Consider the following 57,033-nt stretch of genomic DNA (forward strand, 5'->3'; position numbering starts at 1 on the left):
AAGATAATCAATAAATCATCATTGATACAGCACCTTAGCAGTATAGCTAGGACAGTGCAGTCTGCACGAATTGTGCTCAAAAAAAAGCCCCGCGATTATCGCGAGGCGATTGACCTAGGATGGCAAAAGTTAAATGCTTTCTACATCACCGAGAGTGATCTCAATGTTGAGTTTATGTTAATGTCCGTTCAGGTAGGAAAGTACAATCTTACATATTCCAAGATGACAACATAAACTTATCGAAGATTTCATTATTTCTAGTTGCAAATACAACGAAATATGTTGAGCCATCAACAGAAAAAAGAAAATACTTTTGGGTATTTTCCTTTTTATTTTCCCAAACGCGCACAGGTGTAATATCTTCCATCTTCTGTTCCAAGTTAGCTGAGTTAAATTTTATAGTCAGAGGCTTTTTAGAATAATCCTTCTTAATTCTACTCAACATGCTCTCGTCTAACAGCTTCATATCCAATTCAACCAAATTCACTTTATCTAATTGCCCAATCTTCCAATTAAAAATTGTATCTTCAGTTTCGCTTGCAAATGCAAATAAGCCCGTACTAACAAGTAGTAACGCAATCACGTAGTTTTTCATGCACAATCGCCTTATATTCCGACTCAACTTTAAGGGCATTATTTTCGTGAACAGGTTCGCCATTTGGGGCTATCGATTCATCAAATTTGCCGCTATCCATATCTACAGCATGACCAAACACCTCGTGAGCCATTATTGCTTCGGGGCTGTTTATTACAGTCGCTCCATCTTTATTAGTCGTGGATAATTCAGCACCTGGATTAATTGATGTAACCGAACCACTCCCTTTTCCATTTGATGAATCTGCAACATTGCCGAGTGCATTTATACCAGGATTGCTATTGCCAAGAGTTGCCACAATCATGTGAGTATTCTTGGATGATTCAAGTTGCGCAGCTCTCGCTTTAAATGCTGGTGAGGAATTTTTCACTTTATCATAAGTAACTTTGTTAACAGCAACTTCGCTTTGAGGGCCAAAAAATTTGACCTCACGGCCGTCAGGATCAACATATTTATAAGGATTGTTATTCGCATAAGCATACCGATTAAAGCTATGCACATCTCGAAATCCAATGGGGTCATTGCTGTAAAAGCGCCCGATAACGGGATCATAGTATCGTGCCTGCATATACATTCAACGACACTACGAGCCATAGTAGATAGTCAATAAATCATAATTGATACAGTATCTTAGCAGTATAGCTAAACTAATGAAGTCTACACGTATTGTGCTCAAAAAAAAGCCCCGCAAGTGCGAGGCTGAGTGTTCAGATAAAGTGACAGTCCTATTTATTATTAACTTCTCGCTTTAAATTTTTAGACGTGAATAGAATTGATAGCCGCTCCAACAGGTGCAAGAACAGAATACAACTGCTAATAACCAAATAATAGAAGCGCCTTGTTCAGATTCCTCCGCTAGAAATTTATTGCTTATCAATTCGTTATTAAATTGATTAAGGCCGAGAAGCCTTTTTCCTTCTACAGTTAAAGTAACCAACCGGTTAATTTTTGGAGCTTTTACTTCTGAGCAAGGGATTTTTTTTGTTCTTACGAAGTAACTTTGTCCTGACTTCAATGAAACACTATGAGTATGAATAATTTTACTGTTTTTCCAAAAACCACACTCATACTTTGTCAAAATTCCTGTCACTTCAGTTGTTTCTGTAGACAATTTTTTCAAAAGCATTAAAACAAGACATAAAGATACAATCAGCAAGAACGAGAATTCTATAGCTTTCGCAATTTTACTTTTACCCTTCATCTGGATTTATCGCTTTACTAATATTGTCTATGTTTTCATTAGTCTCTAATTGCATCAAAGATACCTCTGCTGTTGATTTGACGCTGGTGCCTATTAAATCTCCGACACCATCCGACTTCAGAAATGCTTTGCCGAGGTCACCAACATTATCAATTATGCCTTTTACGCCAGTGCCAACATCTAAAATAGCCCCAATCCCATCGGCAGTTGCTGGATTAACATCACCATAAGTTTGCAGCAATTCGGAAACTGCTGAGCCGCCCATCGCTCCATCGAGAAAGGTCGTAACCCCCATGGACACAGCGGGAGGATTAGCAGTGATGACACCACCTATCATTTCAACCATTCCCAAAGACATTTTAGCGTGCCTTTTTAAAATCTCTCCTCTTGGCACATCAGCATCATATTCACGTACTTTTCTCGCATTCACCATCTGAGAATACGGAGTAGATGTTTTACCGTCAGGATCAATATACTTGTATGGATTATTGTTGGCATAAGCATATCTATTGAAACCGTGAATCCCATTTTGGCTTCCAATATGTGAAAGCGCATCAACCGGATCATTCGCGTAGAAACGACCTATGACCGGATCATAGTATCGAGCCTGCATATAAAGAATGCATACACTTAATTTTAAGAAAATGACCAGAAAACTTGCGTAATCTTCTTAATCGTTTAAGATTTGGCGGTGAGGTTAATTTTTTGTGCGTATTATGTTGCGGGCTTTGTGTTTGCCGCAGTGGCTCACTAAATCAATCATTGTATTAGTATCAGCGTGTTACATGTTTTGTGTTTTCAGTTTGTGAGGATTAGGAGCATGTTTGTTACGCTGAAGTAGATGATAAACAGAGATCTTGATATGAAAGATTCACTAAAACCAAACTTAAGCTTCTGGCAAATATGGAACATGTGCTTTGGCTTTTTCGGCATCCAGTATGGCTTTGGGTTGCAGCAGGCTAACCTGAGTCCGATTTTTCGTTATCATGGCGCTGCAGAACATGAATTGCCTATTCTGTGGTTAGCAGGGCCGGTAACCGGGTTATTAATTCAACCACTGATCGGGGCGTTAAGCGACGGTACCTGGACCCGCTTCGGACGTCGTAAACCCTTTTTTATGATCGGTGCTCTGGTAGGCTCGATTGCCGTGATGTTTATGCCTTATGTGCCTGAACTCTGGATGGTGGTGGGTCTGTTCTGGATCCTCGATGCGGCAATGAATACCGCAATGGAACCCTACCGTGCGCTGGTAGGCGACAAGCTTAATCACCAACAGCGTCCCACCGGTTATGCCTTGCAGTCGTTTATGATAGCGGCTGGTCAAATGCTGGCTGGTTTGATGCCGTTGATTATGATTTCTGTTGGTGTGTCTGCGGAAACCGATGGCAAGCAAATTCCTGAAATCGTCAAATACTCTTTTGCCATTGGCGTAGTGGTTATCCTGGTTTCCATGGCGTGGTCATTTGTAAAAACTGAAGAATACCCACCGGAAGATCTGGAAGCCTTTCATGCTAACCGCGAACACAAAAGCATCGGTCATGTATTTACCGAGTTGTGGAGTGCACTGGTTGATATGCCCAAATCCCTGCGCGCAGTGTGGTGGGTGAAGCTGGTTACCTGGTTTGGGTTGCCAATGATGTGGCAGTATCTGGCATTGTCGATTGCCCGCCACGTTTATGACGCCCCCAATCCCGACAGTCCCGGTTTTGTTGAAGGGACGGCTCAGGTAGGGATGGCTTTTACTATCATGAATGTCACCACATTGATTATGGCACTGGTTATTGCCAAAGTGGTCACCAGGATTGGTGATGCCAAAACTTATGCACTATTTTTATTAGTGGGTGGTGTGGGCTATCTGTCAATGCAGCTTACTACCGACTTATATATGACCTTTGCTTGTATGGCCTTGGTTGGCATTGGCTGGTCTGCGGTGATTACTGTCCCCTTTATTATTGCTGCGGACGTTACGCCAGCGGCCCGGGTTGGGGTTTATATGGGATTACTGAATGCTATGATTTGTCTGCCACAGATCATGGAAATGCTTTCCGTTGGCTATTTTTACGATTCTCTGCTTGGCGGGGATCCTCGTAACGCCTTGGCGCTGGCCGGTATTTTATTTATTGTTGGTGCAGGCCTGGCTCTGCGCATTAATACCAAACCTGATCACCTGGCTAATCAGGAGAAACAATCATGCAATTAACCCAGATGAACCGTCAGTGGTGGAAAGAAGGCGTTGTTTATCAAATATATCCGCGAAGCTTCCAGGACTCCAACGGTGATGGTGTTGGCGATCTGCAAGGCATAATCAACCGGTTGGATTATATTGCTTCGCTCGGCGTGGATATTGTGTGGCTAAATCCCATCTACAAATCGCCCAATAACGACAATGGCTACGATATCTCTGATTATCGTGACATTATGGATGAGTTCGGCACCATGGCCGACTTTGATGAATTGCTGGCTGGCTTTCATGCCCGAGGCATTAAAGTGGTGATGGACCTGGTGGTTAACCACTCCAGCAGCGAACATGAATGGTTTAAACAGGCCTGCTCATCGCGAGACAACCCATACCGCGATTACTATCACTGGTGGCCGGCTGAAAAAGGCACGCCGCCGGAGCGTTGGTCATTTTTCGATGAAGAAGGCAGCGCCTGGGCTTATCATGAGCCCACAGATGCCTATTATTTGCATTATTTTGATAAAACCCAGCCAGATTTAAACTGGGAAAACCCCAAACTGCGCGAAGAAATCTTCGACATGATGCATTTTTGGTTTAAAAAAGGCATCGACGGTTTCCGGATGGATGTGATCACCTTTATTTCCAAGCACGATGATTATCCGGTGTTTGAGGGGGTGCATGGCGATGCCATGATTGATGTCTATGCCGAGGGGCCTCGCTTGCATCAGTACCTGAATGAAATGAACCGCGAGGTATTGCAGCATTACGACATTATGACCGTTGCTGAAGGACCGGGTACAAACTTAGACAATATTCATGATCTGGTTGATGAAGACCGCCATGAGCTCAATATGAATTACCATTTTGAGCATGTGGAATTAGGTGTGGATCAACGTAAGATTGTTAATGCTGACTTTCAGAACCTGGTGAAGTACAAAGAGATCATGAGTGCCTGGGCCACTACCTTTGATGAAAAAGGCTGGGGCACCCAGTGGCATACCAATCATGACTTTCCGCGTCAGGTGTCGTGGTTTGGCGATGATTCCTCAGCCCATCGTGTGCAGTCATCCAAGCTGTTAAGTACCTTTTTGCTGACCATGCGAGGCACGCCTTATTACTACATGGGCGACGAAATTGGCATGACTAACGCCAAATTCGAGAGCATTGACGATTACAACGACCTGATGACCATTAATTGGTATAACCTCACTAAAAATGAGGGGGGCGATGCCGAGATGCTGCTTGAATCGCATAAGTTAAGTGGTCGGGACAATGCCAGAACGCCCATCCAGTGGGATGATTCGGCGAATGCCGGCTTTACTACCGGAAAGCCATGGTTAAAAGTTACTGGTAATTACCCGCAGATCAACGTTGCTGCACAGGAAGATGATCCGGATTCACCGTTAAATTACTTTCGCAAACTCACCCGTTTACGCAAAGATAATCTAACGCTGGTGTACGGTGCCTATGAGCTGCTATTACCGGATGATGAGCATATTTATGCCTACACCCGTAAGCTCGACGATGAAGTGATACTGGTACTGCTTAACTACTCGAGCAGCCAGCATCACTGTGCGATGGCGCCGGCATTAATAGGTGATAATGTGCTGATAAATAACTACGCTGGGCTACAAAAGGATGACTCAGGTTATACCCTCGAGCCCTGGCAGGCCGCGGTGATTAAGTTAGCGTAAGCGCTTTGCTAAACCCACTAAAGCCGCTCAACTGAGCGGCTTTAGTGTTTTTATACTTGGCCGGTACTGGGCTGAAGCCCCCGTTTTAGCCACTTATCAACCGCTTAGCGCTTAACTCGGCGTCGGAAGAAAATGGTAGTTAAGCCAATCATAAGTAATGCCAGCGGATGCATCGCCCCACCTGAAGAACCGCCACCCGATGGGGGCGTAGGTTCCCCACTGCTGTCGATTAGCGTATTGGGCACTGGATTTAAATCCGGGTTAGTCACGGTTGCCGCATCGGTTACCACAATATCGGTAATCAACACAAAGTTGTCACCATCCGGTTCCCGACCATTGGCTGCATCATCGTTGGTATAGTTTTGCAGTGGGATGGAGTTTGCCGCTCCGCCTAAGTTAAACCGTGAGAGTTCGCCAATTGCGTCCGCCACGTCCATACCGTTATCAATTACCTGACCAAATACGGTAAACCCGCCATTCTGTACATCCAGATTCTGGCTGTTGTCAGATAAATTAATAAACCACTGAGAGGTGGCACTGTTAGGATCGCCGGCTTGTTTGGCCATGGCGATGGTGCCGCGTACATTAGACAGTTCCGGTTCATTGACCACGGCTACACCGGTAGCCACGTTGTCCAGAGGCAGAGTATTGTTGTAGGTAAAGCCCCCCGCCTGAACGACAAAGTCAGGTTCCAGACGATGCACCACATTGTTGGCATAAGCCCCCGAGTTTACATACTCCAGAAAGTTTTCTACTGTCTCCGGGGTTTCTTCATCAAAAAGGTTTACGCTAATGGTGCCCATATTGGTGCGAATTTCCACCACGGTTGCTGCAGCCTGAAAGCTCAACAGGGCGGCCGTGCTCAATGCGAGTATTGGTTTTATCATGCCTGGTAATCTGCTCGTTGTTATTAAATTAAGGCCAATAGTACGCAAACTCCCCAGGTCCGGAAACCCTTTCTCTGTATCATTTTGTAATCGCGCCAGATCCCCGTTAAACCAAAGCAATCCATAACTCTTTCCCTGGGTAAACGCCACTGATTGGCAATTATTGTTCCCGCTGTCTACTATACACAGTGATACTTGTAGCGTTCGATGGATACAATAACCAGAGAGGAAGAACGACTTGGATATGAATAATACAGAGACAAGGCTCCTCAAAAAATACCGCCTGCTTGATGAGGGTCACCAGACCATTGTTGAAAAGTTTATCGATAAAATCCTCGCTCAGGATAAGGACAGTTGCGATGCCAATTTGTCTAACGCGGAGCTGGTGGAGTATGCCATAGAGCTGGAAAGACAAAGCGACGCTTAGTTATCAGTAAGTGTCCACTCCGCCTGTCTTACCGGGTAATTAGTCGTAAAACAGGGCAGTGTGATCCTGCGATGGTGCTAAAAGGGCATTTAAAGTGTGTCCTGTGTCCGCAATTCATCCCAATCCCGGCTTAAATGCAGTAAACTTGCGCTCAACTTAGTCATTACAGGATGATTTCAGTGGCCTTACAATGGTTTCCGGGGCATATGCACAAAGCCCTTAAAGAAATAAAAGAATCGATAAGTCAGGTTGATATCCTTATAGAAGTGCTTGATGCGCGGATCCCTTATTCCAGTGAAAACCCGGAAATTGCTAAAATCAGGGGCGATAAGCCGGTCCTGAAAATTCTCAATAAATATGATCTGGCCGATCCCGAACTCACCGCACAGTGGCAGGCTTATCTGGAAAGTGAGCGTGGTGTAAAAACCATTACGACTACCACCGACAATCCGGCAAACAGCAAGCAAATTATCAAATTAGTGCAAACGATTTGTGCCCAGAAACACGCGTCTGTGAAGTCGATCAATGCCATGATCACCGGGATTCCGAATGTGGGTAAATCGACCCTGATTAACATTCTGGCTGAAAGGGTTATCGCTAAAACCGGTAATGAACCGGCGGTAACCAAGTCTCAGCAGCGGATTAACTTAGGTGGCGGGATCGTGCTGTTCGACACACCGGGCGTGCTTTGGCCAAAACTGGAAAACCCCAATTCCATTTATCGACTGGCGTCTTCCGGTGCAGTAAAAAATACTGCGATGGAGTACGATGATGTGGGGTTTTATGCCGCTGACTATTTAATTAAAGCTTACCCTGAGGCAATGAAAGAGCGTTACAAGCTCGAAGAGTTGCCCGATACAGAGCTTGAGTTTTTAGAAGCCGCCGCGAAAAGCCGGGGAGCCATTATGGCCGGTGGTCGGGTTAACCTGCATAAGATTTGTGAAATCTTATTAACCGAACTTCAGGCCGGAAAGCTTGGGCGTTTAACGCTGGAAACGCCGCAAATGATTGAGCAGGAAAAAGTTGAGATGGCCGCGGCTGCCGAGAAAAAAGCAGCCGAAAAAGCCAAACGTAAACAGAAGTTTAAAGACGGCTCGCTAACCCCCGATAAAGTGGCTCGTAAAGAAAAGCGCAATGAAAAGCGCCAGGAACAGAGCCGCAGAATGAAACAGGGTCGCCGCTGATCACTACCCATTGAATTGGTGGCCAGCCTTAAGATTGTGCCAGTTGAAAAGCGCAAATACCCACGGCACTGGCCAGATTCAATGACTCAATAGTGCCGTTACCTGCAATGGTAAAAGCGTCGGCGTTCATCTGCGATAGCGCCTCTTGCGGTACGCCTCGCGCCTCGTTGCCAAACAGGTAGCAAGGGTAGTCAGCAAAACGCTTGTCGGTTATGGCAGTGCCGGTTAAGTCGAGGTAAGCAAACTTTTCAAACCGACTTTGTAATTGCGTGAGCGTGATATCCAACTCGACAGGCAGATGAAAAATAGCCCCCATACTGGCCCGCACGGCCTTGGAATTAAACGGGTCGACACTGTTAGGACTCAATAACAGCCGGAAGCGACCAAACCAGGCTAACGAACGCAATACAGTCCCCAGATTGCCAGGGTCCTGAATCTCATGCAGATAAATACAACGCTCATTGCCCACAGCGGTGACCGGGCTCCCCTGGCTCGCTGGCAGAGGTACTCTGGCAATGACGCCCTGAGGCGTTTTGGTGTCGCTGAGTGCGGCCATTTGCCGTTCGGTAACCGACACTACATCAAAGCGTTCATCCAGAGGGAGCCCCCGAGCCTGCCAGGCATCGGTGACATATAGCGTAACCGACTGCGACATCAACGGTGAGCGTTGCAGTTCCTGAATCAGATGTTCCCCCTCCACTAAATAATAACCAAACTGCGAACGGTATTTTTTCTGATGCAGTTTTTTTACGTCGTCTAGTTTCATGGTGCAGGCGGTTCCGGGTACAAAAGGGGCAATAGGCGCTCACAGAGACGCGTGTTAAGATAGAGGCGTATTGTAGCCTGTAATAGCCGTGAAGTCAGGCTGGCTGGCAAAGTTTGTTAGCGCTTGTTAATTTGCAAATAACTTAGGCATGATTACAATGTACGCCGATTTCCCACCAGTCACAGCAGAGTAGATATGGCCCGCTCAAAAACCAGTAAAAAATGGATGGAAGAACACGTTAACGATCCGTATGTAAAAAAGGCGCAGGCCGACGGTTATCGTTCCCGGGCCAGTTACAAACTTATCGAGATCAACGAAAAGGATAATCTGTTCCGTTCAGGTAGCGTGGTGATGGACTTAGGTTCAGCGCCGGGGGGCTGGTCGCAGATCGTCGCTCCCGTAGTGGGTGAAAACGGGCGGGTGATTGCCTCAGATATTCTGCCTATGGACAGTATTATCGGGGTAGACTTTATTCAGGGTGATTTCACCGATGAAGCGGTATACGACCAGATTCTGCAGGTGCTTGGCGATGATCAGGTGGATGTTGTGGTTTCGGACATGGCGCCTAATCAAAGTGGTGTAAAAACCACCGACCAGTATGCTTCCATGTATCTGGTGGAGCTGGCGCTGGACATGGCCAGAAATGTGTTGCAGCCCGGTGGCAGTTTCTGTGCAAAAGTATTTCAGGGCGTGGGCTACGATGACTACGTCAAAGACGTTCGCTCCTCGTTTAGTAAAGTGGTGGTCCGAAAGCCCGCCGCTTCGCGCCCCCGTTCACGGGAAGTGTATCTGGTAGCTACCGGATTCAAGGGCTGATAATCAGCCCTGTTGCTATCTCAGCGTTCCAGTAACGGCAGCTTATCCGGTACGCCATTCCAGCTGTCTGCATCCTCAGGCGGCGCAATCACTTCAGTAATGTTTGGCCACTGCTGACTAAGCTCAGCATTAATGGCCAGATAGGGCTCTTGCGCTTCGGTCAGTTCCGTATCCTGAACAATGGCCTCCGCAGGGCACTCCGGTACGCACAACGCACAATCAATACAGATAGCCGGATCGATGGCCAGAAAGTTGGGCCCTTCAAAAAAAGCGTCTACCGGGCACACCGCTACACAGTCGGTATACTTACACTTTACGCAGTTGTCGGTCACTACAAAGGTCATGATGAAATGGATATTGGATCAGTTTGGGCCGATTATAAGGGTTATGTAGCCTGATCTAAAGCCAAATGCCACACAATGGCTACCGGATTGGTGACAACTGCATTAAACTATAGCCGCTCTGACAGACAGGCTGTCCGGCGAACCAGGATCCTCCCTCATGTTGCGTTTAACCGATATAAAACTTCCTCTTGATCATAACGACTCAGCACTCGCTGAAGCGATTGTCAGAAAGCTGGCAATTTCCGCTGAAGACCTGTTACACGTTAACGTGTTTAAACGCGGGTACGATGCGCGGAACAACAGGGATATTCAGCTGATTTATACGGTGGATGTTGAGGTGAAAGGTGAGGCTGACTTACTTGCGAAGTTTGCCAAGGATACTCAGGTTCGGGTTACCCCGGACATGACCTATAAGTTTGTTGCTCAGGCACCGGAAAACCTGACTCACCGCCCGGTAGTGGTAGGGCTGGGCCCGTGCGGGATTTTTGCGGCGTTGATCCTGGCGCAGATGGGGTTTAAACCCATAGTGCTGGAACGGGGTAAGGCGGTGCGTGAGCGCACCAAAGATACCTTTGGCTTCTGGCGTAAGCAGCCGCTCAATCCGGAATCCAACGTACAATTTGGCGAAGGCGGTGCCGGGACGTTTTCCGACGGCAAGCTATACAGCCAGGTGAAAGACCGCAAGCATTACGGGCGTAAGGTGTTACACGAGTTCGTTGAAGCCGGCGCTCCGGAAGAAATTCTTTATGTCAGTAAGCCGCATATAGGGACCTTTAAACTGGTTAGCATGGTCGAGAAAATGCGCCAGCAGATTATTGATCTGGGCGGCGAAATCCGCTTTTCCAGTCGGGTAGAAAAACTGGATCTCGATGAAGAAGAGGGGCAATACAGCGTAAAAGGGCTGCATTTGTCAGACGGCAGTTATCTGGCATGTAAACAGGTGATAATGGCCCTTGGCCACAGTGCTCGCGACACCTTTCAAAACCTGTATGACCAGGGCGTTTACATGGAAGCTAAACCGTTTTCGATTGGCTTTCGGATAGAGCATGAACAAAGCATGATTGACCATTGCCGGTTTGGGGATAACGCCGGGAATCCCATTTTGGGCGCTGCAGATTATAAACTGGTCCATCATTGTAAAAATGGCCGCACGGTTTACAGTTTTTGTATGTGTCCGGGCGGTACAGTAGTAGCCGCTGCATCTGAGCCCGGCCGCGTGGTCACCAATGGCATGAGTCAGTATTCCCGGCACGAGCGTAACGCGAACAGCGCCATTGTAGTGGGGATTACGCCGGAACAGGACTATCCAGGTCATCCACTGGCGGGTATCGAATTACAGCGTCGCCTTGAGGAACTGGCATTTAAAGCCGGCGGTGAGAATTACAACGCACCGGGACAGTTAATTGGCGACTTTCTGGCAGATAAACCAAGTGCCGAATTGGGGGAAGTCACCCCGTCCTACACGCCGGGCGTTACGTTAACCGATCTAAGCAAAGTGGTGCCCGACTATGTGACTCAGGCCATTCGTGAAGCCATTCCGGCATTCGACCGCCAGATTAAAGGGTTTGCTAAAGCCGATGGCACCCTGACCGGCGTTGAAACCCGCACCTCATCGCCGGTGTGCATAAAACGTGATAAAGACTACCAGAGCATTAATGTGAAAGGGTTGTATCCGGCGGGCGAGGGCGCAGGCTATGCCGGTGGCATCTGGTCGGCAGGTATTGATGGTATTCGGGTCGCTGAGGCGCTGGCGCTGGCGTTTGATAACAACCATTAATAACTTCACTTGCTCGCAGAGTATAGAGCCCAGGGGTTCCTGGTGCTATAGTAGATCGTGAGCATTCACAGGCCACTGAAATGGATAACCCCAATACACCAGACACTGTCGTACAGACTGTCGTCGATACCAATTCTATTGGTGCTTTGGCTCGGGTGCGCAGACACCGGTTATTACAAATCTGTGGCGTGAGTGCGTTAGGCCTGGTGGCATCGGTATTGGTTGCCCGAGGCGTCGCCTTAACCATTTTTTCCGCTGGTCTGCTTTCTCTGGTACTGGCCTTTTTACTGGCCTACAAGCACAAGTCACAAGCCTCTTCCTTTGTACTGCTGAGTTCTATGTCGGCCATGTTATTCGCCCTGGCCTTAGTGGGCGCAGGGCTGTTTGATATCGCCATAATTGGCTACCCATGCCTACTGATCTTTGCCGCCATTCTCGGCGGCGTGGGGCTGTTCAGCACGTTGCTTACACTAACGATTGTGCAATGCTCGGTGCTGGTGTGGCTTAATCTGGGTGGCTATGTTACTCCCAGTACGCCAAAGGTCAGCTGGGAGCACCTGATTTTTGTGCAGGTTATTTTTATTATTACTGGCTTCAGCGTTTATGTATTGGTTCGCGATATCAAACAGTTAATGAACTCTCTACAAAGTGAAAATGAGAAAGTTCAGCTCAGTCGCGCGCAAATTCAGCATCTGGCACATCACGATCCTCTCACGCAATTGCCTAACCGATTACACGGTGAACTGTTATTTCAACATTTGTTGGAGCAGAGTAAAACCAATAATACCCAGCTGGCTATGTTGTTTCTGGATCTGGATAACTTTAAACCGGTTAACGATGCACTTGGCCATGTGGCCGGCGATGTGTTGCTGGAAGAGCTTGCTCAGCGTCTCGGCGACCACCTTGGCGAAAGGCAGCACCTTATCCGGTTTGGTGGCGATGAGTTTTTAGTGCTGACACCCTGCGCCGGCGATTGTGAGAACAATGATGCGCTGCAGGCGTTTGTGAACAGCTTGCTCCTGGAATGTGCCAAAGAGTTTGAGTTGTTGCAAAACCGGGTGGTGATTTCGTCTTCAATTGGCATTGCTGTTGCGCCCAAAGATGGCGAACACTTCAAAGAGCTTTGTCGCAAAGCTGATATTGCTATGTATCAGGCAAAAAGCGATGGCCGTAATACGTACCGCTATTACTCCCCTGAGCAGGACGAGCTTAGCGAAGAGCGTTTTAAACTGTTGCAAAAATTGCGCAGTGCGGTCAGTGCCAATGCGTTTGAATTATACTATCAGCCTATCGTTGACCTGAATTCACAGCAGCCTCTGGTCGTAGAAGCATTGTTACGGTGGCCTCAGCCTGATGGTGGAATGATTGGGCCTGACATTTTTATTCCTCTGGCGGAGACCGCCGGAGTGATCAATACGCTAGGCAGCTGGGTGTTAGAGCAGGCATGCTTATTTTGTGCTGAGCAACGCCTGAGCGGTTTGTCTGACCTGCGAGTGGCGGTGAATATCTCGGCCTTACAATTCAACGACGGTTTATTACAAAGCCATGTAGAGCGCGCGTTACAACGGGCCAACTTGCCACCTGAAGCGTTGGAAATTGAGTTAACAGAGTCACTTTTTCTCAATGAATCTTCGGGGATTGTGGCGCAACTTACAGCACTTACCGATCTAGGCATTACCATTGCTATCGATGACTTTGGCTCGGGATATTCAAACCTGGCTTACTTACGCAGGTTTAATGCCTCTACTTTAAAGATAGACCGCTCGTTTATTCATCCACTAACCAGTGATGACAACGATGTACCGTTAGTTCAAGCCATGATCACTATGGCCAGCAGTCTGGGGATGAACACCATCGCAGAGGGCATAGAAGATGAGGCCACCAGACAGATGCTGTTGAACATGGGGTGTAATTTAGGGCAGGGTTATCACTGGTCGAAGCCGTTAAGTGCCACAGACATTACCGTGCAGCTCAAGTCACTGACTTAAAGCAAGTCATAAGAATGCCTGTTGTGGTTGAAGCCGGCGGGGCAAGCAACGGGATTCAATTACCCGCCCCACACAACTTGCAACTGCTCAAAGTGTATCGGTTTGCTACAACTTAAACTGGTTAATAACTTCACGCAGTTCACCCGCCACCTGACTTAAGCGAGTGGCATCGGCTGCTAACTGGCCGGCGTTGTCACTGGCTTTATCACTGACATTGCTGATGGCCACCAACGAGCGGTTAATTTCTTCAGCAACGCTGGTTTGCTGGCTGGTTGCCTGTGCTATTTGCGTACTCTGCGACTGCACAGTGCTGATTGACTCACTGATATGACTTAGTGATGTGGCCACTTCTTGCGCCTGTTCCACACCCTGCTCCGATTTCTTCTGACCTTCCTGCATGGCCGTCTGGGTTTGCGAGGTCATATGTTGTAAACGCTCAACCATTTTACGAATATCATCGGTGGAATCCTGCGTGCGAGAGGCCAGTGAGCGCACTTCGTCGGCGACCACTGCAAAGCCGCGCCCTTGTTCGCCAGCCCGGGCAGCCTCGATTGCCGCGTTTAACGCCAGCAGGTTCGTTTGTTCAGCAATACCGTTGATAACATCAATTACAGCTCCGATGTTTTCCGACTCCTGCGACAATCCACCTACAACCTGTACCGCTTCATTAATGGATTCTGCCAGTTGCTGAAGTTCGCCGCGGGCGCTATTGGCCAGCTGCATCCCATCATTAGCCTGTTGCTCTGCTGTGGTAGCGGCATCACTGGACTGCGACGCATTGGCGGAAATTTCCTGAACCATAGTCGCCATTTGCGTTACTGCACTGGAAACCGAGTCAACCTGGCGCTGCTCCTGGCGTACTTCATCACTGGTACTTTGAGATAGCTCCTTTAAATTCTCTGCCGCGTCCGCTACCGCCTGGGTACTCTGGGCCGCTTCTATCAGTAAATGATGCAGTTTATCGGTGAACAGGTTGAACTGTTCGGCCAGTTGACCGACCTCGTCCCGACTGGTGATTGTCAGACGTTTGGTCAGGTCCCCTTCACCCGAGGCAATATCAGCCATGGCTTCTTTCATTTGCAAAATAGGACGGGTAACACGGGTGCTTGCCACATAGGTTATCGAAACCAGAATACCGATAATAACTAACGCCAGGATCCCGGCAACGAGGATGGCATGCTGAATGGGTTCTGCTATCACACTTTGTGGCAGTATAAATCCCAGCGTCCAGTTCATTTCAGGCGTGCTGAGCCGGGCGTGGCGATACGTTGCGTAATAATCCTTACCCTGCCAACGGACATCGACTGTCCCTTCTGTGTTGGCCGTCATGGCAGTGGCCAGCGCCGCAAAGCCTTCTGAATCATTGAATGCGGTATCGAATAAAGCCAGAGGAGAGCTGATATCCAGCGTATCGCCGGTCTTGGGGAAGTACACCACATTTTGGTTTTCATCAACCAAAAAGGCGACCCCCTGACCTTCATAGCGAATATCGTCGAGCACACCCGCGATGGTACTGATAAGGATATCTACGCTGCCTACACCCAGCAAGGTGCCATTGCGATAAACGGGCGACTGCACCACGGCAGAAATGCTGCCATCCTGGGAGTCAACGGCCGGCGGTGTGACATACAGCCCGCCCTGACTGACCGCAGTTTTAAACCAGGGGCGGGCCGTGGCAAAGTAGCCTTTTGTAGGATCGCCGGCATCCGCTCCTTCAGTATCCACACCAACCCGGCCTTCTTCGTAAAAATACTCTCCGGTATTGGCTGAGCCGAAAAACGCCGATTTTATATTGTCATCAGCGCTGCTAATTTGCTGAAAGGTTTTGTAGATCTTATCGGAGTCGGGTAATGAGGATTCGCTGGCACCACGCGCCTCGTGCTCAGCAAAAAAGGTCTGAATAAACGGGTTGCTTAAAAAACTGCGGGCCACACCACCATAGGTGCAAAAAAAGCCTTCAATGGCCTGGGCTTCTGTATTTACCAGGCTAAGTACATCATTTTCGATTGTGGTCCGGGCTCGTTCGCTGACAAAGTTCAGCAGGATCGTAGCCGCAATTAACAATACCAGTGACATGGCGCCACCAACAATAAGCATAAATTTATGTTGCAGAGACATAGACTTCATAAGCGCATTCTTGTTGTTATTTTTATAGGCAACTTTGATTTTATTATTATTATAGTTTTATTTGTTATACCAGATTGGCGCCAAATATACAGCAGCTAAAAGTGCCCCTTTCGTCAGTAAAGGTGGTCTTGAAATATATCTGAAGTGATTGAAATACGCTTTGTACATTGTTGTACTATGTTACTTTTACTCATTCTTAACTATTTATTTTTCGTATCAGCAAGCAAGTGATGGCGATAAGCTATTATTCGGAAATCCCGGCGATACAAGTGCTATAGTGAGCCTTTGCGTAACAGACAAAGCGTATTTTGGGTTGATATCCCATTGGAACCTGACGTATGGCGAAGTGGACATTTTTAAACAACGTAATCTATAAACGCACTGTAAAATCCTGGCTGGTGATCCTGTTCGTCTGGCCGGCCATCCCTTTTTTTGTGGTTACTCTGGGCTTTGTGGTCTTTTCTTATTTTCCCTGGCCTTTGACGTTCGACGTTGAAGCGCCAGTTGTCAGTGAGCAGAAAGATGAACTGATCATTTTAATTCACGGTAAAGACGATTCCCCGGATACCTGGCCAACGGCTTTTGCAAAGGCGCTTGAAACATCGGTATTAACGGATAAACAGCAGGTGGCAACAATCGATTGGTATGACTATTCAACTAACCTTTTTCGGGTTGCCAATAATGCCCGCCGAATAGGCCATCAACTCGGAGAAGACCTTGCTGAATATAGCCAGCTAAAAAAGGTCCACCTGATTGCCCACAGCGCTGGCGCGTTTATGGCCTATGGTTACTGTGAAACGCTAAAGCAACTCAACCCTGATGTGTTTGTGCAAACCACTTACCTTGATCCGTTAGGGCCATACAGTGGGTTTCAGTGGCATTACGGGACACAACACTTTGGGTCCTGCGCAGACGTTAGCGACGCTTATATTGATATTCATGATAACGTTCCTGGCAGTAATGTCCCGGTAGAGCATACCCATACCTTTGACGTTAGTGCGCTAAGACTAGCAGACAAAAAGTATCAGGGGACTGCGCATATGTGGCCAATTCACTACTATCGCACTGCTGTGCTCAGTGGCCAGTTACCCTTCTGGGAGCCAGGTGAGGAAGTGTTGGGTCGCTACCCCAGAAGAAAGCAAACAATTTTCGAAGGGCAATAAAGCATGATGGCCAGACAAAGTCACCTTTCTCTGGCCAACCATCATCATGTTAGTAAGTGTAATCGGGCATGGGCTGGTCAAACATACCAGCCTGATATTGCACAACGTTATCTTCGGCCAGTTTGTCTTTGTTCTTTTCTGCGTATTTACGCAGTTTTCTGAAATCGCTGTTGTCCTCGACTTCCTGCAACACCTGCTTATAGCGCGCGAGGCCTGTGCTGCCAATGGCATTGGTTAGCCATGCCAGGGTATCAATATGAGCCTTGGTTGCCGAAGGGTAATTGCGCAGTAAAGCCTCTGCGGCAATATCAGTGAGCTCCTGATCAACGGTTCTGGTGCTAACAATCTCTTTGGCTGCTTGCTTTAACGAAGCGAGATCGCCTGCCAGCATCAATTCTTTTAAACGGGCCACCAGTTCTGACGATTCTTCTTTTTCGAAAGCGCCTTCTGGCAGCGTGTACATGCCCGCCACATACTGCTCACCGGATGCGCCGGGTAAGTTATCCAGTGCTTTATCCGCGTGGCGCTCCAGTTTGTTGATTTTCGTTTTGCTAACCACTTCTGACAGCACACCGTAATAGCGGCCATTTTCTGAAGAGCCAATGGCACGCGCAAGCCATGCCAGGGTGTCAACCTCGCTGGAATAGGCTTCCGGATATTTGTTAAGCAGAATTTCGGCGGCAATGTCTAACAATTCCGGATTGTTGATTTCTTCTTTAAAGATACGTTGGGAGGCGGCTTTTAACTGCCCTAAATCACCTGATAGCAACTGGTTTGCTATGTCTCGCTGGTCGCCAGCCAATTCGGCCATCGTGCTGAAAGAGAGCGTAAAAGCCATAAAGGCAGCGCTGATTCGTCTCATTGGAAACTCCTTTTTATGAGATCACTATTTTTAAAATAGGTGGGGCAGGCGACTTCGCCTAGTACATCCCACCATTAACACTGATAACTTGTCGGGTGATGTATTTTGCCTGGTCTGACACTAAAAAGCTGATGGTATTTGCCACATCATCGACGTGACCAAATGTCCCCAGTGGGATCATTTTTTTAGCTTCGTCTGCCACTGCGCCTTCGATCATACCGGTTTCGATGACACCGGGGGCAACACAGTTGACCGTGATTTTACGTTTACCAAGTTCGATAGCTAATGCTTTAGTGGCACCTACAATCCCTGCTTTAGAGGCGCTGTAGTTAGTTTGGCCCCGGTTACCCATTAGCCCGGATACCGATGATAGCGTGACAATTCGGCCGCCCTTACGCAAGCGGATCATAGGCATAATGGTAGGTTGCAGAACGTTGTAAAAGCCGTCGAGGTTGGTATGTACAACGCCATCCCACTCCTCGCCGGTCATCGCCGGAAACGCGGTATCCCTGGTGACACCGGCATTACAAACCACGCCATAGTAAGCACCGTTTTGTTCAATATCATTTTCGATCGCCGCTTTCGTGCCTTCCCGGTCAGCAATATCAAACTGCACTGTAACGGCTGTGCCACCACTTTGAATAATATCCGAGGCTACCTGTTCGGCTGAAGCTTTGCCACTGCGGTAGTGTACAGCGATGGCGTACCCTTGCTCGGCAAGCTTATAAGCGGTTGCTTTACCAATACCACTGCTGGCTCCGGTGACCAGAATTCGATTTTTATCGGCCATAATTTCCTTTCTCGTGTGTAGTCTGACTGGTATTAAACAGGCTGATTGCTGCTATAAAATTAATCGTATTGCCAATGAGGATAATGCTACCAAAGGCCTGAACAATCGGCATTGAACTGAATGCGAGGAGTCCAAACGATAACAGGCTGGTAACGGCTGACAGCAAAATAGCCTGTTGAGTGGTGTCCGGGTGGCTGGCCATTTCTTTGGCAAATATAATGTAATCCATGCCCAGACCAAGTACTAAAAATAACGCCATGACATGGAACACATTGATGGAGTGTCCCAGTGCGCTAACCAGTGCGATGGCTATGAGGCTGGCTGAAGCAGGGATAAGTAACAGTAACACGGCTGACATTTTTCGATAGTAAGCACCAACCAACAGGGCAATCAGCGCATAAGCTAAAAATAGCAGTGTTGTGCCGGTTTCTCGCTGGGCTTTTAATGCTTTGCTGGCATTGGCCAGTGTATTGACATATTCCACGCCATCAATAGTGGTGCTGGCCGTTTCGATGGCTGCCAGATCACTGCCTTTTTTAATCAGGGCGAAGCTGTAAATGGTGTTTTCATGCTCAAACCACAAAGGTGGTAAAGAGGGCAAGTGCCTGAGTAATTCATTAAAGCGAAGAGGGTTGCCGGCAGCGAGTTTATAATCCTGCTTTACCTGCTCGCTGACTTTTGGGGCAATGCCAATGGTAGCGGCGAACGTATCGAGGGCGCCGCCATCCTCGTACAGCTTCGCTTGCAGTGCATAGTTATTGAGTTGTTGTTGCGGGGATTGCAGATAGTCTGCCACGCTGGTTATGGTATGGGGCTCAACACCGTGAGCGGCATTGATAGCGTCCAGAGCGGTAAATATCGCCTCAGGGGTATTGCCCCGGATCAGCAAATAGCGTCCAGGTTCATAAATCTGAGTTAAATTAGCGACTTCCTGCTCCTGGCTCAATAAGGACTCGGAAACGTGAAAAAAGCGCCTCGGATCGTCATTGGTTTTGGGGTTACCAGAATAAATATAGCCAGCGCAGGCACAGCTTAGAATGAGCCCGGTAAGCACCAATAGGCGAGGGCGCTGTGCCAGGACTTTCTGACATCCATGAATAATGCTTTTTAATAGTGACTGACGCGCTTCGATAGGTCGGCGAATAACCAGCGGGCCCAATAACATAACGCTTAACCAGGCCATCGCCAGGCCCGAACAGGAAAATAAGGCAACTTTCTTCAGGATCAGCAGATCAGACAGACCCAATGCACCGTATCCCACCAACGACGTGATGACACTCAGCAGCATAGCCCGAAACAACACATTTGAGTGAGCTGTGTTTGACACGTGCCGGTGAGCCAGATAATGGTAAAAGTAATGTAATGAGTAATCGACCACAATCCCGATGAGGCTGGCACCAAAGACGATGGTCAGGACGTGAATGGAACCGAAAACCACAGTACTGGTAATCACTCCAAAGCCTACTCCAATGGCGATGGAACTTAGCGACAAAAATAGTGGGAGCAATGAGCGAAACACCAACATCATTAATAGCAATATGCCAGCCACGGAGCCTATCGCAATAAGCTGAATATCGGCTTTTGCCGATTGCGCTGAGTCTACGGCAAAGAAGAACATTCCCGAGCGTAAAACAGTAACGTTATATTGCTCGCTGATTTGCTTCTCAAGGACCTGGATCCGGCTATACACAGACTGTTGCGCCGACATACCGCTTGGAAAGGTGCTGAACATCACGGAAAAAGACGTGATTTGGTTTAGTGTTTCTGAATTCGACGACTGAAAGGGCATATCCTGGTTGTCAAAATTGGTCAGCAGATAATCTGAAAACCAACCCAGCGGATCCTGTTCGAAAGGGATAAGCCTGACACCATCACCAATCTGATAAAGTTTGCGCAATGCACGGTCTGCGATTTGCTGGTGACTGTTTACTTCAAGTGACCGGCGCTGGTCGTCTGACAACAGGTGAAACCGATAAGCAGATAATACGTCGAGATACTCATTTTGCAGGGCGGTATCCTCAATAACGGTTAATTCTGGCAGTGCATTGAGTTTGTCTTGCAGGGCTGCTTTGCTGTTGAGTACTGCGGTTTTATCTTCGCCTTTAATCACCACCATAAAGCGCTGACTAATATCGTTGGTTAAGGAGTCGATAGCCTTCTTTAAGCCCGGTTCGCTAATTTGCGTCGGGTTTAAATCATTGAGATTTGTATCTATCTGAAGGTGCTGGATATTCAGTACAAATAAAGCAGCACTAAGGATGACAACCAGGATAAACGTGAGCGGCAACAGCAGGGTTTTCATGAGTAACAATTACCGGTCAGTAGCGCGAGGGAGATCGTAACACCTGACACCATGTAGTGTCTGAATAAAGGCTCTCGCATTGTTCGTAAGCTGCTCGTTTACCGTTGATTGTATATTGCTCAACTGCACTAATCACTACATTGGTGAGCTGGCCGGTAGCATCGATCACCTCGATATTCAGTGACACGCCTTTGTCCTGGTCGGTCGTTTTGCTTACCATAATGGTATCGAGTCCTTTACGAATGTATTCACTTTCGGGGCGTAATGTCACCCTCCCGCTCTGCTCGCCCGGTGAAATGGCAAATTCGTCAATAAAATAGCCGGTATCACCCTTGAGTAAACGCACAAAAATATTCGACATAATGTATCGGGTGGTGCCGGTTAACGGCGTCAGTGCGCCGTCGGCATCAGCCCTGAAGTTATTGCTACTGTTTACGTAGAGAATGGCTTCATTAAAAGGCGTTTGGGTGTGCCAGACCAAACCAAGATCACAGGAATAGTAAAAGTCGCCGGTTGATGAGAGAGGTACCGGTACGCCCTGAATGGTCTTCTGTTGCGAAAAATGCCCCGAAAAATGGCAGCCAGACGGAAAGATCTCCGCCAGTAGTGCTGCTTCATCCGGCTGACGAGGGGAGGCCTGTACATGACGTGGTACTAAGCCACATAGCAGCACACAGAAAATAACCCCCGGCCAAGATTTAGTCATGCTTGTTTAGCCATGCATTGATCGTTTCAACCAGAAAAGGCGGCGATTCAAACTGGGTGATCTGGTCTGGCATCGCTACCGCAAACTGGGTGGTTTTGGCTTTAGTGTATATTTCACCACTTGCTTTGTCTTTAATGACATAACTGATTTTCAGGCGATTTTCCCACTCAGTCAGCCATGATTCGATAACCACTTTTTGCTCAAATAATAATGGCTTAACGTATTTCACCTGAATATCAACGATAGGAAAGAAAAAACCATGTTCTTCCATCACGCTATAAGGACAACCAATCTCCGACAATAATGCACAGCGGGACATTTCAATGTACTTGGGGTAATTGCCATGCCAGACAACCCGGTACGCATCAACGTCAAAAAAAGGAATATCAATATCCAGGCTTACTTTTTTCATGGCCTGTTACGCCTTAACTGATAGTTCGGCTAATACGTCAACAACGTCCTGAATGGTGCGAACCTGTTTAAACTGTGCAGGGGTAAGATCCACTTTGGTAGACTTTTTCAGATCAATTAACAAGTCTACGGCATCGATACTATCGATATCCAAATCTTCGTAAAGCTTTGCTTCTGGTACCACTTCAGACGGCTCAAGATCGAATAGTTCCACCAGGGTTTCACGTACTTGTGTAAGGATATTTTCTTTTTCTGTGTTCATATTATTTCACTAATTCTTATTTTTCAGAGGGTATGTTTGTATCTGAAACCGCAATAAGCTGACGTTCGTAATAACTTTCCAGATAACTTGTGAGTTGTCTGTATTGTTTCGGCCTTGGCAGGCTTGTGTCAATACAATCTTCAAGGGTAATCAGATTTTTCGAGGTTAACTTAAATTTCGGACCGCCAGGGGGGATATCGTACCACTTATCGCCTTTCTTAAGCGCCCTGGGGTGGCATTCAATCACTATGGGCATAATAGCCGCATTAACAGCGACGGCCATATTAGCAGCACCGCGTTTAAACCGAATAACACTGTCTTCCTTGGTGCGAGTGCCTTCCGGGAAAATTAAAATATTCTCACCGGCTTCCAGCTTAGCGGCTGCCATGGGCAACACTTGCTCAGCGTTGTTGGGGATGTAGCCTGCCTGACGCACCACGGCACCGGTAAAAATGCTCTCCCACACCGCACTTTTCACAAAGCAGCACATCTGTTCATTCACCGCCAGCAACAACACAACGTCAATAAGAGACGGGTGATTGGCAATCACTATATGCCCGGTGCGAGCCTGCTTCATTGAGTCCACGTCAAAGGTGTATCGGATCAAGCCAAAAAAGCGCATGATCCTGATAAAAGTTAAGCAACCTTTATGCACGCTCCAACGAATCATATGTTGCCTTTTGGCGGCCGGGATAAAAGGCAACGGGCTTAGCAAACGGAAAAAAATGCCCACAATCAGGGCGCCGAGTCCAAACAGAAAATAACAGAATGCGGCGGAACTAATTTGCCACACTTTACGCAAGCGGGTCAGTTGCATCATCAGGCCCTGCCGTTACAACGCTGGCGAATTGCTAAATACAGAAACATTCTATTTCGACCAGTAATTCTTTGCGGCATATGTCTGCAATGGTAAATAGCATTTCAACGCCCGGGTAGCGGGCTTCCAGCCAGTTGCGTGTAAATGCCACATCATCGGGGTGGCGTACATACACTTTGAACGTTGATAATGACAGGCTTTCAGGATTCGCCGTAGTAAGCAGGTGCTCTATATTGCTTTGGGTTACTTCTAACTGCTTTTCGAGATCGTTTTCGCCCAGCGTCTGATGGCCGGTAATACTCGCAGTGCCCGAAATAAACAGATAGTTAACTGCGTTCAGGCTGACTGCGGTCGCACGGGCAAATGACGGACTGCTGACCCCGTACTGACGGGGATATTCATATGCATTGACCTGATGATTATTTTTAAAATGCTGCGGTACCTGGTTGCTGGCAAACAGATAAATAACCGCCCCATCAGAATGGTGGCCAAGTGCTGATGCAGCAGGAAAACTGGCGGGTGTCAGGCCTGCATTCTCAAAGGCTTTGAGGCGCCCGGTACAGAACTTTTTATACAGTTCGTCATCGCCGGTCCCTGCGTTAATGGCAGGCAGATAATTCCAAAAGCGAAACGGATAAGAAAACCCATGCTCAGTCATTACTGATAACACTGACTCATACGCTTTTTGCGTAGAGTACTCAATATTTTCGCATTCATCTTTACTAAGCCAGTGGGCGAGGCAGATTAGCTCACTGGTTTTCGACCAGTAAGTGTTGCCTGTCTGTCCTCTCTCTGTGGGCAGCGAAACTGTCCACACTTCACTGGCTGACCGTGCGGCTATGCCTTCCAGGCCAGTGGTAATCATTCCGGCTTCAAAGGGTTCACACTGCTTAGCTAACGGAATAACCGCTAAAGTGTAATCGTCCGCAAGTACTTCTTTTACTGGTGTGGAAATGAACTGTTGTTTTAGCATGATAAAACTAAATGTGATGATACTCTGAAAAAGAGCAGATTTTCTGCCGGTAAATGTGAAGAACCATCCTGGTATTGTCGAAGATTGGTCCGGTGTCGAAGATCAGCAATGTTGCGATTATTGTGCAATCATTCCTTGATACAATGTTAGTTTTTAATTTTGCAGTAGTTTAAACTAGCGAATATCGAAAATAAAGCGAATACGGGCAAGGACGCTAGGCCGGTCGGTATTCAGGTCACAATTAAAATTATAAGTTTCATGTCAAATACATTTCCCCTGGTATCACGCAAGCCAAGCGACCACATTGCTTATTTAACTCAACCGATAGAAGCGCTCGGGCTGGGCCGCGGTGTTATCGATACAAATCAGTTTGTTGCCCACGTGTGCCGTGTGGCTGAGAGTCTGCCTGCCGGTAAGTACGCTATTAACCTTTGTGAGAATCGCTATCTTTTTTTAGTGGGATTTTGCGCGGCAATCCTGCGCGGCGATGTTAATTTGCTGCCCCCGAATAAAAATACTGCTACGCAAAAAGAACTCAGTGAAGATTATGCCGGGTGCTACATCATTCATGATGGCAGCGATGTAATGGCGGGCATACCTGCCATGAATATTCTGAGTGTTTCTTTCGCTTCAGACGGCCATACTCAACCCTCTGTACCAATGATTGGAGATGATCAGCTGGCCTGTATTAGTTTTACATCGGGCTCTACCGGAAAGTCCAAGCCTAATTTTAAGTACTGGCATACCCTGCATCGCAGCAGCGCTATTAATTATGAATTTATGGTGCCGGATAGTCCGGCTACGGTTTATCAGTTGGCGACCATGCCAGCGCAACATATGTGGGGACTTGAGACGTCGGTATTGCTGGCCATGTTCAGTGATATTTGTATGAGCGATGCAAAACCGCTTTTTCCTCAGGATATTCTGGCCGCGCTTGATATGCTGCCTGCACCACGAATGTTGGTCTCAACGCCGGTACATTTGCGGGCATTGTATGCCAGTATTGAGTCTGCGGAGCCTTTACATTCGGTATTATGTGCCACTTCGCCACTCACGGTTGAGCTTGCTAAAGAGATTGAAGAAGCCTTTTCGGCACCGCTAAGAGAAGTGTATGGATGCAGTGAAGTCGGCTCGATGGCGGTGCGTCAAACCGCCGTTGAAAATAGCTGGCTGAAGTTCGCCGGGATACACTTTGGTCAGCAGGCTGGCACCACAACAGTCACTGCAGAACACCTGCCGGAAGCGACTGTTTTACAGGATGTTATAGAGTTTCAGGCGGATAATCGCTTTGTGCTTGCCGGCAGGGCGTCAGATCTGGTGAAAATTGCCGGAAAACGCGGCTCGTTATTTACTATTAACCAGACACTATTACGCTTTAAAGGGCTGGAAGATGGCATTGTCTTTTATCCACAAGACGCCAATCAGGTAACACGACTGGTTGCCATTGTGGCGTTGAAAGACGGTGTTCAAAAAGCCGACTTGCTGGCTTTCTTAAAGCAACATCTGGATAGCGCGTTTGTGCCGCGCCCGGTTTATGTGGTGGATGCTTTACCGCGGGAGCCCAACGGCAAATTGTTAAGGAAAAACATTGATGCGCTCCATGCATCGTTAAGAAAGCCGCGCAGTTGAAGCAATATTAATTGAGCTTAACAGGAAGACTCGTTCTCCCTGTTAAGCTCAAGCAAAGTTATACGCGCTTTATAATGAGTGAAGTGTTAATGCCACCAAAGGCCAGATTGTTACTCATAAAGTAATCCGTGGTTATCTCTCTGCACTCGTGCTGAATGTAGTCCAGCGGAGCGCATTCCGGATCAATATTATCCAGGTTCAGCGTTGGCGCAAAACACTTGTCCTTCATCATATTGATTGTTGCCCATACTTCAAAAGAGCCACAAGCGCCCAGAGTGTGTCCGGTGAAACTCTTAAGCGAACTTACCGGCTTTGCCCCTACAACCTGATAGGTTGCCTGACTCTCAACAATGTCGCCGTGTTGCGTGGCTGTGCCATGTGCAGACACGTAGCCTATTTGTTCCGGCGTTACCTCAGCATCTTCCATGGCTTCGGTCATTACCCGGGTAACCGTTTCCAGGTTTGGTTTTACCAGGAAGGTGCCGTCGGTGTTAGTGGCATAACCGCTCACTTCAGCCAGAATGTTTGCGCCTCTGGCTTTCGCGTGCTCGTAGGATTCAAGGATCAGAGTACAGGCACCTTCGCCCAAAACCAGGCCGTCACGGTCTCTGTCATAGGGGCGGGGGGTGGCCTCCGGTGTGTCATTTTTGGTACTTGCTGCAAACAGCGTATCAAAAACGGCGGCTTGTGAAGGGCACAATTCCTCAGCGCCACCGGCGATCATCACATCCTGTTTGCCAAAACGAATTGCTTCATAAGCGTATCCAATAGCCTGGCTGCCCGCCGTACAGGCACTCGATGTGGTATGCATACGCCCCTGGGTGCCGAAGTACACGCTGATATTGACCGCTGCAGTGTGCGTCATCATACGCAAATAAGTACTGCTGTTAATGCGCGACGTTGACATATTTTCAAGCATTGGGGCGAATTCTAATGCCGCCTGGCTGCTGCCTGTCGCTGAGCCATAGGCAACCCCTGTGGCTTTTGAGCGAATGACCGGATCATCAAGCAGGTTGGCATCAGCGAGAGCCCGTTCGGTGGCCAGTACGCCCAATTGAGCAACCCTGCCCATGCTACGCTTTCTTTTCTTGGTATAGTGGGAGGGCAACTCGAAATTGTGCACAGGCGCAGCGAGGTAAGTGCCCAGTCCTTCGTATTTTTGCCAGTCTGGCATAAAACAAACGGCAGACTTGTTCGACTCGATAGTGGCTTTGACTTGTGCCCAGTCATCGCCCAGTGCAGAAACAACGCCTGCACCAGTAATGACGACACGCCTGAAATTATGGTTACTCAAGGTACATCCTTTTTATATCTGACGGCGAAATACCGATAAACTGGCTGTCGCCAGACATTTTATTGTTTGTGAAGTTTTGTCGTAATTTTCAATGAAGCAGTCAAACGTTGCAAGTCCGTCACCGACGATTGCTTTTTCTTCGCAACGCACCGAATATTCGCCTTTTTCAAAATAACTGCACTCAGCTTTAAAAGCGCGGGTTCCCAGGAGAAAGCCCAAATGGGGCGATACCAGCCCCTGTTGCAACTGATGACCGGCAATCAACGCCGCTGTCTGGCCCATATACTCAAGGCCTATCCAGGCAGGCACACCATAACCAGGTTCAAAAAAAGGTGAATCCTCATCAACCAGAACTAACGAGGAAGAGGATCTTTCATCGACCTTCAGCACTTTATTAATGAGCAACATCGGCGGTCGGTGAGGTATGAGTTCAAATAACCGACTGTCAAAGCGTGAATCAAGCACTACTAAACCCCTTCCTGTTTGTGGCCGGTTAACTGCGAATAATCTGTGCCGGGTTGCCAGAAGTCATAAAAATTAAAAAACTGGTATGGTGACTCAAGGCAGTGCTCCTCAAGTTTGTTGGCAAACTGCTGGGCATAACCGGTAAGGTCCTGCTGCCTTGTTTTGCGGTTAATCTCCAGTGTGTCACACAGCTCAGAGACATCGAACAAGACCTTTTGGTTAACTTTAGGACTGCGATAAGCAAACATCAGTTTAACCGGGCAGGCCAGCGCTTTGGCCAGCATATAAGGGCCAATTGGCAGCGGCGCGGGGGCGCCCAGAAAGTTAACATCGACGGTGCGGTTTACGCCACTTAGCGGAATTCTGTCACCGGCAATAAATACCCATTCGCCAGCGTCGACTTTCTCCTTGAGCATCATAATTGTTGTTACATCAAACTCATCAACCTGAAAGACATTCATACGCGACGCATCATTCTGACTTTGCATCATCCTGACAAAGTTGCCTGCGTGTTTATCGTAAAGCAGAATATTAATGATTTTATTGTGGTGGTTATAGCGGTGCATAAAGCCCCGGCAAAATTCCAGATTGCCAAAGTGTGAGCCTATAATCAGTTGTCCGCGTGAATCCTCTAAAAGTTTATCAACGGCTTCTGGAGAGGCGAGAACAAAGTCACTTTGTTTAATTTCATCCAGCCAGCCGAGCAGCTTATCTAAGATAACCTCTGCAAAGTGGTGAAAATGTAACAACACATGCCAGTAGCCGGGCTTTTTCGGCCACGCTGCCGGCTTGCAACGGTAATGGGCTCTGAGATATTTAAGCGAGGCTTTGCGCTGGTCTGGCCGACAGAGTACAAAGTACAGGGCAACAGGATACATGATCAGGGTAAATATCCAGCGGCCAAACAGCCGGTAGAGGAAGTACACAAACCGCATGCCGGCCAGGGTGCCCGCTTCTTTGGTTTGCGACCAGTGATCCTGGTGGATATCGTTATTTCTTTCCACCACTGTCATGACTTACCAAGTAATGAACTCAGGCGCACATAAAGCAACTTAGGCAGGCGAATCAGCATGCCAAACATCAGTCTGACGTGAAGTCTGATAAGCATCAGGTTGTCTTTCAGATAGTGAAAATGCGACACGGTATTTTCGTGATAAATGACTTTGGTCTGAATAAAGTGCAGATCAATACCGGCCCACACAGCCTTAACCAGTAATTCGGGGTCAAAATCCATGCGCGGGCCGAGATAGTAATTATCAAATACGCGCTCAATCTGTTTTATCGGATACACGCGAAATCCACATAACCCGTCTTTAATTTTAAACGACAACGTCTCCAGGGCGACCCAGAAATCGGTGATTTTGCGCCCGTATTTGCGGGCAAACGGCGCGGTTTCATCAAAGTATGGCTGACCCGAGATAAATGAATCAGGATGCTGCTTGCTGTAATCAAGCAGTTTTTGCGCGTCATTGATATTGTGTTGACCGTCGGCATCGAGTTGCAATACGTGGCTAAAACCCATGGCACTGGCATGATAACAACCCGTGATCACAGAAGCGCCTTTGCCGCGATTAGTCTGGTGTTGAACTAAATGAAAGTCAGGATAATCAGTCAGCAGCTTTTTTACTGTTTCAACACTGCGCTCGCCGCTGCCATCGTCAACAACAATGCATGGCAGGTTAAGAGATGCCAGTGCCGGAAGAAATTTTTCAAACAACACTTCGTGTTTATAATGCGGAACGATGATGCAGTATTTCATGATGGAATAAACTTAAAACTGCCCGTAGAAAATGAGTCAGTTTCGTTAAAAAAAGTAAATTTGATGCTATGTTTTGCCGCGTTGAAACTTAATTCAAGCTGCATGGCGGTATCCGGCATCACCATGGTTTTAAATTTGATATTAGCCAGTTGTTGAAAGGCATCATCCTTAACAAACAGTGCCCGGGCCAGTTTACCCGCCCAATCCACCTGTACAACGCCAGGCAGCACTTTTTGTTCAGGGAAGTGGCCGTCAAACCAGCTTAATTGGTTTGGAACATGCAGTGTAATCAGTACAGTGTTATCAGCCGAATCAACGCTGAGGATTTGTGGCCCTTGTGAGGGCTTAAACAAGGCGTTTAAAGCCTGCGCTTGGTTACTCATCGACAATATTATGCTTCTTTTTATAGTAATTTCGGTACACCAGCTCAATCACAACGAATCCGCCAATGAGCAGGTAGGATAGTAACCCATTATATAAGGTCCATACAGCCAGACTGGCAAACCACACCGTCCAGGCCGCCACTGCACCATTTAACAATAACAGTACACCCCAGGCTATGCAGAGTTTGTGCAAATAGCCGCGAGCTTGTGCTGGTGGCTGTTTGCCTCCGGCAGCGGCAAACCGTTCAATAAGGTTGTGCTTGTCCTTCAGTGAAAAGAGAAACACCAGGCCCATGGCAAGGCTCATCATCACAGGGTAGCATTTCAGCAGTATTTCACTTTCGAGGATGATAATAACGCTGCAGAAAACGGCGATTACCGCGGTAATAAGCCAGTCGCTGCTTTGGCGCTTTGTTCCCGCTACTACAAGGCGAAATACTGCCAGCAAGAGCAATACCACACCAAACCAACCCGGCTCAATCGAATCGATGTTTAAGTACACCAAAAATGGATAAGCAAGGGTGACCAGAAAAATCAGTACTGGCAGTAAATCCTTTGGGCTGCGCGGTACACCACTGCTCATCAGGCCAGCACGCTTAACCTGTAATCACCCAGAATAGCCCGTTCTTCCTCATTGATATCCATTGATGCATTATCACTTAGCATGTCTTCAAAGTACGGCACCACTTTTTCCATTATGGCAATGTTCTTAGCCAGTGTTTTGGCTATATCAACATTCGGTTCCTTCAGAATATCATTCAGTTCGCCTAAACAGGGCACCAGGAACTGGTCCATAAATACGCCCTTGGCCGGCAGAACCAACCGCTTTTTGGCGCGTTCGCTAAGCAGCTTTTGCATTCTTTGGTTCAGCATTTGCGTTTTCATGAGATCCGGCGTGATTTTGCGCATGGTCTCAATATCGCCGATAGCATCGGTAAAGAAGAGCAGGGCAAAAACCCCCCAGTAATAGGTGTAATCCCAAACCAGCTTAACCGACATCATTTTACGGTCACCAAAGCCACCGTACTGGTCTTTGTAAAGTGACAGCGTGTTGGTAAAAAAGGCGTCGTAAAATTTGTGGAACAAAACACTCTCGAAGCGGATGTCCTGACCTTTTAAATCGCGCTCGATCAGATGCGTAACAAAGGTGTTGTTCAGCGCAATAAAGTCGCTACCCGGTGAGTAGAATGGATCGGCGAATGCGCCGGCTTCCCCGGTCATTGCCCAGCCCTGATCACTAAACATCTGTTTACAGCCGTAGGAATAACCCTGCATCACTTTAAAGTCGAGCAGTTCAGCGCCCTGAATCGCTTTGGCACACAGTGGATGCTCTTTTTCGAGCCATGCCATAGTGTCTTCAAATGACTCAATGCCACTGTCGGCAAGGGCCTGATCATCCATAACAATGCCAAAGCTGGTGGCACCGGAGGCCAGTGGAATTATCCAAATCCAATAACCCGGCCCCATTAAGTGGTTGGTACTCAGCCAGCGTTTGCCGGGCTCAGTAACCCGGCTCTGCCAAGCCGGATCCGCAGACCACTCATCAATGATGACACGCTTGTCGATTCGGAAAAATACCGCGTTGCCCTGATGGCCGGTGGGACGTTGCAACTGTAACTTATTTCTCAGCAAGGCCTGACGACCGGCGGCATCTACCAGCCATCGTGCAGTAAAAGTAAAGGCTTCGTTACCCTGGGTACATTCAATGGTGTGTTGTTTATCACCAAGTGTGATGTCACCCAGCATGGCACCGTCAACGATATTTACCCCTTTATTGGTGAGCAGCTCATACAGGTAGTTTTCTAATGTACCGCGCTCAATCTGATAAGCCGGTATACCGAAAAGTTCACTTACCCCGAGCTCATCGTACTCGCTGTAGTCGCCGTCCACATTGCCAAAGAACAGACGTAGTCCATATTTGCGCAGGTGTTTTTCTTTAAAGTGGGCGTCGAGTCCCAACACGTCGGTAAAGTAATGGGCGCCAATCTCTACGGTCGATTCGCCGACCTTTGCGGTGGTATCGTGAACCGGAAAAGTATGCTTTTCGACGATCGTAATGCTTAACGATGGCGTGCGGTTAAGTATTTGCAGCGCCAGACTCATTCCGGCCAGCCCGGCGCCTGCGATGACAATATCCGTATTAATGTGTTTCATAACTTACCTACGTACGGGTGAAAGACACTGACGTGCCCTGACTCAGGGGCATGGTCACTGACTTACTGCCGTTTGAAGTTGCTATTAACTCTGCCAGACATAAGATTTTAGCGCTTGGGTTGTCTGCGTACATTGAAGTGATGTAATCACTGTTGCTTTGTAGTGCTGGCCAGTTCGGTTGCTCTGCTGCGGTTACCTCAGCGGTAACCTCAATGCCCTCTATCTCCGCGTCCACAGGTAAAATAACCAACGAAAATGCGAATGTCTCCTGATTACTCAGAATTGGCTTAAGCACGTCTGCTACCGGAGCATCGTAGAAGGTAACAAGCATCGGTTTGTGTTCAGTAACACACTGAATGAGGGCTTCGAGCAACGTTAAGGGGACTGATTCTTCATATCCCGCTACAGAGTTAGCAGCACTCATAGTGCCGGTGCTGATTGTCCAGTAGCCTGCCGGTGCATTGTGAACAGAGTTGTGGAATTTGGTTGGCGATAATTCCTTATGTTCAGAAGCTAAGGTTTTGCACATGTAGTCGGTGAGTTCTGTATCACCTAACCCGGATGCAAATACGCATGTCAGCGTATCCGGTTCAAGGCCGGCCGACTGGGTTGCCTGCCATGAGCTCTCTACCGCCAGACGCACAGGCAATGGTGCCCGGCGACGTTCATTGGCAGGGATGATAGTGGGTTTAGGGCCTTTGTTTTTGGTTTCGGGTAAGGGTTCGCCACCAAGCAATTGCTGTAGCGCTTCCCAACTATCAAAGTAGCTACCCCAGGCGCCAATACCTGCAATTTTGCCTGTTAGTTTTTTTGCCTGCATTTTATTCTGACCTGCTAAACAAGAGCGTGCAGTTGTTGCCGCCAAATCCAAAGGAGTTAGTCATAACGTGCTGACATACTTTGTGTTGGTCAGTCGCTTTAATCGAAAGGGACAACGCCTCATCGAGGGTCTCCAGGTTTTTTGAACCCGGAATGATATTGGTATTCAGGGTATCCATAGCAATGATTGCTTCGGTTATTCCGGCCGCACCCAGAGTATGCCCCATCCAGGCTTTGGTGGATGAGCATTGCGTTGTAGCGGGAAATAACTCCGAAATTAACTGCCCTTCAATAAGATCATTGGCGCGGCTTGACGTACCATGCAGGTTAATATAATCAATCTCGGCAGCTTGCCGCTTTGCCTGTTCAAGCGCCTGAGTCATTGAAAGCCGGGCTCCCAGACCGTCGGGGTGAGGGTGTGACATATGGTAAGCGTCTGAGCTTTCACCATAACCGGTCAGGCTGATACCACTGCTGTTGCTGTTTTCGCCGGACCTTTGCAGTACCGCAAAACCGGATGCTTCCCCCAGGTTAATACCATCACGATGCTGGTCGAAAGGCTTGCACGGGTTTGGAGATAACAACTGTAAAGAATTAAAGCCATGCAATACACTCAAGCACAATGTATCCACGCCGCCTACCAGCACGGCATCAACAATGCCGGATTCGAGCCATCGGGCACCCGTGGCAAAGACCTTGGCTGACGAGGAGCAAGCTGTATTGATGGTGAGTGATGGACCAGTTATGCCAGTCAGGTGTGCCATAAACAAGCTGGGTGCATGAGGGTTGTGCACTAACGGCTGCTTAAACTCTTCAGTTAACTGTCCTGACTCATCCAGTTTGGTGTAGGCCGTTTCTGTGCGATCAATGCTGGAGGTGCTTGACCCCATAATCAGCCCCACTCTGGCTGCACCATATTGGGTGATTACCGCTGAGACTGTCTGACGGATACTGCCTTGTTCATAGCCGAGCGCTGCCAGTGCATTGTTGCGGCTTTGCCAACGACCTAAATCATTCACGTCGCTGAGCTGTTCTACAATGCCTATCCAGGTATCCAGATCTGAACCCGGCAGATTGTTTTTAATGAGCCCGCTGTCGTGATGTTTAAGAGAAGTTCTTAACGCCTTGAGGTTTAAACCGGCTGCTGAGCAGGTTTCGTAATCGATGATATCTATTTTCATTTGCTCGGGGGCCTGCGGTGGCAGAGGGGATTAACCTTGACCTTTTACAGGCCTTCTTCTCATTTTTTGTTTTCTACGTACGCAGTTAAGCTTCTCAGTGTGGCAAACGCTTCTCGCGTGCCCTCGTCTTCTGCTTTAATTTGAACCCCGTACTCTTTTGAAATCGCCAGTGAAATTTCCAGTGCGTCGATGGAGTCCAGTCCCAGCCCGTCACCGAACAATTGTTCTTCCGGATCGATCTCGTCCGCTTCCATGTCTTCAAGATTCAAGGCTTCCACCATAAGCTGAGCCATTTTTAATTCTGATTCTGTCTGTGTAGCCATAGTTGATACTGTCCTTACTATGAACGCTTTAATATGAAAAAACGGTAGTTTAAACTAATGTTACAGTAAAAACTATTTCAACGGATTGTATGTTCCCCGGTTTCGTTTACTCAGCGCCTGTTGATACTTTGACTTCCGGTGAAGCTCACCTGTGGCACCTCTGTATCAAGGATATATTACGCACGCAAAGCATCAGTACTTTATGCAATTTGCTCAGTGAGAATGAAAAAAGCAGGGCTGCAGCTTATCGCTCTGACAGTCGGCGGCAATTATTCATTATTGGTCGAGCGGGCTTGCGTATAATTCTCAGTGCGCTGATGGCAGGTATACCGCCTCAGTCCATCAGGTTTACCACCGGTGCGCAGGGTAAGCCCATGCTGGAAGACGATGCCTGCCCATTACAATTTAATCTTTCTCACTCCCATGATGCCATTGTCATAGGGGTAACCAGAGGCCAGACAGTTGGCGTTGATATTGAGTCTATGAAAGCGCGCCCCCGGATGGCTGATATCGCTCAGCATTACTTCCACTCACAGGAGTCGCAGGTGATTACTCAAGCACTTGATGCCGGTGATAACCTGGGCGCCTTGCGGCAGTTTTATAAAGTGTGGACCTTAAAGGAAGCCTTTATCAAAGCCGATGGAAAAGGCATGGCGATACCGGGTGACAGTTTTTATTTTACTCATATTGACACATCTACCCCCTGCATTGAACTTACTGACTCCGCGCCTGATGCAGCATCCAACTGGTTCTTTACGCATCAGTTTGTAGATGCTTCGTACAGCGTAGCCCTGGCTTTGGGAGTTTCTGACAGTAAAGACCCTATGACCGTTATCAAACGGCAACTCAGCTTTAAGCAAACAGGTTGGTGCAGTTAATCATTTCACTATTTTTACATGCTAAATATCTGAAAGTAGTATAAATTGAGTTTCAAAATGGATCGCCGCTCAGAAGGAGTTTGTGGTGAGGCAGATATTTCAGTTAGTCAAAGCGGCGACAAAAAAAGCGGATAAACCGCAACTTGAACAGTGGTTCGCTAAGCACCAGAGTATGCAGTTACCTGATGTTGCATCTACCCGTTACTTTACTCCCGCTGACTACTGCTCCAGGTTGAAAGCTTTTAACCAGCTCCACGATTGGCATAACCACTACCTGCATCCATGCTTCCCACAGTTGTTGGGGTTATCACAGCATATTGCCGCTTTATCGCATGCTAATTCTCCTTTTTCATTAATTGGCTTAGTTCACGTGGGTAATGAAATCAGGCAGTATCAACCACTCAGCAATGAAGATCTGGGTTTACGCTGTTACTTTAACAAGATAACGCCACATCAATATGGCATTCAGGTTGATGTCAATATTGAGGTTAGCCAGGGCGGTAAGCAATGTCAGATCGTGCGCAGCACCTACCTTTACAGACTGCCTTCCGTTGATATGCTGAGTAGCAGAACAACATCAGATTCAGCGGCAAGCTATGCGACGTTATCTCCTTTGCCTGAGCATTCTCAATTGCAGTTTAACCCCGGAGTAGGGCGGCGGTATGCGAAAATTAGTGGCGACTACAACCCAATTCATCTGGCCAAATGGAGTGCGAGATTAGCCGGTTTTAAAGATGTTATGGCCCATGGCACGCACGTTCTGGCAATGGCTTTATCCAAATTGAATCATAACTGGCAATTACCATTAGCGCCGATGGCGATTACCAGTCAGTTTAATCGCCCGGTATTGCTGCCTTCAACGGTAACCCTGAATACCTCTCTATTGCCATTAAATGCAGAAGAACCGGTGCATTTTGAATTAACAAATCCATTGGCATCACGTCGCAAGCAATCGGTAATGTCGGGCGAGATCAGAGCTATCTGAGTAACCTGGACGGTAAACGAATGCTGAACCTATTTGCGAGGTTTGGCCGGGAAGGTTTTCATACTCACTACCTCTCACCCAGAAAAGTGTTGCAATCGAGGCTTCTCTGCAAGGTGGTAAACTGGCAGGTAACTCCCGACTATTGCACGCTAAGAGCATTGCGTTTATATTTCGCTGGTACGTAACTGAGTCAACAATGACTTTAAAGTTATGAAGTTAAAATATATTAATATCAATGAATTATAATAAGGATAGACATGTTTAAAAACATCGGAATGGTTTCGTTTTTGTTGCTTGCGTTTAATTTAGGCGGTTGCGCTGGTTTGGCAAATATGAAAGAGGTCCAGTTCCAGAATGCGCCGCAAGAAAACAAGGCAACGGTAAACTTTGTGCGTCGCTCGGTTTTCATGGGTGATGGCGTAAAAGGTGAAGTGTGGGACAGTGAAAACCTTGTGGGAACACTCGAGTCAGGGCGTTTGCTGCAATATCAGGCTGAGCCAGGCGAGCATACGTTTATGATGAGCTTGCAAGGTCACTGGGCCGTTGCACAAGGTGATTTGAAAGCGGGTAAAACTTATTACTTAAAAATGAATCTGACCGGCTGGGGCCCGATTATCATTGGCGCTGCGGATGCTGATGATTCAAGAATTGAGGAGTGGAATGAAATGACAACTGTCGTCAAAGATGAGGCCACTTCCAAACCGGTACCAGCAGAATATGTCGAGGAAGCTAAACGTCTCCTCAAACGTGTAGAAAACGGGAATGCAAATGTCACCAGGATTACGGACCAACACGCCAGATAATCCTGCATAACCTGTTTTATCTCAGGCCTGTAATCTTACAGGCCTTCTTTTTATAGGTTGTCGGGCTGCTGTTCCCGAAGCTTCACCAGCTTGTATTCGCTAGGCATTTTTAGCGGTGTCCTTCAACAGACTCTTTTCAATCACTCAGGCGGTTCGGAATTACTTTGGCCGGGCAACAATCCAATACCATCGTTACCTGAGAGGTCTGAATAAATTTGCACTCCAGGTTGCGTTCAATTCGGTGTAGTAATCAAACTACGCAACGTCAGGTCAGCAGCGTAATAAATCAAATACGATAAAAATAACGACAAAATTTGATTACGCTATACTTAAACAGTGATGTGATAATACTGAGTTACGGTAAACATCGTACCAGAATGTTAAATGGGGGCAGTGGAACCAATTGCCTTAACTGTTTAAAAGGTGGAAAGAGAACGTCATGAAATCGGCCCCCATATCGGAAAATGAAAGCGAACGCTTAGCTGAGCTGTTGAGTTACGATGTGTTAGATACTGAAGCAGAACAGCTGTTTGATGAGTTAACCGAGTTAGCGTCACGGATATGTCAGACGCCAATTGCGCTTATTAGCCTGGTTGACCCGGATAGACAGTGGTTTAAATCTCGTGTGGGGCTGGATGCTGAGGAAACTTCACGGGAAATCGCATTTTGCTCCCATGCCATTTTGCAAAAAGAAGTATTTGAGGTATCCAATGCGTTAGAAGATCCTCGTTTTTATGATAATCCTTTGGTGACAGGGGCGCCCGATATTCGCTTCTACGCCGGAGCACCGCTCATTACTCCTTCGGGGCATGCTATCGGTACCTTGTGTGCGATTGACCGAAAGCCGCGGGAGCTAACAGATGACCAACGAGCTTCGTTACAAACGCTCAGTCACTCTGTAGTTGCTCACCTTGAACTCAAACGTAAAAACCGAGAGCTGGAACGAACGAGTCAGTTTAAGTCAGACTTTTTATCTTACGTTAGTCACGAGATACGCACGCCTCTTAATGCCATTAACACCTTTAGTCATTTGCTGGAAGTCGAAGCAAAAAAGCTCAATTTACCGCAAAGCTTTACTACGCCGCTTTCGCATGTGAACAAAAGCGGAGAGCGTTTACTTGAAATCGTTGACTCAGTACTGGACATTAAACAAATCGAAGCTGGCAAAATGCATATAATGCCGCGTTCGGTGAATACAAGAGATTTTTTTATTCACCTGTTTTCACTGACTAAAATTCGTGCGGAAGACAGTAATGTTGCATTTTTAGCAACCATAGAAGAGACCGTCCCTGACTATCTTTATTTCGACGATACTAAACTCGGCCAAGTGGTACTGAACCTGTTATCAAATGCGATTAAATTCACGCCAAAAAATAACAGTGTGAAGGCACAGGTTTTATACAAAAACAACAAGTTACTCTTTAATGTGGTTGACGAGGGCATTGGTATAAGTGAAAAAGATCAACAAAGAGTCTTTATGCCATTTGAACGCATGAACAATGCGTATCAAATTAAAGGCACTGGACTTGGTTTGAATATTTCACAGCGTCTGCTTGAGTTAATGGACGGCAGTATCAAATTAAGCAGTAAGCTTGGTGTAGGAACCAGAGTCAGTGTTTCGATACCTGCCGATGAGGTCAAAGCCAATCAGTTTGTTGAAGATAAGCCGACTAGCTTCGTTGCGCAGGTTGTATTACATAAAGCCGTAAATGTGCTGGTGGTGGAAGACCACGAAATAAATCAAATAGTTGTAAAAGCCTTATTCGAAAAGTTAGGCATTCCCGTAGCCTTGGTTAGTACCGGTGAAGAAGGGGTTGAGTACGTTAAATTGAATCCTGTGGATTTAGTTTTGATGGACTTAAACTTACCCGGTATTCAGGGAGACGAAGCAACTGTGCACATAAAAGCATTAAAGCCCTCGGTGCCCGTTGTTGCGCTTACCGCAGACGTTATCACCAATGCCGAATCCTTGCGGGAAAAAGGGCTGGATGCGGTACTAACCAAGCCCATTGACAGTACCAAACTGATTAGCACGCTCAACTCTTTCTTAGGTCAGAAATAGTCTCTGAAGTGCCCGGAAACCGTCGATATACTTCCCGTCGACCGGATTAACGTTAATTGCGCAGCAGCAAGCAATAGTGCAGCCTGTAAAGGCACAGTAGATACTCACTCTTTCTGCTTTAACACGCCTTAGGGAAGCCAGTGCTTTGCAGCGCATGGCTTTTATCAGTTAGTTAGTCCCAGGCCGGTGAAAAATCCGGGGCCGCCTGACGATCGCCGCGGTCTAGTGCGTCAATTTTAGCGATGTCGTCTGCATCGAGCCGCAGCTGTTGTGCTGTAAAATTGGTTTCAAGGTTTTTGCGTTTGGTTGATGATGGAATCGTCACCAGATCGTGTGCGAGTTCCCATGCCACCACCACTTCGGCTGCACTGACACCGTGCTTGTCTGCGATGTTGAGAATGGTGTCATCCTTTAAGACCTTGCCGACAGCAAATGGCATATAGCCTGTTACCTTAATGCCGTGCGTGTTACACACTGCGCGAACTTTTTCATTGGTCAGATAAGGATGGACTTCTATCTGGTTGGTGGCAATAACGCCGTTACCCAAAATGCTTACTGCTTGTTCAATCTGAGCGATCGTAAAGTTAGAAATGCCGATCTCTTTAGTCAGTCCCATTTGTTTTACGCGTAGCAACTCGCCTAGGTATTCTTCCATGCTTTCACCGTTTTCTGGTGACGGCCAGTGAATAAGCAAAAGGTCGACATACGACAGTTGAAGCTTAGTCAGACTTTCTTTAACGCTATTAACAAATTTCGCTTTGTTCAGCTTATCGTTCCACACTTTAGTGGTAACGAATATTTCTTCGCGCGCTACCGCGCTATCTTTAATCGCGCGACCTACGGCTTCTTCGTTGCCATAAATTTGCGCCGTATCGATATGCCTGAAACCAACTTCCAGCGCCATGCTTACGCTGTTATACGCCTCATCGTCTTTTAAACGAAAGGTCCCTACACCCAACGCGGGAATGTTAGAGCCGGACTGATTTGCATTCGTCATAATGTCTCCAGATTGATTTTGTTTACTTGTAAAATATTGATAGAACAACCCCTACTAATCATTGCGTGTTCTACCTGCTGTGTATAATGTTTGCAGTGAAACCCGTTATTGTCGCTAGCGGCTTTTTTCATTGCCTTGAGTTTATCGATGAGGCCATTAACGCCTGTTTCAAGCCTGAATCGGTCTCTCTTCAGGCGCTTGCGGGTTTCGCTTCATCATTTATTGCGCGGGTATCAAGGTGGCCGCTAAAGCGTGTCACCATTAATGCAGCAACTGAAATCAGTGCGCCAATCCAGGCGGTATCAGATAACTGCATGCCATCGACAATGGCGCCGCCGACTATTGAGCCCACGGCAATTCCAATGTTAAATGCTGCGATATTCAGACCGGAAGCAACATCCACTGCATTCGGCGTAAATTTTTCGGCAAGCTGCACCACATAAACTTGTAGCCCTGGCACGTTACCAAATGCGAATGCACCCCAAACCAGTACGGTGATCACCGCCGCCACTTTATTTCCCATTGTAAATGTCAGTGCAAATAAAATGAGTGACAGCGCTGAAAAGATAATACTGAGTGCTCGAATAGGGCCTTTTTTGTCAGCCAGTTTGCCGCCATAAATATTTCCCACGGCAACCGAAGCGCCATAAACCAGCATGATCAAACTAATTGCGGAAGGCGCGAGCCCAGCTTCTTGCTGTAAGATGGGGGCAAGATAGGTAAACGCAGTAAACGTACCGCCATAGCCAAGGATGGTCATGAGGTACACCAGCACCAAGCGAGGCTGAATCAATACCTGCACTTGCTCACTAAGGGTTGCTGGCTTACTTTGTTTCAAGTTGTTCGGTACCAGCAGCGCGCTGCCTATAAGCGCAATCGTTCCGAGGGCCGATACCACCAGGAAAGTAGCGCGCCAGCCGAAGTTTTGGCCGATCCAGGTACCCAAAGGAACACCTGTTACCAGCGCAACAGTGAGGCCGGTAAACATGATGGCAATAGCGCTGGCTTCTTTTTCCTTCGCCACTAAACCAGTGGCAATAGTAGAACCAATAGAAAAAAACACGCCGTGTGCCAGACCAGTGAGAATACGCGCCAGTATTAAACTTTCATAACTTGGGGCTTGCCATGCCAGCAGGTTGCCGGCAACAAACAATGTCATAAGGCTAAGCAGAACGTGTTTCCTGTTCCACTTTCCGGTTAAGGCTGTTAATACCGGTGCTCCCACTGCCACACCAACGGCATATAGGCTCACTAATAAACCTGCACTGGGTAAAGTAACACTAAGATCGGTTGCAATGGTGGGGACTAAGCCAACAATAACAAACTCAGTCGTGCCAATAGCAAACGCACTTAACGTTAAAGCAAATAACGCAATAGGCATATCGTTCATCCTCGTAAAAATAAATAACGCTGCGGGCGTCGGGATCAGCGCCCACACCTGGCCCAAAGAGCAGAAACCTAGCTCGCAAGCGCCGCGATTAAAGTGCGCACAGTCTGACGATATTGTTGTTTGCGAAAAATAGCATTAATGACAAAATACTTTTGTATAAAATGAAAATATAAGGTGTGTGATGCCAGTATCATCTAAAACAGAAGATTTGGAAGCGTTTCTTACCGTTGTCGATACGGGGAGCTTTTCGAATGCGGCTACGCTTTTGAATCAACAGGTGGCAAAGGTAAGCCGGGCGGTTACGCGCCTGGAAGCTTCGCTGGATGTGACGCTGTTAAATCGTACCACCCGCAGGCTCGAACTTACTGAAGAGGGGGAGTTGTTTCTGCAGTATGCCAGAGACGGATTAAACGTGCTGGAAAAAGGAGAGGAAGCCCTGCGCCTGTTAAAACGAGCACCAGCAGGGAGACTGCGGGTTGATGCGGCCAGTCCGTTTGTTTTCCATCAGCTTGCCCCCTTAGTTGCAGAGTTTAGCGAGGCATTTCCTGACATCACCCTCGATATCACGAGCCATGACAGTATTATTGATCTACTGGAGCATAAAACCGATATTGCTATTAGGATTGGTGATTTAAGCGACTCCAATTTACACGCACGATACCTTGGCAAAAGTAGGCTACACATCGTGGCAAGCCCTCAGTACCTCAAAAAATACCCGGTTTCAGGTGAAGCCGATACATTAAACAACCACAAACTCATAGGCTTTAGTGACTCACCAGGTCTAAATAAATGGCCACTCAGGCAAGAGATAGGTTTACGTTACAGTCTTCGTGCATCAAGCGGTGAAACAATCAGGCAGTTCTGCATCGCAGGGCAGGGGTTAGCACTACTTTCAAACTTTATGGTGCATAAAGACATCGAGAAAGGCAGGTTAATTCCGGTGTTCACTGATTACATTGTTAGTCCCAACCGCCGGGAGTCGGTAAATGCTGTGTACTATAAAAACAGCGCTGTTTCGTCACGTATTTCAGCCTTTTTAGACTTTATTCAGCCCAGGCTGATTCTTTGATGCGTCACCCGGTGCAAGCAAGACGTCAGCCCAGCGAGTTTTGCCGGGCCAGGATTACAAAGTCCTCGGCCATAAGTCATCCGGGCACATGGCGAGCAAGATAATTATGTCGAACAGAACGCTACCCTTAAATGAGTTCAGACGGCGATGACTCTGGTGATTGTTAATCGTTATTTGTTCACATCATTCTTGAAGCGTTCAGCGTTTTCACGTTCCTGCGCTTCAACGTCGCCTTTACCAAAGAAAGCCCAGAACGGCTTGGGAATTTCAAGCGCGCGTTGTGTGGCGGGTCTCTCATCAATTCTATCGAACCACGCTTGCAAGTGAGGCAGACCATCAATGCTGACATTCGCCCAATAATAAGCTCTTGCCCACGTGTAGGTAGCCATATCTGCGATGGTGTACTCGTTGTTTACCAGAAAGTCTTTACCCTTAAGATGTGTATTCAGGACTTCCATCAGTCGGCGACTTTCGTCAACGTAACGTTTAATAGCGAACGGATCTTCGTTGCCGTTTTTAGCCGCAATACGCTGGAAATACATTGCCTGGCCCATCATTGGTCCGACACCGCCCATCTGGAACATCAGCCACTGTAGTGCTCTCGATTTCTCATCAGGAGCAGATGGAAGAAACTTCCCGTACTTCTCAGCCAGGTACCAAAGAATGGCCCCTGACTCGAAAACAACAAAGTCGTTGTTGGAGCGATCTACTATGGTAGGAATACGCCCATTTGGATTGAGATTCACGTAGTCCGGCGCTTTTTGCTCGTTCTTGGCAAAATCGATGTGTGTTAAATCGTATTCGATACCCGCTTCTTCAAGAAAAACAACAGGTTTCCAGCCATTCATGGTAGATGCTGTGTACAGGTGTATATCTTTTTGTGAACTCATCGTCGTATTCTCCTTCGCATATCAGTAAGCAATAACGTGCCAAAACAACGCTTCGGAATAATCAGCAAATAGCATTGAAAACCTCTCAATCATTTTTCTTCTACAATAATGGCGATAGCCGTCTGCTCACCGAGATTTGTTACTCTGTGGGTCCATGCCTCATGCCACATGATGTGCCCGTCGGGAACATCAGCAATAATCGGCTCGCCGCCAAGCGTTTCAATTTTTAACTTGCTGCCTTTTTCAAAATAAACTGTTTCGTTGTTGTGACGATGAAACGCATCGCTTTCGCCTGGCTTCAACACCATTTTCAAAACAAGGGCACGTTCGTTTTCCAGCAATATTTCATACAATTGGGGTGAAGCAATATGCCCTGGTTAATGCTGCTCGTGAGCGTGAGTGTTGGCAGATGCTGCAAATAAAAAGCACAGTCCGGACTTCCATACGGGACGTAAAAAAGACATAAAAACTCCTCAGGCACTTTTCAAAGACGCCGCTTTAAAACTGGTTAAAAGTGTTTGTTAATGTGGGCTTCAAAGCGTTTAAAGTCGTTCTCGACGTCTGCGTTTTTCATTACGTCGAAGCTGGCAAAGGTTGCCATTGGTGTCATGCCAAAAAACTTGAAGTTCATGTGCATTGGGAACATTAAATCGTCAATAGACTTGCCGTCGAAAAACTCTTCATTATCATCGAATGACTCTTCTGGTGCATTCAGAGTCAAGGACATCATGTACTTCACTTCAGAAAGCGTGCCGCCAGTACCGTAGTTTTTCTTAGGTGCTTCTGCTACACGTCCGTCGCCTGCACACATAGCACCGCCCATACCTGCGGTATAAACTTCATCCATGTATTTTTTAAATGACCATGGCACGCCCATCCAGTTAATAGGCGATTGAAGAATGACAAAGTCTGCCCACTGGTGAAGTGCAAGCTGCTCATCCACATCGTATTTTTCTGCCATCGTTACTACGCGAGTGTTATAGCCTTTGCCCTCAAGCAGGGTGATGGCTTTATCAACAAAGGCTGCATTTAACTTTCCCTCTGAGAAGGGGTAATACTGGTGGGCATTAATAATTAGTACACTGCCTGAACTTGTGGTGCTCATTGAATAACTCCTAAGGTTGCTCATATTCGGGTTAATGAAAGCAAGTGTGTTTTCTCGCTTTATGTTATGTGGTATATTTTAGTTACCTTTAAACTTAAATCAATTAGTATACTTTTAGTAACCTGGTTTAAATGTGAGGAGCTAAGTTGGAAAGTTCAATAAAAACAGATAGTAAAGGGCGAAAAAAAGTTTATGACGCTTGCATGGAGCCCTGTGCTATTGAAAAGGGTATGCGATTAATTGGCGGAAAATGGAAAGGTTCGATTATTTACCACCTGAAAGATGAGCCTGTGAGATTTAATGATCTTGCACGAATGCTCGGTGGCGCAAGTAAAAAGATGGTTGATCAGCGCCTCAAAGAGCTCGAAGACGAAGGTATGGTGTTACGCAAGGTTATCAGCGACAGGCCAGTTGCGGTTACTTATGAGCTGACGGAATTCGGCCGAACAGCATTACACATTTTAGACGAACTGAGGGTTTGGTCTGAAACCCATGGTGTGCAGATCAATACAAAATAGTGGTCTGGCGCGCGAAGGCGTCGGAGTTTAGACATTTTGCGTTTATTTAAATACTAAAAGCAGAGGCTTAAAGTTTGAAAGAGACGCCATACAAATTGAGCAAAACGATACTAAGCGCTGGCTATGTAAAGGTCTCAGAATTCTGCTCAACTGAGTTCTCTGCCGTTTAAAATGCTAGACCATCCCAGAGCAGGGCTTTAACTAATCGGGGCATAGTATTCAGCGCTTCAACAGTGCTTCAGCGGTAAATTCGTTAGTGATCAGGCCATTAATCATCGCTGACTCCAGCGCTCCCGAAATGGCTGACACTTTTTCCTGGCCGGCGGCAATACCAATTACAACTTTGCCGTCTTTTGGTGCTAGTGATGCACTGGTAACGCGGCGATTAATTTCAGAGTCTATCAATTTGCCATCACTGTCATAAATCCAGCTTATTACTTCTCCTGCGGCGCCCATTGCATCCAGCGCTGCCAACTCATGCTGGGCAATAAATCCGTCAATATGCAGCGGGGATTTCGTGCCCAGATTACCAATGCCCACAAATGCCACATCAGCCTGATCAGCCAGGTTCTTCACATTGTTAACGTGAGTAAGTTGTTGCCACTGCGCTTTGTCAGCTTCACTGCCAGCGATAACAGGGACCGGCATAGGAAAGTGTCTTGCGCCAATGCGTTCGGCAACATGTATAGCTACATCGTAACGGCTCGCTGATCCATCCTGAGCGATATTCCCGACCAGTGAGACGATGCGATGTTGCGGACACTGCAATGCAGGCAATTCATCGGCGCAGGCACGCAATACCCGGCCGGTACCAAAGGCTATGATTTTCGACTGACGATGTTTTAAATGCCGTTCAATTTCGGCCGCTCCCGCTTGTGCCAATCCGATTGTGGAATTCGGATCATCAGACACACTGGGGACGACCTCACATTGGGCAAGACCATATTGACGCTGCAGTGCATCAGCAAGCTCCATACAATGGCGAATCGGGTGTTCCAGACGCACTTTAATCAAGCCTTGGGATACAGCCAACGCAACCAATCTTTGTGCAGACTGACGTGACGTATTTAGCTGCTTTGCGATCTCATCCTGGGTTTTACCTGCCACATAGTAAAGCCAGCCAGCCCGAGCAGCGTCCTCTAACTTTTGGTTCTCATTGGTAGGAGTTGAAGCCATTTTCTTGCCCTGCTAATCAATTAAATACGGATAATGCGTGTTGAAAACACGCCAGTGTGCCAGTGCATTTTCGCGTTTTCCAGCAGTTTGCGACATGTGCGCCCCTCCCACATAGTGCAGGCAATGCATTTCTGCGGCTTTCGCTGCTTGCAGCCCTGGCGCAGAGTCTTCAATAACCAGGCAATGCGAAGGTGATATACCCTGTTGTTTCGCAGCATACAGAAATAAATCCGGAGCAGGCTTACCGTGGGTAACATCAGCAGCTGTAAATATTTGCGCCTCGCTGAAATAGCGATTGAGGCCGGTTGCATTCAGTGCTATCCGAGTGCGCTCCCGGCTGCTGCTGGTTGCCAGGCAATATGGCACCTTTAGTGATGACAGTACTTCATTGATACCGTCGGTTGGTGATAGTTGTTGCTCAAAAGTCGTTTTCAGTTCATCGGCAAACCGATTTGCCATTGCCGTGTCCACAGCAAGATTGAAATCTTTTAAAATAACAGATTGTACATGTTCGAAGCTACGGCCTAAAAAATGTTCGAAAAAGTACTTCTGGTCAATGTGCACACCATGCTCTTGTAGCAACCCGGCCCAGACCTTCATACTGAGCACTTCACTGTCGATCAATACGCCATCGCAATCAAAAATGACAAAGGCAATGTCCTGGTTATATTCAGCCATGTTGATGTTCTCGCTTACGCATAGGTTTTAGTATCTACTTACGACATTCGCACTGACCAGCGGAGTCGCCACTGCGGTTTCCATGCTTCGCTCTCCAAAAGCGGCCTGAAACGGTAATGGAATTGTCGCGTATTGTCGATGAAATTTGCAGTACTTCATGTTGCCGGCGGTGCAGCGCCTGCACATATTACTTAGCTTTGACCTTTAACATATGCCTCTAAGCAGGCGCCGGTTCCTTGCTGGTATAAGCTCCCTAACCAGCGACTAAAGGCTTCTGCAAAGCGCTCATTTTTACCCAGCTCGCCAAGAATGTCTTCCATATCGAGAAAGGATTCAGGCGCATTTTCTGCCTCTATAGCCAGTTGCTGCAAACGTACTGCCTGCTCGTCATTTAATTCAACTGTATTTGTGTTATCGGCAGTAAATGCGCAGTACCGACACCAAAGCGCAATCACAAGAGCGGTACCTTCTACCGAACCGCCATTGTCCAGGTTTGCTTGGGTAATGGGTAAAATAAATTTAGGCAGACGGTTTGACGAATCAGTACAAAGCCGTGCGATCGTGTCGCCAATTTCCGGATTCGCAAACCTGCGCTCAATCAGATTAAGGTAATCATCAAAGTCTGTGCCCGGCACAGGTGAAAGTGTCGGAATAGCTTCTTCAGTGATCACCTTGCGCACATAATCTCTCACCAACGGATGCAACATCCCCTCATGCACAAACTCCAATGACAGCAACGCTGAAGGGAAAGCCAATGCAGCATGCCCACCGTTCAATATACGCAGCTTCATAAATTCATGGGCAGTAACATCGTCAACGAATTCTACGCCAACCTCTTCCAACGCAGGACGCCCTAGCGGGAAATTGTCTTCGATTACCCATTGACGAAACGGCTCACAAAATACCGGAGACGCGTCTTCAATACCAAACTCATCGGCAAGGCGGTTTATTTCACGCTGAGTAGTCGCGGGGGTAATACAGTCGACCATCGAGTTGGGGAAAGCAACCGATGCAGTAATCCAATCGGCCATATCGGGATCTATCAATTTGGCTAAACTTGTGAGTGTTTGACGGGTCACATCGCCATTGTGAGGCACGTTGTCACAGGTCATTATGGTAAAGGGGGGTAACCCGGCTTCACGACGACTTTTTAAGCCTTTAAGCAAAATACCGAACACCGTCCTCGGGGAGTCTGGCGTAGCAATATCCGATTGAATATCCGGATGATCCTGTTGGAAGCCACCGGTTTTGGCATCAATAAAATACCCACCTTCGGTGATGGTCAAAGACACAATACGAATTTCCGGCCGGCTGAGTGCGCTCACTACAGCGTTGGCATCAACATCCAGAAAGTCAATCATTGACCCACACACGTCTGCACTCAACGCGCCTTCATCGAGTTCGACTACGGTGGTGAGCCAATCCTGTTGCTCGAGCTTGTTACGCATAGTCGCGTCGAAGGACTTTACACCACAGCCAATAATGCCCCAATCATGGTCTTTACCTTGCTCGAACAATTTATGTAAATACATAGCCTGATGAGAACGGTGGAAATTACCAATGCCTATATGCAATATGCCAGGCGTGAGCGCTGCACGATCGTATGATGGCGTGCGCACGGCTTGTGGTAACGAGGCCAGTGCCGTTTGGTTCAGTTGAATAGTCACGAGAATACTCCAAAAAACTAAGCACAGGTACTGCCCTGCAGCACCTGTAAAAAGAGACTAAGCCGTTTTCACTGCCCGACCGGAATTGTCGAAATAGTGCACATGTTCGGTTACCGGTGACACAAACACATCATCGCCATACTCATAGGCACAGTTACCATCAGCGCGCACAGTTAACTTGGCAACGCCGGGAATATCTACATGAAGGAAGGTGTCTGAGCCCAGGTGTTCCAGCACGCCAACTTTGCCTTTCCAGTTACCTTCTGTATCTGATAATTCCAGGTGCTCAGGGCGCACGCCCAGGCAATCAACCTGCGTGCCATTTACACTTTCATTCACTGCAATAAAGTTCATTTTGGGCGAGCCAATAAAGCCGGCAACAAACTTATTTACCGGGTTGCGATACAGCTCCATAGGCGAGCCCACCTGCTCAATGTGGCCGGCATTAAATACCACGATTTTGTCTGCCATGGTCATAGCTTCCACCTGATCATGGGTAACGTAAATCATGGTTGTGCCGAGGTCTTTATGCAGTTGTGATATTTCCAGACGCATGTTTACCCGCAAAGCGGCGTCTAGGTTAGACAAGGGTTCGTCAAACAGAAACGCGGCGGGCTCACGAACAATCGCACGGCCAATCGCAACACGTTGACGCTGTCCACCTGATAGTTGTCCGGGGCGACGATCTAAGTAAGGTGTTAAGTTCAGCGTCTCAGCCACTTTGGTGACTTTTTCCTGAATCAGACTCTCGTCCATCCTGGCTCGCTTAAGCGGAAAAGCGATATTGCTGCGCACGCTCATATGCGGATACAAGGCATAGGACTGGAATACCATGGCCAAACCACGTTTGGCTGGTGGCGTTTCTGTTGCGTCTTGCCCATCGATTTCGATGGTGCCGCTACTGACATCTTCCAGACCAGCAATCATTCTTAGCATGGTTGATTTACCGCAGCCCGACGGCCCGACGAAAACCACGAATTCACCGTTATCGATAGACAAGTCCAACGGTTTAATCACTTCGTGACCGTCAAAATTCTTAGTAACTTGCTTTAAAGTAATATTTCCCATAACTAATTCCTTACTTCACCGCGCCGAAGGTTAAGCCGCGCACAAGCTGCTTCTGGCTAAACCAACCGATGATTAAAATAGGGGCAATTGCCAGCGTGGAAGCGGCAGAGAGTTTTGCGTAGAACAAGCCTTCAGGGCTTGAATAACTGGCAATAAAGGCCGTTAATGGCGCCGCTTTCGCAGCCGTTAAAATAAGCGTCCAGAATGCTTCGTTCCACGATAAGATGATGTTGAGCAATAAGGTAGATGCGATACCGGGCAACGCAATAGGTAACAGCACATGTACAATTTCCGAGCCAATGGTGGCCCCATCCATCCGCGCAGCCTCAAGTACTTCAGACGGGATCTCACGGAAATAGGTGTACAGCATCCAAATCATGATAGGCAGGTTGATGAGTGTCATTACAATCACCAGCCCCAGTTTCGTGTCGAGCAAGTCAAAATCACGAAACAGTAAATAAATAGGCACCAAAACCCCAACCGGCGGCAACATTTTGGTCGATAGCATCCACATCAACACATCTTTGGTACGCTTATTAGGTACAAATGCCATGGCCCATGCCGCTGGTATTGCAATAAGCAAACCCAGTAAACTGGAGCCAATTGAAATAACCACAGAATTCCAAAAGTGCGTAAAATACCGACTCTCAATGAACACCGTTGAATAGTTTTCCAGTGTCCAGTCGAACATCAGGAATGACGGTTCAGTGGCAACGGCCTCTAGTTCGGTTTTGAAGCTGGTGATCACGGTCCATAAAATTGGAAAGAAGATGGCAATACCCACAGTCCAGGCAAGCAAGGAGTAAACCATTTTTTGTCGTAATAATTGTGACTGTCTCATCGCTTATTTCTCCAGGTTTTTGCCGATCATGCGCATTAAAAACACCGCCACCACATTGGCAATAATGACCGCAATGATACCGCCAGCCGATCCTGCACCAACATCAAAGTCGAGTAAGGATTGTGAATAAATGAGATAGGTAATGTTGGTTGAGGCATAGCCCGGCCCGCCATTCGTGGTAACCAGAATTTCAGCAAATACCGACAACAGGAAGATAGTTTCTATCAGTACTACCGCTGTAATCGCGCGAGACAAATGCGGCACCACAATGTAGTAAAATCGCGCCATTGGACCAGCACCGTCCAATTCCGCCGCTTCAAGCTGTTCCTGATCCAATGATTGAATAGCCGTTAGTAAAATAAGTGCAGCAAAGGGTAGCCATTGCCACGACACTATAAGAATAATCGACGCAAGCGGCGCTTGTGATAGAAAGTCAAAAGGCTCAAGCCCCAGTGCTGTAAACATATGGGCAAACAAGCCGTTTACCGGATTCATAAACATGTTCTTCCACACCAGAGCCGACACTGTTGGCATAACAAAGAACGGTGCAAGCACCAGAATTCGGACTATATTGCGACCAACAATGGCCTGGTCGAGCAGCACTGCGATAGCTGTACCGCCAATGATCGTGATGAACAGTACGCCGCAAACCAATTGCAACGTATTGAAGAATGATTCTGTAAACGCAGGGTCGGTCAGGAAGAATTCATAGTTCATCCAGCCAATAAATTCCTGCATACCTGGCATAAGCAGGTTGTAGTTTTGAAACGAGAAGTAAATGGTCATCGCTAACGGCACAAGCATCCAGACGAGCAGTAAAGCGACTGCCGGACTGATCATGATGCGGCCGAGGAACCGGGAACTGGTAGTTGCCATAAGAGCGCTCCAATCGATACCTGTTAAGATGAAAAGAACCCGGCCAGCGCTTCACTGGCCGGGCAACTCATCAGTTTTTAGGGTAACCAGCTTTACGCATGGTTCGTTCTGCTAAACGCTGCGCCGTTTTCAGTGCCTGAGCCGGCGTGACGTTACCGGCTACCGCGGCTGAGAATTGCTGCCCAACTGCGGTGCCAAGGCCCTGAAATTCAGGAATGGCCACAAATTGAACGCCAACGTAAGGTACTGGTTTTACCGTGGGGTTATTCGGATTGGCCAGCTTGATTGAATCCAAAGTCATTTGTGCAAAAGGCGCCGCTTTCAGATAGGCTTCATTGGCATAAAGAGACGCGCGGGTTCCCGGCGGCACATTGGCTAAGCCCTTTTCCTGAGCAACCAGATCTAAGTAGCCTTTGGACGTTGCCCAACTGACAAACTTTTCAGCGGCAGCTTTACTGTTTGTGCTACTAGGAATGGCCAGATTCCAGGCCCATAGCCAGTTTGCCCGCTTACCCAGACCGGCATCAGGCGCAAGTGCGAAACCGACCTTATCTGCAACCGTGGATTCTTCAGGATTAGTGACAAATGAACCCGCAACCGTTGCATCAATCCAAATACCGCATTTCCCGGTTTGAAATAACGCCAGGTTCTCATTGAAGCCGTTTGACGATGCGCCCGGCGGACCGTACTTCAGCATTAGGTTTGTATACACTTCGAGGGTTTTTTGCCACTCAGGTGTATTGAACTGAGGCTTCCATTGCTCGTCGAACCAACGAGCGCCGAAAGAGTTCGCGATTGAAGTAATCAACGCGGTGTTTTCACCCCAACCGGCTTTACCGCGCAAACAGATCCCATATACCCCTTGGTCTTTATTGGTCATGGCTTTCGCCGCTTGCTCAATAAAGTCCCATGTGGGCTTCTCAGGCATAGCAAGGCCTGCCTTTTCCATTAAGTCAGTGCGATAGATAACCATCGAACTTTCAGCATAGAAAGGCACAGCGTAAAGGTTATCCTGATAAGACAGACCGCCACGAATGGAAGGCAGGATATCGTCGAGATCGTAGTCTTCGCCCAGGTTGTTTAGCGGCTCAAGCCAGCCTTGCCTGGCCCAGATTGGCACTTCATAAGTCCCAATTGTGACTACGTCATACTGACCACTGCCAGTCGCGATGTCTGTAGTAACACGTTGACGTAAAATGTTTTCTTCCAGTGTCACCCACTCTAAGCTAATATCCGGGTTGGCGTCGGTAAAGGCTTTGCTTAAGTTCTTCATGGTGACCATGTCACCATTATTAACCGTGGCGATAGTGACAGTTTCTGCCGCGACCGGCATGCTCAGTAGCAAAGCAGAGCAGATACTTGTGGTAAGTCGTCTAATCATATTATTTTCCTTATCTCACTTGTCGTATTTCTTACAGACCGGCCAGTGACAGCCGGCGCTATAGGGTTTAGAAGTTTAAGCTCAGCTGAAGGCCAAGAATGGTTGCATTATCTGTATCACTGTCACCAAAAGGATTAATGACATACTGTATGCTGGGCATCACTGCGATGGCTGGCGTGATCACATAGTTGTAGTTCAGCTCTATGGGATACTCATGGTCACGTACTGCCACTTCGCTATCGGCATAAGCTGTGTTGTATAGACGCTGAGCGCGGGTTAATTCACTGCTTACGCTGTTACGACCAATCGCCAATCCAAAACGATCATGAGGGCGGCTAACGAACGGGCCATTAATAAAACCGCCCAAAGCCAATACTTCTCCAACGCCGCTGATGGCGTTATCTGACCGGATCATGCTGGCAAATAAGCGCAATCCACCACCGGTTGCGTTGCGAGTAACCTGCTGTTCAAGGTTGATGTAAAAGGCGTTGTCTGTATCCTGAATTGCAGTGGCATCATCGGTTGTGCCTGACGGGAATCCGGCTTTGTTAACTAACTTAGGCTTGTCTAAACTGCTACGAACAACACCAAAACGGTAATCGCCGTCTAACCCATTGCCGTAATCGACCTTGTATTCAATTTCTGCCACCGCTGTTGTACCACTCAAGTCGCCAGAAGTGCCAAGTTTCAGCCCTTGGTTTAGAGATAGGGTTTCCGGGTTCGCATCATAAGCACCCGCTTTTAAGATGAGATTATCTGACAGGTTATAGGTAACCTGAGCCCCCAGTGAACTGAGCGGATCGCCATACCAACTGCTGCTTATATAGTTTGATGAACCACCACTACAAAACGTCAGGTGTTGAAAAGTACAACTCATGGCGAAAAAGTCAGCACTGGGATATATACGGCCAACCTTAATACTTAACTGATCATCCAGAAGGCGTTGCGTAAGTGAAAACTGGGTCAGGCGCGTGACATTGCCGCGACCGAATATCTGCTGAGACTGGAGTAAAAATGGCATATCGGCTTTGTTGTTTATAAGCTCGCCATTTCGATTAGAAATTTCAATTTTAAACTCAGCACCTGACCAGCCGAACAGCCTATCTAAATCGAAGTATCCACCGACAAAATACTGGTCAGCATAAGCCACTTCACTACTATCTCCACCCTGGAGGTTATAGGCAGTCTGACTAAAGTGACCAAGGCGAACATTGACGCCTTTTTCGGCAAGCTCAGCCCTCACGCCTCCCCAATCTCCGGTTAGATATTGCTCAGCATCAAATTCACCAGCGGCCCGACTGCTGAATGGCTGCATTAGCATTAACATAATGGTTGAGCCGATTACACTTGCGTTCTTTTTACTTCGTTGAACCAATGCTGTTCGATAACTCTGGTCTTTTGGTGTGTTGTGCATGACTGAACTTCCTCCACTTGTGTTTTTATATGCAGTTATCAAGCTGATTGTTATCCGACTTTTCACGCTATTTTTACTAACTCTTGACTTGGGCATGTGACCATCTTGTGAGCATAATCCAATAAATGTTAATTATTTGTCAACAGGAAAATGTTTATTTAAGGTTAAAAAAATTTAAGTCGGTAAATATTGTTTATAATAAACAGTGAGTTGTGATTATTTTGGCGAGTATTCATTTTGGCTGCTCACACGGGGTAAAACTGAAGCTGTTAAATTTAAGTTCGTTTTCAGGGCACTTGCTCGTAAAGTGGTTGGAAAAATAGTGACATTTTTTTTGATTGGCGGTTTGAACCAGCAAACACATTGATACATGAGGAGATTTTTATTCAGTTGCACGGTGTATAGAACTAAAGTTGTTAACTTAGTGTTGACATTATATCCGCCTGTTGAGAATATGCCCAGATTGCTAGCTATTGCTCATGTGGTAGGGTTTCCAGGTTGTAAATATAGAATTGGTGACTTTACTAATAGCAAATATTTAGGATTGAGACTTATGAGTAATGATCAGGTCGAACTGAAGCATATAGAAGAAGAGCAACTCCCCGTAGCACGCCACAAGTTGAAGGGATGGAAGCACTTTTTAGGGCTTTACGCAGGCGAACACGTAGCTGCCACTGAATTTGTGTTTGGGGCAACATTTGTCGCACTCGGTGCCACCATGACCGACATCCTGCTCGGTTTGCTTATAGGTAATATTCTTGCCGTTTTAAGCTGGACATTTATTACCACCCCAATCGCTGTAGAAACGCGCTTGAGCCTGTATACCTATCTGCAAAAGATTGCGGGCGACTCAATGACCAGGCTATACAACTGGGCCAATGTAATAATCTTTACCGTGATTTCTGCGGCCATGATTACTGTTTCAGCAACAGCAGTGCGATTCGCATTGAACATTCCTGCTCAGTTAAATTGGTATCCGACTAACCCTTGGTTTGTGCTGGTAGTGCTTGCCGTAGGTATAATAGTTGTGCTGGTTGCTATGTATGGCTTTAATGCCGTGTCGCGCTTTTCGGGTATCTGTGCGCCCTGGTTATTTGTTATGTTCATCAGCGGCCCTTTGGTGCTCATGCCCGAATTAGCGAATGCGGTTATTGGCCAAACAGTGGTAGGAAGCTGGGGTGACTTTATGCACATCGGCAGTGTATCGGTGTGGACGGGACTCGACACAAATGGTCAGCCTGGCATCGGTCTTATTGAAGTTATAGGCTTTTCTTGGGCAGCCAACACCATTACCCACTTTGGTTTGATTGACATGGCTTTATTGCGCTATGCCAAAAAGAAAAGCTATGGTATTTGCACCTCTGCTGGCATGTTATTTGGGCATTATATTGCGTGGATTTCTGCCGGCATTATGGGTGCAGGCACCGCGGTACTGGTAAAGAAATCTATTACCGAACTGGATCCCGGTGATGTTGCCTTCCACGCGTTAGGCTTGTCAGGCCTGGTGATTGTAATTGTAGCCGGCTGGACTACGGCAAATGCTAATTTATACCGCGCAGGTTTAGCGGCTCAGGCTATTTTTAGCGATCAGTCCCGCAATAGAACAACCTTTCTGGTTGGTATTGTTACGGTTATCATCGCTTGTTTCCCGTTTGTATTTACCAAACTTCTGCCACTTTTAACCTATGCGGGTTTATTAGTTGTTCCCGTGGGCGCAATCGTGTTTTCTGAGCATTTCCTGTTCCCGAAGTTGGGACTAACCCGCTACTGGGCTGCGCATAAAAAACTTAAACACAGTTCACCGGCTGTCATGTCCTGGGGATTGGGCCTGGTATTCGGTTTTACTCTGAATGCTCTTGATGTGATGTCGTTCTATTATTTGTTCCTGCCAACCTGGATCTTCACCATTGTGGTCTACACACAATTGGCAAAACGCCATGGAGCAGCAGAAAGTTACCCAGAGGCAGAAGCGAAACTTGCTGCCTATGATGAAAAAGTTGAAGCATTTCATGCTGAACAAGCGGCAAATGAGGCACCTGCAGCAGCAGATTTACGCGGGTTTACCAAGGCGCTGACAGCAATCGCCTGGGTGAGCCTTGGCATAACGGTCGCTTTTGCTGTCAATACGATGTTCTTTTCGGCTGATATCAGTGAGTACCACGCCAATCGCTCTGCGTTCTTTAACTTCGCTTTTGCTTGCACGGTTATTTATTTCACCAGTGCCTACTGGGCTATGCATCGCAAAAAGCAATTTGCTTCAGCTTAAACTCGGGAGAAACCTTATATGCAAGCTCAACCACTTTCTCAAGCCACATTAAGTTTTCTACCCCCAAGTATTTCTGTGCCTGGCTACAACCGCCAGGCACTTCAAGCGGGTATTGTGCACGTTGGTGTGGGCGGGTTTCACCGCTCCCACCAGGCTTATTATACTGATAATTATCTGAATCAAACTCATGATTTGCGCTGGGGCATTTGTGGCATCGGTTTGCGTGAAGCTGACCGTGCAATCCAACAAAGGCTTGCAGCACAAGACTATCTTTATTCTTTACTGGTTAAACACCCAAATGGTCAGTCCGATGTGCAGGTTATTGGTTGCATGACTGACTTCCTTTTAGCACCGGATGATCCTGAAGCCGTTATAGCCCAAATGGCAGCAAAGGAAACAAAGATTGTGTCACTCACTATTACCGAGGGTGGCTATAACTTTGATCCCTCTACCGGCGAGTTTGATTTAACCAATCCGGACGTAATTCATGATATTGCTAACCCGACTAAACCCAGACTGATTTTTGGCTACCTGGCAGCAGCGTTACAGCTTCGCAGAACAGCCGGAAAAGCCCCCTTTACTATTCAGTCCTGCGACAACGTTCAGCACAATGGTGATGTAACCCGTAAAATGTTGGTCGCTTATATCAATGCATATGACTCAGAATTTGCCCGGTGGGTAAGTGAGTCGG

The 57,033-nt window shown here is 47.4% G+C and carries 56 protein-coding genes (1 of these 56 cut by a window edge); 17 read left to right on the top strand and 39 right to left on the bottom strand.

Annotation, left to right across the window (positions count from 1 at the left end):
• Positions 1 to 208: 208 nt before the first annotated feature.
• The 4 genes from AC27IB_RS06210 to AC27IB_RS06225 form a co-directional block, all read right to left on the bottom strand.
• Entirely contained in the window at positions 209 to 595 is a 387-nt protein-coding gene (locus AC27IB_RS06210; RefSeq protein WP_487119638.1) for a hypothetical protein, read from the bottom strand.
• On the bottom strand, positions 561 to 1,169 hold the full coding sequence (locus AC27IB_RS06215) for an RHS repeat-associated core domain-containing protein (protein WP_487119640.1): 609 nt from the start codon (positions 1,167 to 1,169) through the stop codon (positions 561 to 563). The genes AC27IB_RS06210 and AC27IB_RS06215 overlap by 35 nt, the downstream gene beginning before the upstream one ends.
• 174 nt (positions 1,170 to 1,343) lie before the next feature.
• The gene (locus AC27IB_RS06220) at positions 1,344 to 1,796 is read right to left on the bottom strand and encodes a hypothetical protein (RefSeq protein WP_487119642.1); all 453 of its coding nucleotides are present in this window, start codon (positions 1,794 to 1,796) and stop codon (positions 1,344 to 1,346) included.
• The gene (locus AC27IB_RS06225; RefSeq protein ID WP_487119644.1) at positions 1,786 to 2,409 is read right to left on the bottom strand and encodes an RHS repeat-associated core domain-containing protein; all 624 of its coding nucleotides are present in this window, start codon (positions 2,407 to 2,409) and stop codon (positions 1,786 to 1,788) included. Before AC27IB_RS06225 ends, AC27IB_RS06220 begins: the two co-directional genes overlap by 11 nt.
• 249 nt (positions 2,410 to 2,658) lie before the next feature.
• On the opposite strand from AC27IB_RS06225, the gene AC27IB_RS06230 reads away from it, so the two are divergent.
• On the top strand, positions 2,659 to 3,996 hold the full coding sequence (locus AC27IB_RS06230; RefSeq protein ID WP_296045269.1) for an MFS transporter: 1,338 nt from the start codon (positions 2,659 to 2,661) through the stop codon (positions 3,994 to 3,996).
• Positions 3,987 to 5,669 (top strand): glycoside hydrolase family 13 protein, encoded by a 1,683-nt coding sequence (locus AC27IB_RS06235; RefSeq protein WP_296045266.1) that lies wholly within the window; start codon positions 3,987 to 3,989, stop codon positions 5,667 to 5,669. The genes AC27IB_RS06230 and AC27IB_RS06235 overlap by 10 nt, the downstream gene beginning before the upstream one ends.
• 104 nt (positions 5,670 to 5,773) lie before the next feature.
• Here AC27IB_RS06235 and AC27IB_RS06240 read toward each other — a convergent pair whose 3' ends face one another.
• Positions 5,774 to 6,556: a peptidylprolyl isomerase gene (locus AC27IB_RS06240; RefSeq protein ID WP_296045263.1), complete on the bottom strand. Its 783-nt coding sequence runs from the start codon at positions 6,554 to 6,556 to the stop codon at positions 5,774 to 5,776.
• 244 nt (positions 6,557 to 6,800) lie between these two features.
• On the opposite strand from AC27IB_RS06240, the gene AC27IB_RS06245 reads away from it, so the two are divergent.
• Positions 6,801 to 6,983, top strand: a complete 183-nt coding sequence (locus AC27IB_RS06245; RefSeq protein WP_296045260.1) for a hypothetical protein — start codon at positions 6,801 to 6,803, stop codon at positions 6,981 to 6,983.
• Between the two features lie 179 nt (positions 6,984 to 7,162).
• Positions 7,163 to 8,167 carry a ribosome biogenesis GTPase YlqF gene (ylqF, locus tag AC27IB_RS06250; protein ID WP_296045258.1) on the top strand — a complete coding sequence of 335 codons (1,005 nt, stop codon included), beginning with the start codon at positions 7,163 to 7,165 and terminating at the stop codon, positions 8,165 to 8,167.
• Positions 8,168 to 8,195: 28 nt separating this feature from the next.
• Here ylqF and AC27IB_RS06255 read toward each other — a convergent pair whose 3' ends face one another.
• On the bottom strand, positions 8,196 to 8,933 hold the full coding sequence (locus AC27IB_RS06255) for a TrmH family RNA methyltransferase (RefSeq protein ID WP_296045255.1): 738 nt from the start codon (positions 8,931 to 8,933) through the stop codon (positions 8,196 to 8,198).
• Positions 8,934 to 9,128: 195 nt separating this feature from the next.
• On the opposite strand from AC27IB_RS06255, the gene rlmE reads away from it, so the two are divergent.
• Positions 9,129 to 9,749 carry a 23S rRNA (uridine(2552)-2'-O)-methyltransferase RlmE gene (gene rlmE / locus AC27IB_RS06260; RefSeq protein WP_296045254.1) on the top strand — a complete coding sequence of 207 codons (621 nt, stop codon included), beginning with the start codon at positions 9,129 to 9,131 and terminating at the stop codon, positions 9,747 to 9,749.
• A 20-nt stretch (positions 9,750 to 9,769) separates the two neighbouring features.
• Here rlmE and fdxA read toward each other — a convergent pair whose 3' ends face one another.
• Positions 9,770 to 10,093, bottom strand: coding sequence for a ferredoxin FdxA (gene fdxA, locus AC27IB_RS06265; RefSeq protein WP_296045251.1), 324 nt, complete (start codon positions 10,091 to 10,093; stop codon positions 9,770 to 9,772).
• A gap of 157 nt (positions 10,094 to 10,250) precedes the next feature.
• On the opposite strand from fdxA, the gene AC27IB_RS06270 reads away from it, so the two are divergent.
• Both AC27IB_RS06270 and AC27IB_RS06275 read left to right on the top strand, forming a co-directional pair.
• On the top strand, positions 10,251 to 11,870 hold the full coding sequence (locus tag AC27IB_RS06270) for an NAD(P)/FAD-dependent oxidoreductase (protein ID WP_296045248.1): 1,620 nt from the start codon (positions 10,251 to 10,253) through the stop codon (positions 11,868 to 11,870).
• Positions 11,871 to 11,950: 80 nt separating this feature from the next.
• A complete protein-coding gene (locus AC27IB_RS06275; RefSeq protein ID WP_487119648.1) occupies positions 11,951 to 13,858 on the top strand; it encodes a putative bifunctional diguanylate cyclase/phosphodiesterase in 1,908 nt (635 codons plus the stop codon).
• Between the two features lie 105 nt (positions 13,859 to 13,963).
• Here the strand turns inward: AC27IB_RS06275 and AC27IB_RS06280 are convergent, their stop codons facing one another.
• Positions 13,964 to 15,985, bottom strand: a complete 2,022-nt coding sequence (locus AC27IB_RS06280) for a methyl-accepting chemotaxis protein (RefSeq protein ID WP_487119650.1) — start codon at positions 15,983 to 15,985, stop codon at positions 13,964 to 13,966.
• Positions 15,986 to 16,323: 338 nt separating this feature from the next.
• On the opposite strand from AC27IB_RS06280, the gene AC27IB_RS06285 reads away from it, so the two are divergent.
• Positions 16,324 to 17,148, top strand: a complete 825-nt coding sequence (locus AC27IB_RS06285) for an alpha/beta fold hydrolase (RefSeq protein ID WP_487119652.1) — start codon at positions 16,324 to 16,326, stop codon at positions 17,146 to 17,148.
• Positions 17,149 to 17,197: 49 nt separating this feature from the next.
• Here AC27IB_RS06285 and AC27IB_RS06290 read toward each other — a convergent pair whose 3' ends face one another.
• From AC27IB_RS06290 to AC27IB_RS06325, 8 genes are read right to left on the bottom strand one after another with little or no spacing between them, the layout of a single operon-like run.
• A complete protein-coding gene (locus AC27IB_RS06290; protein ID WP_487119654.1) occupies positions 17,198 to 18,010 on the bottom strand; it encodes a hypothetical protein in 813 nt (270 codons plus the stop codon).
• 58 nt (positions 18,011 to 18,068) lie between these two features.
• On the bottom strand, positions 18,069 to 18,800 hold the full coding sequence (gene fabG, locus AC27IB_RS06295; protein WP_487119656.1) for a 3-oxoacyl-ACP reductase FabG: 732 nt from the start codon (positions 18,798 to 18,800) through the stop codon (positions 18,069 to 18,071).
• Positions 18,790 to 21,102: an MMPL family transporter gene (locus tag AC27IB_RS06300; protein WP_487119658.1), complete on the bottom strand. Its 2,313-nt coding sequence runs from the start codon at positions 21,100 to 21,102 to the stop codon at positions 18,790 to 18,792. The genes fabG and AC27IB_RS06300 overlap by 11 nt, the downstream gene beginning before the upstream one ends.
• Before the next feature lie 16 nt (positions 21,103 to 21,118).
• Positions 21,119 to 21,808, bottom strand: a complete 690-nt coding sequence (locus AC27IB_RS06305; protein WP_487119660.1) for a LolA family protein — start codon at positions 21,806 to 21,808, stop codon at positions 21,119 to 21,121.
• A complete protein-coding gene (locus AC27IB_RS06310) occupies positions 21,801 to 22,220 on the bottom strand; it encodes an acyl-CoA thioesterase (RefSeq protein ID WP_487119662.1) in 420 nt (139 codons plus the stop codon). The genes AC27IB_RS06305 and AC27IB_RS06310 overlap by 8 nt, the downstream gene beginning before the upstream one ends.
• A gap of 6 nt (positions 22,221 to 22,226) precedes the next feature.
• Complete coding sequence (locus tag AC27IB_RS06315; protein ID WP_296045225.1) at positions 22,227 to 22,481, bottom strand: acyl carrier protein; 255 nt, start codon at positions 22,479 to 22,481, stop codon at positions 22,227 to 22,229.
• A gap of 16 nt (positions 22,482 to 22,497) precedes the next feature.
• On the bottom strand, positions 22,498 to 23,301 hold the full coding sequence (locus AC27IB_RS06320) for a lysophospholipid acyltransferase family protein (protein ID WP_296045221.1): 804 nt from the start codon (positions 23,299 to 23,301) through the stop codon (positions 22,498 to 22,500).
• A 31-nt stretch (positions 23,302 to 23,332) separates the two neighbouring features.
• Positions 23,333 to 24,271, bottom strand: coding sequence for a chorismate transformation FkbO/Hyg5 family protein (locus AC27IB_RS06325; protein WP_296045218.1), 939 nt, complete (start codon positions 24,269 to 24,271; stop codon positions 23,333 to 23,335).
• 258 nt (positions 24,272 to 24,529) lie between these two features.
• On the opposite strand from AC27IB_RS06325, the gene AC27IB_RS06330 reads away from it, so the two are divergent.
• Positions 24,530 to 25,900, top strand: coding sequence for an AMP-binding protein (locus tag AC27IB_RS06330; protein WP_487119665.1), 1,371 nt, complete (start codon positions 24,530 to 24,532; stop codon positions 25,898 to 25,900).
• 58 nt (positions 25,901 to 25,958) lie between these two features.
• Here the strand turns inward: AC27IB_RS06330 and AC27IB_RS06335 are convergent, their stop codons facing one another.
• The 10 genes from AC27IB_RS06335 to AC27IB_RS06380 are packed head-to-tail and all read right to left on the bottom strand — an operon-like array spanning position 25,959 to position 34,278.
• Positions 25,959 to 27,194, bottom strand: a complete 1,236-nt coding sequence (locus tag AC27IB_RS06335) for a beta-ketoacyl-ACP synthase (RefSeq protein ID WP_487119667.1) — start codon at positions 27,192 to 27,194, stop codon at positions 25,959 to 25,961.
• A gap of 12 nt (positions 27,195 to 27,206) precedes the next feature.
• Positions 27,207 to 27,659: a hotdog family protein gene (locus AC27IB_RS06340; RefSeq protein ID WP_296045208.1), complete on the bottom strand. Its 453-nt coding sequence runs from the start codon at positions 27,657 to 27,659 to the stop codon at positions 27,207 to 27,209.
• A gap of 2 nt (positions 27,660 to 27,661) precedes the next feature.
• Positions 27,662 to 28,672 carry a lysophospholipid acyltransferase family protein gene (locus AC27IB_RS06345; protein ID WP_487119669.1) on the bottom strand — a complete coding sequence of 337 codons (1,011 nt, stop codon included), beginning with the start codon at positions 28,670 to 28,672 and terminating at the stop codon, positions 27,662 to 27,664.
• Positions 28,669 to 29,418: a glycosyltransferase family 2 protein gene (locus tag AC27IB_RS06350; protein WP_487119671.1), complete on the bottom strand. Its 750-nt coding sequence runs from the start codon at positions 29,416 to 29,418 to the stop codon at positions 28,669 to 28,671. The genes AC27IB_RS06345 and AC27IB_RS06350 overlap by 4 nt, the downstream gene beginning before the upstream one ends.
• Positions 29,415 to 29,801: an ApeI family dehydratase gene (locus AC27IB_RS06355; protein ID WP_487119673.1), complete on the bottom strand. Its 387-nt coding sequence runs from the start codon at positions 29,799 to 29,801 to the stop codon at positions 29,415 to 29,417. Before AC27IB_RS06355 ends, AC27IB_RS06350 begins: the two co-directional genes overlap by 4 nt.
• The gene (locus tag AC27IB_RS06360; protein WP_487119675.1) at positions 29,794 to 30,384 is read right to left on the bottom strand and encodes a COG4648 family protein; all 591 of its coding nucleotides are present in this window, start codon (positions 30,382 to 30,384) and stop codon (positions 29,794 to 29,796) included. Before AC27IB_RS06360 ends, AC27IB_RS06355 begins: the two co-directional genes overlap by 8 nt.
• Complete coding sequence (locus tag AC27IB_RS06365) at positions 30,384 to 31,955, bottom strand: NAD(P)/FAD-dependent oxidoreductase (protein ID WP_487119677.1); 1,572 nt, start codon at positions 31,953 to 31,955, stop codon at positions 30,384 to 30,386. The genes AC27IB_RS06360 and AC27IB_RS06365 overlap by 1 nt, the downstream gene beginning before the upstream one ends.
• 7 nt (positions 31,956 to 31,962) lie before the next feature.
• Complete coding sequence (locus AC27IB_RS06370) at positions 31,963 to 32,775, bottom strand: beta-ketoacyl synthase chain length factor (protein WP_296045192.1); 813 nt, start codon at positions 32,773 to 32,775, stop codon at positions 31,963 to 31,965.
• A 1-nt stretch (position 32,776) separates the two neighbouring features.
• On the bottom strand, positions 32,777 to 33,955 hold the full coding sequence (locus AC27IB_RS06375; RefSeq protein WP_296045190.1) for a beta-ketoacyl-ACP synthase: 1,179 nt from the start codon (positions 33,953 to 33,955) through the stop codon (positions 32,777 to 32,779).
• A gap of 59 nt (positions 33,956 to 34,014) precedes the next feature.
• Positions 34,015 to 34,278 carry a phosphopantetheine-binding protein gene (locus AC27IB_RS06380; protein ID WP_296045188.1) on the bottom strand — a complete coding sequence of 88 codons (264 nt, stop codon included), beginning with the start codon at positions 34,276 to 34,278 and terminating at the stop codon, positions 34,015 to 34,017.
• An 89-nt stretch (positions 34,279 to 34,367) separates the two neighbouring features.
• On the opposite strand from AC27IB_RS06380, the gene AC27IB_RS06385 reads away from it, so the two are divergent.
• The 4 genes from AC27IB_RS06385 to AC27IB_RS06400 all read left to right on the top strand — a co-directional run bounded on the left by AC27IB_RS06385 (position 34,368) and on the right by AC27IB_RS06400 (position 39,006).
• On the top strand, positions 34,368 to 35,156 hold the full coding sequence (locus AC27IB_RS06385) for a 4'-phosphopantetheinyl transferase family protein (RefSeq protein ID WP_487119680.1): 789 nt from the start codon (positions 34,368 to 34,370) through the stop codon (positions 35,154 to 35,156).
• Between the two features lie 85 nt (positions 35,157 to 35,241).
• The gene (locus tag AC27IB_RS06390; RefSeq protein WP_487119682.1) at positions 35,242 to 36,141 is read left to right on the top strand and encodes a MaoC family dehydratase; all 900 of its coding nucleotides are present in this window, start codon (positions 35,242 to 35,244) and stop codon (positions 36,139 to 36,141) included.
• 257 nt (positions 36,142 to 36,398) lie between these two features.
• On the top strand, positions 36,399 to 36,944 hold the full coding sequence (locus tag AC27IB_RS06395) for a hypothetical protein (protein ID WP_296045180.1): 546 nt from the start codon (positions 36,399 to 36,401) through the stop codon (positions 36,942 to 36,944).
• Between the two features lie 439 nt (positions 36,945 to 37,383).
• Complete coding sequence (locus tag AC27IB_RS06400; protein ID WP_487119684.1) at positions 37,384 to 39,006, top strand: ATP-binding protein; 1,623 nt, start codon at positions 37,384 to 37,386, stop codon at positions 39,004 to 39,006.
• Between the two features lie 172 nt (positions 39,007 to 39,178).
• Here the strand turns inward: AC27IB_RS06400 and dkgB are convergent, their stop codons facing one another.
• Positions 39,179 to 40,003, bottom strand: coding sequence for a 2,5-didehydrogluconate reductase DkgB (gene dkgB / locus AC27IB_RS06405; RefSeq protein WP_296045173.1), 825 nt, complete (start codon positions 40,001 to 40,003; stop codon positions 39,179 to 39,181).
• Between the two features lie 190 nt (positions 40,004 to 40,193).
• On the bottom strand, positions 40,194 to 41,384 hold the full coding sequence (locus AC27IB_RS06410; RefSeq protein WP_296045170.1) for an MFS transporter: 1,191 nt from the start codon (positions 41,382 to 41,384) through the stop codon (positions 40,194 to 40,196).
• Between the two features lie 190 nt (positions 41,385 to 41,574).
• Between AC27IB_RS06410 and AC27IB_RS06415 the strand changes: the two genes are divergently transcribed.
• Positions 41,575 to 42,462, top strand: coding sequence for a LysR family transcriptional regulator (locus tag AC27IB_RS06415; protein ID WP_296045168.1), 888 nt, complete (start codon positions 41,575 to 41,577; stop codon positions 42,460 to 42,462).
• Positions 42,463 to 42,632: 170 nt separating this feature from the next.
• Here the strand turns inward: AC27IB_RS06415 and AC27IB_RS06420 are convergent, their stop codons facing one another.
• From AC27IB_RS06420 to AC27IB_RS06430, 3 genes are all read right to left on the bottom strand, one after another.
• Positions 42,633 to 43,352 (bottom strand): glutathione S-transferase family protein, encoded by a 720-nt coding sequence (locus AC27IB_RS06420; protein ID WP_487119687.1) that lies wholly within the window; start codon positions 43,350 to 43,352, stop codon positions 42,633 to 42,635.
• Between the two features lie 89 nt (positions 43,353 to 43,441).
• A complete protein-coding gene (locus AC27IB_RS06425) occupies positions 43,442 to 43,693 on the bottom strand; it encodes a hypothetical protein (RefSeq protein WP_487119689.1) in 252 nt (83 codons plus the stop codon).
• 167 nt (positions 43,694 to 43,860) lie between these two features.
• Complete coding sequence (locus AC27IB_RS06430; protein WP_296045162.1) at positions 43,861 to 44,457, bottom strand: NAD(P)H-dependent oxidoreductase; 597 nt, start codon at positions 44,455 to 44,457, stop codon at positions 43,861 to 43,863.
• A 146-nt stretch (positions 44,458 to 44,603) separates the two neighbouring features.
• Between AC27IB_RS06430 and AC27IB_RS06435 the strand changes: the two genes are divergently transcribed.
• Positions 44,604 to 44,975, top strand: a complete 372-nt coding sequence (locus AC27IB_RS06435) for a winged helix-turn-helix transcriptional regulator (RefSeq protein WP_296045159.1) — start codon at positions 44,604 to 44,606, stop codon at positions 44,973 to 44,975.
• 219 nt (positions 44,976 to 45,194) lie between these two features.
• Here AC27IB_RS06435 and AC27IB_RS06440 read toward each other — a convergent pair whose 3' ends face one another.
• From AC27IB_RS06440 to AC27IB_RS06475, 8 genes are all read right to left on the bottom strand, one after another.
• Positions 45,195 to 46,151, bottom strand: coding sequence for a sugar-binding transcriptional regulator (locus AC27IB_RS06440; RefSeq protein ID WP_487119692.1), 957 nt, complete (start codon positions 46,149 to 46,151; stop codon positions 45,195 to 45,197).
• A 12-nt stretch (positions 46,152 to 46,163) separates the two neighbouring features.
• The gene (locus AC27IB_RS06445; protein ID WP_296045154.1) at positions 46,164 to 46,829 is read right to left on the bottom strand and encodes an HAD family hydrolase; all 666 of its coding nucleotides are present in this window, start codon (positions 46,827 to 46,829) and stop codon (positions 46,164 to 46,166) included.
• A 191-nt stretch (positions 46,830 to 47,020) separates the two neighbouring features.
• Positions 47,021 to 48,496 carry a mannitol dehydrogenase family protein gene (locus AC27IB_RS06450; RefSeq protein WP_487119694.1) on the bottom strand — a complete coding sequence of 492 codons (1,476 nt, stop codon included), beginning with the start codon at positions 48,494 to 48,496 and terminating at the stop codon, positions 47,021 to 47,023.
• A 57-nt stretch (positions 48,497 to 48,553) separates the two neighbouring features.
• Positions 48,554 to 49,564 carry an ABC transporter ATP-binding protein gene (locus AC27IB_RS06455; protein ID WP_487119696.1) on the bottom strand — a complete coding sequence of 337 codons (1,011 nt, stop codon included), beginning with the start codon at positions 49,562 to 49,564 and terminating at the stop codon, positions 48,554 to 48,556.
• 10 nt (positions 49,565 to 49,574) lie between these two features.
• Positions 49,575 to 50,405, bottom strand: coding sequence for a carbohydrate ABC transporter permease (locus AC27IB_RS06460; protein ID WP_487119698.1), 831 nt, complete (start codon positions 50,403 to 50,405; stop codon positions 49,575 to 49,577).
• A gap of 3 nt (positions 50,406 to 50,408) precedes the next feature.
• Positions 50,409 to 51,281: a carbohydrate ABC transporter permease gene (locus AC27IB_RS06465; RefSeq protein ID WP_487119700.1), complete on the bottom strand. Its 873-nt coding sequence runs from the start codon at positions 51,279 to 51,281 to the stop codon at positions 50,409 to 50,411.
• Positions 51,282 to 51,351: 70 nt separating this feature from the next.
• A complete protein-coding gene (locus AC27IB_RS06470; protein ID WP_487119702.1) occupies positions 51,352 to 52,662 on the bottom strand; it encodes an ABC transporter substrate-binding protein in 1,311 nt (436 codons plus the stop codon).
• A gap of 67 nt (positions 52,663 to 52,729) precedes the next feature.
• A complete protein-coding gene (locus tag AC27IB_RS06475) occupies positions 52,730 to 54,076 on the bottom strand; it encodes a carbohydrate porin (RefSeq protein WP_296045136.1) in 1,347 nt (448 codons plus the stop codon).
• Between the two features lie 553 nt (positions 54,077 to 54,629).
• On the opposite strand from AC27IB_RS06475, the gene AC27IB_RS06480 reads away from it, so the two are divergent.
• Together AC27IB_RS06480 and AC27IB_RS06485 are read left to right on the top strand one after the other, a co-directional pair.
• Positions 54,630 to 56,342, top strand: a complete 1,713-nt coding sequence (locus tag AC27IB_RS06480; protein WP_487119743.1) for a purine-cytosine permease family protein — start codon at positions 54,630 to 54,632, stop codon at positions 56,340 to 56,342.
• A gap of 18 nt (positions 56,343 to 56,360) precedes the next feature.
• Positions 56,361 to 57,033, top strand: the start of a protein-coding gene (locus AC27IB_RS06485) for a mannitol dehydrogenase family protein (protein WP_487119704.1). 845 nt of this gene lie beyond the right edge of the window; only the first 673 of its 1,518 coding nucleotides appear in the window; the start codon lies at positions 56,361 to 56,363; its stop codon lies off the right edge, out of view.

It is taken from the genome of Alteromonas sp. 4NH20-0104 (assembly GCF_057547795.1).

What these genes read in the sequence shown, in the direction of transcription:
- AC27IB_RS06210 (WP_487119638.1), bottom strand. Translation starts at nt 595, where the DNA reads ATGAAAAACTACGTGATTGCGTTACTACTTGTTAGTACGGGCTTATTT.
- AC27IB_RS06215 (WP_487119640.1), bottom strand. Translation starts at nt 1,169, where the DNA reads ATGTATATGCAGGCACGATACTATGATCCCGTTATCGGGCGCTTTTAC.
- AC27IB_RS06220 (WP_487119642.1), bottom strand. Translation starts at nt 1,796, where the DNA reads ATGAAGGGTAAAAGTAAAATTGCGAAAGCTATAGAATTCTCGTTCTTG.
- AC27IB_RS06225 (WP_487119644.1), bottom strand. Translation starts at nt 2,409, where the DNA reads ATGCAGGCTCGATACTATGATCCGGTCATAGGTCGTTTCTACGCGAAT.
- AC27IB_RS06230 (WP_296045269.1), top strand. Translation starts at nt 2,659, where the DNA reads ATGAAAGATTCACTAAAACCAAACTTAAGCTTCTGGCAAATATGGAAC.
- AC27IB_RS06235 (WP_296045266.1), top strand. Translation starts at nt 3,987, where the DNA reads ATGCAATTAACCCAGATGAACCGTCAGTGGTGGAAAGAAGGCGTTGTT.
- AC27IB_RS06240 (WP_296045263.1), bottom strand. Translation starts at nt 6,556, where the DNA reads ATGATAAAACCAATACTCGCATTGAGCACGGCCGCCCTGTTGAGCTTT.
- AC27IB_RS06245 (WP_296045260.1), top strand. Translation starts at nt 6,801, where the DNA reads ATGAATAATACAGAGACAAGGCTCCTCAAAAAATACCGCCTGCTTGAT.
- AC27IB_RS06255 (WP_296045255.1), bottom strand. Translation starts at nt 8,933, where the DNA reads ATGAAACTAGACGACGTAAAAAAACTGCATCAGAAAAAATACCGTTCG.
- rlmE (WP_296045254.1), top strand. Translation starts at nt 9,129, where the DNA reads ATGGCCCGCTCAAAAACCAGTAAAAAATGGATGGAAGAACACGTTAAC.
- fdxA (WP_296045251.1), bottom strand. Translation starts at nt 10,093, where the DNA reads ATGACCTTTGTAGTGACCGACAACTGCGTAAAGTGTAAGTATACCGAC.
- AC27IB_RS06270 (WP_296045248.1), top strand. Translation starts at nt 10,251, where the DNA reads ATGTTGCGTTTAACCGATATAAAACTTCCTCTTGATCATAACGACTCA.
- AC27IB_RS06275 (WP_487119648.1), top strand. Translation starts at nt 11,951, where the DNA reads ATGGATAACCCCAATACACCAGACACTGTCGTACAGACTGTCGTCGAT.
- AC27IB_RS06280 (WP_487119650.1), bottom strand. Translation starts at nt 15,985, where the DNA reads ATGAAGTCTATGTCTCTGCAACATAAATTTATGCTTATTGTTGGTGGC.
- AC27IB_RS06285 (WP_487119652.1), top strand. Translation starts at nt 16,324, where the DNA reads ATGGCGAAGTGGACATTTTTAAACAACGTAATCTATAAACGCACTGTA.
- AC27IB_RS06290 (WP_487119654.1), bottom strand. Translation starts at nt 18,010, where the DNA reads ATGAGACGAATCAGCGCTGCCTTTATGGCTTTTACGCTCTCTTTCAGC.
- fabG (WP_487119656.1), bottom strand. Translation starts at nt 18,800, where the DNA reads ATGGCCGATAAAAATCGAATTCTGGTCACCGGAGCCAGCAGTGGTATT.
- AC27IB_RS06300 (WP_487119658.1), bottom strand. Translation starts at nt 21,102, where the DNA reads ATGAAAACCCTGCTGTTGCCGCTCACGTTTATCCTGGTTGTCATCCTT.
- AC27IB_RS06305 (WP_487119660.1), bottom strand. Translation starts at nt 21,808, where the DNA reads ATGACTAAATCTTGGCCGGGGGTTATTTTCTGTGTGCTGCTATGTGGC.
- AC27IB_RS06310 (WP_487119662.1), bottom strand. Translation starts at nt 22,220, where the DNA reads ATGAAAAAAGTAAGCCTGGATATTGATATTCCTTTTTTTGACGTTGAT.
- AC27IB_RS06315 (WP_296045225.1), bottom strand. Translation starts at nt 22,481, where the DNA reads ATGAACACAGAAAAAGAAAATATCCTTACACAAGTACGTGAAACCCTG.
- AC27IB_RS06320 (WP_296045221.1), bottom strand. Translation starts at nt 23,301, where the DNA reads ATGATGCAACTGACCCGCTTGCGTAAAGTGTGGCAAATTAGTTCCGCC.
- AC27IB_RS06325 (WP_296045218.1), bottom strand. Translation starts at nt 24,271, where the DNA reads ATGCTAAAACAACAGTTCATTTCCACACCAGTAAAAGAAGTACTTGCG.
- AC27IB_RS06330 (WP_487119665.1), top strand. Translation starts at nt 24,530, where the DNA reads ATGTCAAATACATTTCCCCTGGTATCACGCAAGCCAAGCGACCACATT.
- AC27IB_RS06345 (WP_487119669.1), bottom strand. Translation starts at nt 28,672, where the DNA reads ATGACAGTGGTGGAAAGAAATAACGATATCCACCAGGATCACTGGTCG.
- AC27IB_RS06350 (WP_487119671.1), bottom strand. Translation starts at nt 29,418, where the DNA reads ATGAAATACTGCATCATCGTTCCGCATTATAAACACGAAGTGTTGTTT.
- AC27IB_RS06355 (WP_487119673.1), bottom strand. Translation starts at nt 29,801, where the DNA reads ATGAGTAACCAAGCGCAGGCTTTAAACGCCTTGTTTAAGCCCTCACAA.
- AC27IB_RS06360 (WP_487119675.1), bottom strand. Translation starts at nt 30,384, where the DNA reads ATGAGCAGTGGTGTACCGCGCAGCCCAAAGGATTTACTGCCAGTACTG.
- AC27IB_RS06365 (WP_487119677.1), bottom strand. Translation starts at nt 31,955, where the DNA reads ATGAAACACATTAATACGGATATTGTCATCGCAGGCGCCGGGCTGGCC.
- AC27IB_RS06370 (WP_296045192.1), bottom strand. Translation starts at nt 32,775, where the DNA reads ATGCAGGCAAAAAAACTAACAGGCAAAATTGCAGGTATTGGCGCCTGG.
- AC27IB_RS06375 (WP_296045190.1), bottom strand. Translation starts at nt 33,955, where the DNA reads ATGAAAATAGATATCATCGATTACGAAACCTGCTCAGCAGCCGGTTTA.
- AC27IB_RS06380 (WP_296045188.1), bottom strand. Translation starts at nt 34,278, where the DNA reads ATGGCTACACAGACAGAATCAGAATTAAAAATGGCTCAGCTTATGGTG.
- AC27IB_RS06385 (WP_487119680.1), top strand. Translation starts at nt 34,368, where the DNA reads ATGTTCCCCGGTTTCGTTTACTCAGCGCCTGTTGATACTTTGACTTCC.
- AC27IB_RS06395 (WP_296045180.1), top strand. Translation starts at nt 36,399, where the DNA reads ATGTTTAAAAACATCGGAATGGTTTCGTTTTTGTTGCTTGCGTTTAAT.
- AC27IB_RS06400 (WP_487119684.1), top strand. Translation starts at nt 37,384, where the DNA reads ATGAAATCGGCCCCCATATCGGAAAATGAAAGCGAACGCTTAGCTGAG.
- dkgB (WP_296045173.1), bottom strand. Translation starts at nt 40,003, where the DNA reads ATGACGAATGCAAATCAGTCCGGCTCTAACATTCCCGCGTTGGGTGTA.
- AC27IB_RS06410 (WP_296045170.1), bottom strand. Translation starts at nt 41,384, where the DNA reads ATGCCTATTGCGTTATTTGCTTTAACGTTAAGTGCGTTTGCTATTGGC.
- AC27IB_RS06415 (WP_296045168.1), top strand. Translation starts at nt 41,575, where the DNA reads ATGCCAGTATCATCTAAAACAGAAGATTTGGAAGCGTTTCTTACCGTT.
- AC27IB_RS06420 (WP_487119687.1), bottom strand. Translation starts at nt 43,352, where the DNA reads ATGAGTTCACAAAAAGATATACACCTGTACACAGCATCTACCATGAAT.
- AC27IB_RS06430 (WP_296045162.1), bottom strand. Translation starts at nt 44,457, where the DNA reads ATGAGCACCACAAGTTCAGGCAGTGTACTAATTATTAATGCCCACCAG.
- AC27IB_RS06440 (WP_487119692.1), bottom strand. Translation starts at nt 46,151, where the DNA reads ATGGCTTCAACTCCTACCAATGAGAACCAAAAGTTAGAGGACGCTGCT.
- AC27IB_RS06445 (WP_296045154.1), bottom strand. Translation starts at nt 46,829, where the DNA reads ATGGCTGAATATAACCAGGACATTGCCTTTGTCATTTTTGATTGCGAT.
- AC27IB_RS06455 (WP_487119696.1), bottom strand. Translation starts at nt 49,564, where the DNA reads ATGGGAAATATTACTTTAAAGCAAGTTACTAAGAATTTTGACGGTCAC.
- AC27IB_RS06460 (WP_487119698.1), bottom strand. Translation starts at nt 50,405, where the DNA reads ATGAGACAGTCACAATTATTACGACAAAAAATGGTTTACTCCTTGCTT.
- AC27IB_RS06465 (WP_487119700.1), bottom strand. Translation starts at nt 51,281, where the DNA reads ATGGCAACTACCAGTTCCCGGTTCCTCGGCCGCATCATGATCAGTCCG.
- AC27IB_RS06470 (WP_487119702.1), bottom strand. Translation starts at nt 52,662, where the DNA reads ATGATTAGACGACTTACCACAAGTATCTGCTCTGCTTTGCTACTGAGC.
- AC27IB_RS06475 (WP_296045136.1), bottom strand. Translation starts at nt 54,076, where the DNA reads ATGCACAACACACCAAAAGACCAGAGTTATCGAACAGCATTGGTTCAA.
- AC27IB_RS06480 (WP_487119743.1), top strand. Translation starts at nt 54,630, where the DNA reads ATGAGTAATGATCAGGTCGAACTGAAGCATATAGAAGAAGAGCAACTC.